The sequence below is a fragment of the Mucilaginibacter sp. UYP27 genome (assembly GCF_040547175.1).
GTDB lineage: Bacteria > Bacteroidota > Bacteroidia > Sphingobacteriales > Sphingobacteriaceae > Mucilaginibacter.
The window spans coordinates 807,401-865,071 of sequence record NZ_JBEPPE010000001.1 but is presented as its reverse complement, the minus strand read 5'-3'; the positions used below and the strand labels follow the sequence as shown (position 1 = coordinate 865,071).

Sequence of the window (57,671 nt, the reverse complement as noted above, 5' to 3'; positions counted from 1 at the left end):
ACAGTTAGATACCATATTAGAAGGCTGGGGTTACCATTTACAAGATCTTCAACTGAACGATATTACCTTCGATGACATCATCATGAAATCGATGAGCCAGGTAGTGGCATCAAACAACCTAAAGGCCGCTGCCGAGAATGAAGGCCAGGCCTTGTTAATCACTAAAACCAAAGCTGCCGAAGCCGAGGGGAACGCCATCAAGATCTCTGCAGAGGCCGAGCGCCAGGCGGCACAGCTACGCGGCCAGGGTATCGCCTTATTTCGCGAGGAAGTGGCCAAGGGTATGACGGTTGCCGCCAAAGAGATGCAGGAAGCCAATATGGATACCTCCGTAATCCTGTTCACCATGTGGACGGAATCTATAAAACACTTCGCAGAAAATTCAAATGGTAACGTTATTTTCCTGGATGGCTCTACCGAGGGGATGCAGCATACCATGAAAGAAATGATGGCCTTAAACCTTTTGCAGTCAGATAAAGTCAAAAAGTAAAGTTTTACTTTACCATTGGCATAAATGACATTCAACTATTTACGCGCTTTTTGCGCCATAGCATTACTGTGCTTCGTATTAGATCCGGCTTTGGCGCAGCCACACCGGCTGTTGACCGCTAATGATTTTCAGGGTGCGCCCCGGCCAAATGGCAGGGGCGTTATCGCATACACCAACTGCACTATCGATTTTAAATACCAGGCCAGCCGTGGCAATGGCAACTATATTTTGCACGCCAATGTAAGGCTGTATATGAATAATTACAAGTCGTGGATAGATAGGTCGCGGATTACCAGTAACGACCAACTCGCTGAGATACTAAAGCACGAGCAAGGGCATTACACCATTGCTTACCTGGAGCAGCAGGAAGTGTTAAGGGCAATAGAGCGCACCCGGTTTACCGCCAGTTATCAATATGAGGCTATGAATATTTTTAACCGAATTGATGCCAAGTACAAGCAACTCAACAGCGACTACGACGAGGATACCCGCCATATGGTAGATAAGCAGCAGCAACATAGCTGGGATATTTACTTTGCTAAACGCCTGCAGTTTATGCCGGATGAGAATGCGAGTTTGTAGATCCGCTTCATCATCATTTTGACACTCCTGATTATTCCCGTACTTTTGAAACAATATGCCAACGGGTAAAAACTTATACTTTGCTTCCGATTTCCATTTAGGGGCTAACAGCTACGCCTCATCGCGCGAGCGGGAAGACCGGATCATCCGCTGGCTGGAAATGATCAAGGATGACGTTGCCGAGCTTTTTTTGATGGGCGATGTGTTCGATTTTTGGTTCGAGTACAAAACTGTAGTACCAAAAGGGTATATCCGTTTCCTGGGTAAACTGGCACAGTTAACTGATGCCGGTGTAAAGCTTTACCTGTTTAAAGGTAACCACGATATGTGGATGTTCGATTATTTTGTGCAGGAACTTGGCGCGACTATCATCACTAATGAGTTGGAGATAGAGCGCGGCGGCAAAAAGTTTTACCTGCACCACGGTGATGGCCTTGGGCCTGGTGATAGCTTCTACAAATTCCTGAAAAAGATTTTCCGCAGCAAGGTATGTCAGTGGTTTTTTGCAAGGCTTCACCCTAATTTGGGGGTAGGCATTGCCAATAAATGGTCGCAGCAAAGCAGGATAGCCAACAAGCACGATGCAGAGAAAATACAACACCAGCAGGAGTGGCTGGAGGCCTACTCCCTGGAGATACTAAAAACGCAACATTTTGATTATTTTGTCTTTGGGCACAGGCATTTGCCACTTGATATCGCCCTCCCCGATAACAGCCGTTACGTTAACCTTGGCGAGTGGGTAAACTACAATACCTACGCGGTGTTTGATGGGGCAAGTTTGGAGCTGAAATGGTTTGAAGCCAAAGGGAAATAACAAACATCAAACCGTGAATTTTGAATGAAGTTGTAGATATTTCAACATTTTAAATTGGAAATTTATCATTCTACATTTCAGATCAAATCTCTTTACAATCCGCTGAATTTATTATATGCTTATAAATGCGTATTTTTGCATGTTTTTTGCACTGCAATAACAAAACTAAACCCGATTGTAATAAAAAGCTTTTGTGTGGTTAGATAGTGCGGGGCAAAAAAGCCTGGAATGAAAAGCGGGGCGGCAGCACCCATTTACGCTGCAATTGATTTCAAATAAGAAGATGTTAGAGAAATTAGAATTAATATACCAACGCTGGAAAACCGTAGAAGGCGACCTGAGCAGCCCTGATGCCATGGCTGACATGAAGCGTTTTGCCCAGATGAACAAGGAATATAAGGATCTTGCCAAAATTGTTGACCAGTATAATATTTACAAGAATATTATGAGCAACATTGACAGCAACAAAGAAATTTTAGCCACCGAAAAGGACGAAGAGTTCCGCGAGATGGCTAAAATGGAATTGGACGAGCTTTTAGTTAAGCAGGATGAAATGGAAGAAGTTATCCGTTTGATGCTGATCCCTAAAGACCCTGAAGACTCTAAAAACGCGATGATAGAGATTCGTGGTGGTACAGGTGGTGATGAAGCTTCGCTTTTTGCAGGCGACCTTTACCGCATGTACATTCGCTACTGCGAGCGACGCGGCTGGAAAACCGAACTGGTTGACTATACCGAAGGTACTGCCGGCGGTTATAAAGAAATTGTTTTCAGTGTAAATGCTGAAGATGCTTACGGTAACTTTAAATATGAAAGCGGTGTGCACCGTGTACAACGCGTGCCCGATACCGAAACACAAGGCCGTGTGCATACATCTGCCGCATCGGTAGTGGTATTGCCCGAGGTTGACGAGTTTGATATCGACTTACAGGTAAGCGATATCCGTAAGGATTTGTTCTGTGCATCCGGCCCGGGTGGCCAATCGGTGAATACCACGTATTCGGCTGTGCGTTTAACACACATCCCTACAGGTATTGTTGCCCAGTGCCAGGATCAGAAATCGCAATTGAAAAACTATGACAAAGCCTTAGGCGTATTACGCTCACGCGTTTACGAAATGGAGTTGCAAAAACACCTGGAAGAAACATCCAAGAGGCGTAAAACAATGGTTGCCACCGGTGACAGGTCTGCAAAAGTGCGTACCTATAACTATCCGCAAGGCCGTTTAACTGAGCATCGTATTGGCTTAACCATTTACAACCTTACCGGCGTTATGAATGGCGACCTGCAAGAAATAATGGAAGCCCTGCAATTCGCAGAAAACGCCGAACGCTTAAAAGAAGGCACCGCGGCTTAAAAAATTATTACAATTATAAAATTGAAAGCACCGTTATGGTGCTTTTTTTATTTGTCAAAACCTGCATTTCATGTCAATTTCATAATGGTGAACTAATTTAGCGTTTGTGGAGTTGCATTCCGTTATTACATTACGTAATGCTTGGATACAACAGGTTTAAATTACGTAACGCTAATTACCTATGCAGGCAGTAAAAAAATTAACAAGCACATCAACCATTATCAGCCGTGAAACGCGTTTAATGGGCAACAGGTTCGAGATAAGCTTAGTAGCTACCGATGCCGTATGGGCACTTGCACGTATAGACAGCGCTTTTGCAGAAATAAACCGAATTGATAAACTACTGAGTGCCTTCCCGGAAGACAGCGTACTTAACCAGATAAACCGTAACGCGGGTATTAAGCCTGTACGTGTTGATGCAGAAGTTTTCCGCTTAATTGACAGGGCGCTGCAGATCTCGGCACTTACTTACGGCACATTTGATATTACTTACGCTGCAGCAAGCACCATAAGCCTTGATGATAGCGCCGATGCAGAAGTTGTTACTGTTAAATCACTAAAAAAGAGGGTTAGCCTAACCAACTACACCAACGTTGTGCTTGACCAGGTTGCCCAAACTGTGTTCCTTAAAAATAAAGGCATGCGTATCGGTTTTGGCGCCATAAGCCGCGGTTACGCTGCCGACAGGGCAAAATATGTATTACAAATGGAAGGCATTAGCAGCGGCGTAATTAACGCAGGTGGCGATCTGCTTACATTTGGTTTACAACCGGATAATACTCCCTGGACAATCGCAACTGCCGATCCATCACTTGCTAACCACCCTTATGCTAATATAAACATCAGCAATATGGCTGTAGCAACATCTTACAACCAGGATAAAAATACCCACCTTACTAGAGCATCGGCAGATATAAATGCCGAAAGCGGTTTCCCGGTTAGCAAAATCAGGAGCGTAAGTATAGTTGCCCCAACTACAGAAATGGCCGATGCTATGGCAAACGCTGTTATTGCTATGGGGTTAAATGCAGGTTTATATTCCATAAACAAGCTAAACCAATTGGCTTGTATAATTTTAGATGACCAGGCCCGCGTTTATACTTCAAAAGATATTAACTTGATGATGTAAGCTTTTGCTTATATTTAACCATAACCTATGATAATTTTACCGCGCCATCTAAACAGGGATAAAGCCCCATATATTTTGCGCGCTTTACACAAATTTATTTTTAATTGAATTGCGGGTACATGCAGCAGACATATCTTCGCAACCTATTAGCGTTTCTTTTCTCCTAAAATGACAAAGTGGTTTTTGTATATTGTACTCTTGATGATATTCGCGCCACGCCTGTCATACGCTAAAAATAGTTCCGTAAATCGCGCTAACTCTTCAACTACCTTTACTATTGTATCAATTAATGCGAATTTTGCGTTACAACAACGTGATACATCTGTAACAAAAGGCAAGCAACGCCAATCTGAAGAAGATAAGAAAAAAATTAAAGAGGTTGCCAAGGCTAAAAAAATGCCGAAGCCCGAAAAAATAGAACCTGTTGACCCGGCTAAGGCTAAACCAAAAAGGCAGCGCAGGCCCGAAGGTTTGGAACGCCCACCAGAAATACCAAGGAGAAACGACTAATGAAATACCTTAGCGCCCTGTTATTAATAATCATCTGCAACGCAGTAAATGCGGCTATACCTAAGCCTGCGTTAATTGCGTACAGGGATGCCCATGCGATTGCCGATACAGACTCTGTGGTGCGCAAAAATTCGGTATCGGCAGGGGTTACTTATGGTAGCGATGCGCTATTCTTTGGCCGTACAGGGCCTATCAAGTATCCGTTCATGACAACCGATATTATTTTTAATACAAAATCGGGATTTTTCGTTTATGGCTCGGCATTAAAAGTATTAGGCTATAAGCCACTGGTTGATGAAATTGACCTGGGCGGCGGTTACTATTACCGCTTGTCAAAAAAATTCACCGGTACAGTAAGCTACACCCGCTTTATATTTAATAAGGAAGCCAACATCATAAAGTCGTCGGCATCTAATGATATCAACTGGAAAAACACCCTGGATTGGAAGTATTTAAAAACAAGCGCTACGGTAGATTACCTTTTCGGGAAATCGTACGATATTTTTGCCACTATCAGTAATTCTAAATATTTCGAAAGCAGCTTCAACATTTTTAACGATCAGGATTTTCTTTCCATCAACCCATCGGTAAACCTGATCTTCGGTACACAAAATTTTGTGCAGCGTTACGCGCTTGACCACCAGTATCGCCCCGAGATTGATAACATTGCAGTACAGAACGAGAACGGCCGCCGCGCCAGGGCCAATGCCCAATTCAATATGCTAAATTATAGCTTTAAAATACCTTTGGCCTACAATATGCCGCATTACACTATTGAGGCAGCATACAAATACTCTATTCCTGTAAATGTGGAAGGCGCGTTAAAGAACCGGCGCGAATCATTTTTTAATTTCACCTTTTATTACGTTTTTTATTAAGATGAATATACTTATCGTAGAAGACGAAAAGGCACTTGCCCACGAACTGGAACTTTTCCTGGTAAAGAACAACTACATCTGCGAGATCTGTTACAACGGGGCATCTGCATCAGAGAAGCTGGCGGTAAACCTTTACGACTTTATTTTGCTTGATCTTGGCTTACCCGACTATGAAGGCCTTGACCTGCTAAAGGAAGCCAAAAAAGCAAACCCCGAAGTGGCATGTATCATCCTTACCGCCCGTGCTGAGGTTAACGACCGCGTAAAAGGCCTTGATCTTGGTGCCGACGATTACCTGGCTAAGCCATTCTCGTTATTAGAACTGCAAAGCCGTATGCAGGCTATTATCCGCAGAAAATTTGGTTTGCTGCAAAACATCATTGATCTGGAAGGTTTTTTGGTAAACATTACAGATCGTACGATAATGTATCACGTTAACCCGGTAAATACGATCACCAAAAAGGAATTTGACCTGATAGCATACATGCTGCTGCATAAAAACCGCACGCTTACCCGGGCGCAGCTAAGCGAACACATTTGGGGAAGCCTGATAAACGACGATTACGACTCTAACTTTATTGACGCCCACATCAAAAATATCCGTAAAAAATTAAGTGCCTTTGCCCCTGCCGATTGGTTGGAAACTGTGCGCGGCCTGGGCTATAGGATAAAATCAAACGTTTAGATATTTGAAACTCCGGACCAAATTAACGCTGTTTAATGCCATATCTAAACTGGTTATTGTAACCCTGTTTATATTGCTCCTGCCCAACATTATCGAAAACATAAATAAAAATTACACCGATAACCGACTGATAAAACAAAAGGAAAAGTTTTTAGAACGCGTAAAGGAAAATGGCATTAAATTTTATATAGAAGACGGCGAAAATTACGGCAGTTACCTGCCACTAAAGGAAGAATACATTAGCCTTGACGAGGTTGAACCCGCCTATTTTTTAGACACCATTAAGGACGAACAACGCCTCGTAGAACGCGATACCATTGATTACCGCATCCTGAGCCATACCTTTAAAGCGGGCAAACGTAATTACCTGCTGGAAGTTGGCAAGAGTACCGAATCCATTGGCGAAACCACCGGCCCGCTGCAAAATATCGCTTTCCAGATCTTACTGGGGATGATATTATTGACCATCCTTGCCGATCAGATCTTCTCTACCTACATCCTGCGCCCCCTAAGTATCATCATCCGCACTAAGCTGATAGGTAATAAGTTCCCGAAGTTTACCGTGTACAAGGGGGTTAAGACAAGCACAGTGGATTTCCAACAGCTCGATCTCAGTATTCACCGTATGGTAGAAACTATTGAGACAGCTTTTCAAAAAGAACGGGAGTTTATATCTAATGCATCGCATGAATTGATGACCCCTATCTCTATCCTGCAATCAAAAATAGAGAACATGTTTGAGCAGGACGACATTAACCACGAACTGAAGGTTCGCCTGTTGGAGATGCAAAAGATCCTGAACCGGTTAAAAAGTATTACTAAAACCTTGTTACTGATATCACAGATAGAGAACGATCAATTCCTGAAAGAGGACAAGATAACCGCGAAAGAGTTGATAGAAGATGTTAATGAGGAGATCTCCATTCGTTTGCAGGACAAAAACATCAACCTTAGTATTCTAATGATCAATGATGTAGAATTGGCGGGTGTAAACAAGTTTCTGTTGTTTAACCTGCTTTTCAACCTCATTAACAATGCTATTAAATATAATAAGACCGATGGCGAGATTACAATTACCGGGCAGTGGGCTAAGGATAATTATACCATCAGTATTGCAGATACCGGTATTGGTATCCCTGAAGCAGAGATGCCGTACATATTCAACAGGTTTAAAAAGATGAAGCAGTCGCTCTCCCAAGATAGTTTTGGCTTGGGGCTCCCTATTGTAAAGTCTATCGCTTCTTTCCATAAAATAGGCATCACTGTAAACTCCGAGCAAGGGGTTGGCAGTACATTTAGGTTAACTTTCCCTATAGAAGTTACCGGCAGTTCCCCTGCTAACTAAACGTTGTACTAAAAAAAAGGCAGCGGTGCATAGCATATTATTTTACGTATTATGCTAAATGCAGTGTTATTTTCTCAAATCTTAAAAATATGTTGTTATAGTACGGATTAATATTCAAAATATCGGCCGCAGTGTAATAACAAGCGGTTTTGATTTTTGGCATTCGCTTTGCAAATACTTATTAAACACACACCCCATTTTAAAGATGAAAACACTAAGATTAAAAATCGCAACGTACAGTATAGCATTAGCCTCATTAGGATTATTGGCTTCAGGCTGTGATTCGCTTACCAAAACCCAAAAAGGTGCCGCAATTGGCGCAGGTGCCGGTGGTACCATTGGTGCATTTATTGGTAAAGCCGCAGGTAATACCGCTTTAGGCGCAATTATAGGTGGTGCCGTAGGTGGTACAGCCGGTGCATTTATTGGCCGTAACATGGATAAGCAGGCTGCTGAAATTAAGAACACGGTACCCGGTGCTACCGTAACCCGCGAAGGCGAGGGTATTTTGGTAAAATTTGATTCAGGTATCCTGTTTGATACCAACTCATCAGATTTGAAACCTGCTGCACGTACAAACCTTGCTAATCTGGCTACATCATTACAAAACAACCCCCAAACCAACATCCTTGTTGTAGGCCACACTGATGGTACAGGTACAGACGAATACAATCAAAACCTATCTGTACGCCGTGCAGACGCTGTTAAAGCATATATTGCATCAAACAATGTAGGCAACTCACGTTTAACCACAAGCGGTAAAGGCGAAAGCGAACCAATTGGTGATAACAACACTGTTGAAGGCCGATCTAAAAACCGTAGGGTTGAAATAGTTATTGTTGCAAACGATGCTATGAAAAACCAGGCTAAAAGCGCTACTAATTAATAATAAGATCAGTTAATAGTTAATCAGGAAAAGCCCGCCGATATATCGGCGGGCTTTTCCTTTTAGCCATCCCGGGGCGAGAAAGAGGATTAAGCCCTACTTTCGGGAGGATTTGGGTGAGGCCTGCTTTTTTGTACCTTTGCCGAATGGCATCCATCAAACCATCTGTACCTAAGGGCACCCGCGATTTCTCTCCCGCCGAAATGGCAAAGCGTAACTTTATTTTTGATACCATAAAAAGTGTATTCCGCAAATACGGTTACCAGCAGATAGAAACCCCATCGATGGAAAACTTAAGCACCCTTACCGGCAAATACGGTGATGAAGGTGACAAGTTGATTTTTAAAATATTAAATAGCGGGGATTTTTTAGCCAAAGCGGATAAGCAGGCAATTGCCTCACGTAACTCTAACCAAGCCACTCCATCAATCTCAGAAAAAGCCCTCCGTTATGACCTTACGGTGCCATTCGCGCGTTACGTAGTACAACACCAAAACGAGATAACCTTTCCTTTTAAACGCTTCCAGGTGCAGCCGGTATGGCGTGCAGACAGGCCGCAGAAAGGCCGCTACCGCGAGTTTTACCAATGCGATGCAGATGTAGTCGGTTCGCCATCGTTATTGAACGAGGCAGAGTTTATCATGATCTATGACGAAGCCTTAAGCCTGCTGGGTTTAAAAGATTTCAGTATAAAGATCAACAACCGCAAGATCTTATCTGGCATAGCCCGGGTGATTAATAAGCACGACAATATCATAGACATGACCGTTGCTATTGATAAGCTTGATAAAATCGGTTTCGATGGCGTAGTAAAAGAACTCATTGAACGCGGATTTAGCCAGGCAGATATCGATACCATAAAACCCATTATACTGTTAGAAGGCAGTAACGATGAAAAACTTGCAAGTCTGCGTGCGGCTTTACAAAACTCAGAAATAGGCCTTAATGGCTGCGACGAGATCCAGACCGTATTTGACTACATTGCCGCCTGCAAACCGTTAACCGCCAAATTGGAGCTGGATATTACCCTTGCCCGGGGCCTAAACTATTACACCGGTGCTATTTTTGAGGTAAAAACCAACGAGGTTGCCATGGGCAGCATTGGCGGCGGTGGCCGTTATGACGACCTTACCGGTATGTTTGGGCTGAAAGGATTGACCGGCGCGGGTATCTCCTTTGGTGCCGATAGGATCTATGATGTATTAGAAGAACTGAACTTGTTCCCGCAATCGGCAGAGCAAAGTACGCAGGTGCTTATTTGCTGCTTTGATGAACAGGGCGAAAAATATGGCCTGCCCTTACTGCAAACCTTGCGCAGCCAAAACACCAATGCCGAACTTTACCCCGCGGGCGCCAAAATTAAAAAGCAAATGGAATATGCCAACAACAAGCAGATCCCATACACCGTACTAATAGGCAGCGACGAAATGGAAAGCGGCCTGCTTACCTTCAAAAACATGGAAAGCGGTGTGCAGGAAAAATTATCAGTTGCTGATATTTTGAGCAGGGTTAAGAAATAGGTTGTTGCGTATCAGGTTAGGTACACCTTAAACGTTGTGCCCTTGCCCGGCGTGCTATCTACCTCAATTTTACCACCGAAAGCTTCTACCTGGTTTTTGGTGATAAACAGGCCCATGCCCTTTGCATCAAGGTTGCCATTAAAGGTTTTATACATGCCAAAAAGATCATTGCCATGTTTTTTAAGATCTATGCCTATGCCGTTATCGGCAATGGTGAAACCTTGCCTACCTTCATCATTAAAATAATGCAATGTAATTTGGGGCTGCCCGGTTGCGGAGCGGTACTTTATGGCATTGCTTAACAAGTTAAGCACTATGCTTTCTAAATAAGCAGGGCTATACACAAGCGAAATATCGGCCGGGATATGATTTTCAACATGTACGTTCCAAAGGCTAATCTCGGCGTGCAACAATTCTATGGCGCGGTTAAAGTAAGTAAGCAGGTCTAATTCGGTTGTTTGGATATCTACGTTGGTTTGTATCGATACCACCTCATTAAGGTTGGTAATAGTATCGTTCAATTGCTCGGATACTTGTGTTAAATGGCCGGATAGTTCCAGTTTTTCGTCCTCGCCAATGGCAGGGTCGGCCAGGACATCCATTATCATTTTAAAATTACTGGCGTGCGTGCGCAGGTTGTGCGATACAATGTAGGCGAAATTTAGTAAGCGACTGTTTTGCCCACTCACTACATCAAGCGTTTCGCGCAGGTGTTGTTCCTGTTGTTTTTGGTCGGTAATATCGGTGTGGGTACCAATAATGCGGGTTGGTTTATTATCCTTATCGTATTCAATAACCTTTGCGCGGTCAAGCACCCATTTGTAGGTGCCATCTTTACACAAAACGCGGTGCTGGTTAGAGTATACGTCTGTTTTGCCCTTAATATACGCCCTTACATCTGCTATATATCTATCACGGTCTTCAGGATGCACGCGGGCTGTCCATTGGCCCGGCACGTTGCTAAACTCGTGCTCTTCTAACCCTATCATACTCAAGCATTGTTTTGAGTGAAATATGGTGTTGTTCACCAGGTCGAAGTCCCAGATGCCCCCGCCCGAACCTTCTGATGCGAAGATCCAGCGGCGCTCGCTTTCGCGGAGCCGCTCTTCGGTTTGCCTGCGTTCGGTAATATCTTTTATTTGCGATACAAAGTAGAGGGGCTCTTCAGCCTTATCGCGCACGATTGCTACGTTCAGCAAGATCCAGATGGTAGCACCATCTTTCCTGATGTACCGTTTCTCCATTTTATAGGAGTTTATCTCTTTATCCAGCGTACGTTGCAACAGGGTAAGGTCGGCCTCCAAGTCTTCGGGATGGGTTATTTCCTGGAAGGTTTTAGTCATTAATTCTTTAGCAGAATAGCCCAGCATATCGCATATGCTTTTGTTTACCTTTAAAAAATTGCCTTCGGTTGATACCAGCACCACACCAATGGGCGAGTAATCAAATGCATTTCTAAAAGTTTCTTCGCTTATTTCAAGTGTTTTTTCGGTTTTCTTTTTTTCGGTGATATCTATGTGGCAACCTACCATCCTTACAGGTGTGTTGCCATCCCACTCAATAACCCGGCCGGTGGTATTTATCCAAACTATCGATCTGTTTTTGTGGGTGTAGCGTACATCTATATTAAAGGGCTTTAGGCCGTGGCTGTCGTAATGCTCTTTAAGGCAAGCATCCATACGGCCTACATCTTCGGGTACGATAAGTTTTGCCCAAGTATCGGTAGTGTTTTCAAGTTCCTCGTCGCGGTAGCCAAACATGGCTTTAAAGGCACTGCTTAAGATCACCCTATCCTCCTGCAGATAACAGTCCCAATAGCCGGCGAGGGTTTCCTCCAGGATGATCTTGTATATATTCTCCATTAATTAGGGGCTTCTCGTATTTATTAACGGTAACTCCAAGATACAATTAATTGGCGACTTACAATTTTTCCTATCACTCAACAACTCTTTTTTCTATACAAAGTTAAGCCCGGCAAAATTCTTGTTCAAAATTTGGCTATTATTTACATTTAGCCACTTATCAAGCAAGGTGGCGTACACATCCCTAAAATCAACCTCGTATTTAAGGTCGCCGTTATCAAGGGCCGATAAATTTGGCGCATTGTTATAAATACCTGCTTTATTAAGCTTACCCCCAAATATCATTACGTTGTTGGCAGTACCATGGTCAGTTCCATTGCTGGCATTCTGTTCCACCCTACGGCCAAATTCAGAGAAGGTCATTACCAGTGTATCATCCAGTTTGCCGGTTTGTTTCAGGTCTTTAAGAAAAGCGGCTACCGCGTCACCATAAATTTTTAACTGGCGGCCTTGTTGATTTTGCTGTTGCGTATGGGTATCGAAACCACTTAACGACACATAGTAAACCCTCGTTTTTAAACCTGAATTTATAAACTTAGCCACGCTTTTTAACTGCCCTGCAAAGGCCGATTGCGGGTATTGCGCCGTGGTGTTATACGTTTTGCTGGTTTGCTGAATGTAGTTGGCCGATGACGAGGTCTCGATCATTGTTTTGTATAAATAACCCAGGTTATCTTCGCTCAGGTGGGCGGCATCGTGCTCGTTCACCAGTTCTTTAAAGAACGGTTCGCGGGTTGATTGATAGAGCTTTGCCGGGTTTTGCACTGCTATACCTTTCATTTTGGCCCCTTTCATAGCAAGCGATAAGGTATCATCAACCTCAACAGCGGTGTATGGGTCTTTATTGATGGCGCAGTTGGCATCCAGATAACGGCCAATCCAGCCGGTGGTTAAAAACTGGTTAGATTCGCTACCCGTTTGCCAGATATCCATGGAACGAAAGTGCGACCTGTCGGGGTTGGGATAACCAACGGAATTGATCACGCTCATCCAGCCCTGGTCGTAAATTTCTTTAAGCGACGACAGGTTGGGGTTTAAACCCTGCATATCGTTTAGTTTGATGATATCGGGCTGTTTTATAGCGATAGTGTTCCGTTTTTGGTAATATATGTCGTTACCATAAGGCACTATAGTGTTCAGCCCATCATTACCGCCAGATAGCTGGATGATCACTAAATTTTTATATCCCGTTAACTGCCCCGAAGCCATAGCTTCGAGTGGTTTTAGGAACGATGGTATCAGGAACGCGCCTGATGCCAGTGTAGTGCTTTTTAAAAAATCTCTTCTTTTCATCTGTCAATTAAAAATTAGTGATTGGTGAACGCCCATTAAGCGGGCCACTAAACCACTGTTAATACAATTGATACTCGGGTGTAGAAACCAACTCTATCACCATAGATCGTATATTGGTAGCGCGGTTCACTATCGCCATTAAGTTCGCGTTTAGCGCAGGTGCCAGTATCACACCCGCAACCGTCGCCTTTGATATATTGGCCGGGATGCCCGTTAAAAATTTATCCCAGTTAGGTTGTGTTTGCACCTGTGTGTTTACGGCTTTGCGTTTGTTTACGTTCATAGCTAAAAAGGCCTCATCTTCCGGGTCGGCCTTGCCTTTAAAATCTATCACCCCATCGTTTAAAACCGTGGATGGGATCTTTAACCTAAACATCAACGACGAACTGTCTATCCAGCTTTTGCCACCGGGCCAGCCAGCCACATTTGGCGGATAGAACAGCACCTGCCCAAGGGCTCGTTCAAACTGCATTATTACATCGGGGTTTTTATAGTCGATATAAAACTGGCGGTTAAGCCCCACAATAAAATCCACGGGGGCTTTAATTAGGTTGCCGGTGTTTTTATCAGCATAAAACCAATCGGCAGTAAAAACGAATTTTAAAAGCTTGGTAATATCATAAGCGCTGCTGTAAAAAACATTTGCCATAGCCGTAACGTTAGCCATATCAGGCGTTTCATTCACCAGGTATTTATACAGCTTGGTGCAAATAAAACGCGCGGTCTCTTTTCGTTCCAGTAAAGTATTGATGATATCTTCGCCCGTAAAGGCGCCTGTTTTACCCAGGAAGTGTTTTTGCCCTTCGTCATGCAATACCTTGCGTTCTACAAATTCGCCATCGTTATCAAAGCCCCACCCGGTAAACGCCCGTGCCGATTCTTTTACATCCTGCTCGGTATAATTACCACGGCCAATGGTGAATAGTTCCATCAGTTCGCGCGCGAAATTCTCGTTTGGGTGGCCCTTTTTATTTTGCTGATTGTTTAAAAACTGCAGCATGGCCGGCGATTTAGATACCGCCAACAAGAGGGTTTTAAAGTTGCCAAGGGCGTTTGTGCGTTGTATATTATTGAGCTGCTGGGCGTAAAATGCATTTTGTGTGCGGCAGGCAAAATGGTTATGCCAAAAAAGGGTCATCTTCTCGCGCAGCTGCGCTTCAGACATGCTCATTTGGTTTACCCAGGTAATATTCAGATCGCGCTCAAGTTGGCGCTGCTGTTGCATAAACATCTTTTTAGTGAGCGAATCGGCTTTGGCAGCATCCCTATAATTTGTATTGTTGGTAACTACGGTAAGGGGTTTTATTTCTGTAGATGAAGTAAAAAAACCCTCTACCGCATGTTTGACTGTTAAGCCTTTCACCCGCTGCATATCTGCAACGCGAAGGCCAAAACCGGCCCGTGCATATAAATGCTTTATCTTATTGGTGTTATCCATAGCTTAATTATGACAATTTTAAACCAGGGTAGTTTAACCTTCGCAATTTTTTTAAGTGTTTATTAAAAATGTTATGCTAAATGTTATATTCGTGTAACCTAAGCTGATTGTATGTACAAAACTATTACTTGCCTGTTATTATGCCTTAGTGCGTCATTTGCAAACGCACAAACTACCCCAACAGTTAACAGAACCCCCGCCTTTGGCAAAGTTGATGTAGCCGATCTTGAATTAAAAGCCTGCGATTTTGAAAGCGGTGCAACCGCCGAAATACTCTTTGACAAAGGCGACGCCTACTACGACGGCAACCTCGACCTTGCCATGGAAAGGCATAAAAGGATAAAAATATTTAATGCAAACGCTAAAAATAACGGCGATATCCGCATTGAATATATTGGCGGCAACCATTTAGAATTTATCACAGGCATACAGGCCCAAACCATTAACCTCGTTGATGGAAAACCCGAAATTACCAAGCTGGATAAAAAACTGATATTTACCGAACAAATAGATAAAAACCGCACCGCCATTGTATTTAGCATGCCTAATGTAAAGGCAGGGTCTGTTATTGAGTACAAGTACATATGGCATACCAACTCTATAAGTAACTTCCCGGATTGGTATTTCCAGGATAAGTTGCCAACACGCTACAGCCAACTATCTGCAGCCATACCCGATATTTTTTATTTTAAGCAAAAAACCAATATCAACCAGGCACTTGCCAAATATTCCAATAAAAGCGAAGGCAGAAGCCTGGGGACAGGTAGTGATGTGATAACCTATAGCCTGGAAACAAATGTAAGGGCATTGGAAAACGTACCATCGTTGCCCGATGAGCCGTACATGACCTCTAATTCAGATAACCTGCAATCTATTGTTTACCAGTTAACATCTGTAAGGCCATCCGGAGGGTATGTCAAAAACTACTCGGACACGTGGGCTAAAGTAGGCGGTATATTATCAGACGATGAAGACTTTGGCCTGCAAATTAAACGTAAGCTTTTAAATGAAGACGCAATTGTAAGCAAAGCCAAAAGCTTAGAAACCGACGAGCAGAAACTGCAATACGTTTTTAATGCTGTAAAAACTGCCATGAAGTGGAACGGTATCGACCGCTGGTACACCAACGATGGTACTGTAAAAGCCTGGGAAAAGAAAACGGGAAACTCTGCCGAAATAAACCTCATATTATGCCATTTGCTAAAACAATCGGGCTTAAAAGCTTACCCAATGGTAGTAAGTACCCGCGACCACGGCAAGGTAGTACCTTACTTTACTTTCTTGTACCAGTTTAATCGCGCTGTTGTGTATGTGCCTTTAAACGAAGACCACAAATACGTGGTTGATGCTACCGGCAAGTATAATATATATAATGAAACGCCCGACAATTTGCTCAATTCATCTGCTTTATATATCGACCGGGAGAAAAACAAGTACGATATAATACTTTTAGAAAAGCAGGACCCGGTAAAACAGGTAACCATAATAAACGGCACCGTTAAAGCCGACGGTAAAATTGACGGTACGGCACAGATCAACAGCTTTAGCTACAACCGTATTAATACGCTAACACGCTATAAAGACGATGGTGAAAAAAAATATACCGACTATCTTAAAGAAAACAACAACGCGCTTAGCATCAGCTCGTTAAAATTTGAGAATATGGATGTTGATACCTTACCGCTGGTACAAAACATAAACTTTAATATTAACCTTACCGGGTCTGATGATAACTACATTTACTTTAACCCGATAGTATTTAACTCGCTCCGTAGCAATCCTTTTTTAAATGAGGTAAGGCGCACCAATATCGACTTTGGATACCTTAACAATTACACGGTTGTAGCCACCTACAAACTGCCCGATCATTATAAAATTGACGCTATGCCAAAAAGTGTTAATATGACGATGCCCGACGGGAGCATAACTTTTAAGCGCATGCTGGCCGAAGAAAACGGGACGTTAATGGTGCGATATGTAATAAGCCATAAAAGCACTACTTACTCAAAAGGGAACTATGCCGATTTTTATGAATTTTACAAGCAAATGTACGAGATGCTTAACGAGCAAATTGTCTTAAAAAAATCGTAAGAATAATATGCTCCGTATAAACATCAGGTTATTATGTGCAGTAATTATTGCGCTTTGCAATGTCAGTAGTTCATTTGCGCAAGATAAGCCATTGCCAAAAACAGTATTCATAGGCACAGGCATCCCCGACTCTTTAAAGGAGGATGCCAACTCTGTAGTAAGGTATAAGATAAAGGACATCAAAGTATCCGGCCCGGGTGATATAACCGTAAAAGAACACGCTGTTATTACCGTTTTAAACGAAAAAGGGAACGACGAGGCGCAGATAATGTTGCCCTACAGTAAGAAGTATAATTCGGTAAACTCGTTCGAAATGCGTGTTTATAATGCCGGCGGCGATCTGATAAAAAAGTACCATAAATCTGACATGTACGACAGGTCTGCGGTGTCAAGTGGTTCTATAGTTACAGACGAACGCGTGCTTTACCTGGAACATGCCATAGCTTCTTACCCGGTAACTATAGAGATAATTTCTGAGGTAAATTACAAAAGCACCATTAACATCGAATCGTGGTATATACAGGATGAAGAGCAAGCTATACAAGATGCCTATTGCCATATCACTATTAATAACACCGCTGGCTTTAGGTATCTTACCAAAAACACAAAGATACAACCGGTAAAAACTACCGATAATGTAAACTCGGTGTATAACTGGCACACCGCTAATTTAAAGGCTATAAAACTGGAAAAAGGCGCAAAATCCTGGAGGGTATTGCCTCGAATTTATTTTGCATCAAACAAATTTGAGTTTTATGGCCTCGACGGCGATTTTACATCCTGGAGTAGCTTTGGTAAATGGATCCAGGGGTTAAACGCCGACGTTTGTACACTTAACCCAAAACGGGTTGAGGAAATAAAAACAATGACAGCCAACCTTAAATCCGATAAGGAAAAGGTTAAATTTTTATATGAATACATGCAGCAAAGCATGCGTTATGTAAGTGTGCAACTGGGTATAGGTGGCATGAAACCCTTTACTGCCGATTTTGTAGATCAAAAAAAATATGGCGATTGTAAAGCGCTGTCTAATTACATGTATGCTTTATTAAAAGCGGTAGATATACCATCAAACTACGCTGTAATAAATGCCGGCAATAACGAAGAACCCGCCGAATTGGCCTTTGCGCGCAACTCTTTTAACCATGCTATACTTTGCGTGCCGCTAAAAGGCGATACCATTTGGTTAGAATGCACAAGCAACACACAGGCATTTGGTAAACTAAGCCCGTTTACCGAAAACAGGACCGCCCTTTTGGTGATGGAAACCGGCGGCAAATTGGTTAATACCCCAAAAAGCACAGCACAGGATAACCAGTTTAACAGCGAAGTACACATTACCCTTAACCCGGAAGGCGGTGCAAATGCACAGGTAAAAATACTAAGCACAGGAGAGTACCGCGACGACTACATTGGCTTAGCTACTTTAAAAACCGACGAACAAAAAGAGTACCTGATACGCATGCTTAATATGAAGCAGCCATCAGCATTAAACTATAACCCCGTTGCCGATAACGAAGGCATAAAAGAAGTAAGCCTTGACATTGAGTACGATAAGTTTAGCGATATTATAACCGGCGACAAAAGGTTTTATCGCCCGCAAGTTTTTGAACTATGGGGTAACACCGTGCCGATATTAGACAAACGGAGCAGCGACTACTATTTTAACCACCCAATGCTTAAAAATTGTGTAACTACTATTGATCTGCCTGCGGGTTTCGAGGTAGAAACAATGCCGGTTAACCAATCGCTTAAGTTTAGCTACGGCGACTACGATGTTAAATATGTTTACAACGCCGCTAAAAACCAGGTAATAAGTATCGCTAAATTTAAGTTGACCACCCAGGTTATCCCTTCTGCCAAATACACCGAAATGCAGCAGTATATGGATGCCATCGCAAAAGCGCAAAATAAAAAGCTGGTAATACGCCGCAAGGCTTAATTTTGCCCTGATGATATTCAGGCTTGATGATCGCTTATTGTTCCCCAACCCGGCACTTGCCGAAGAAGATGGCTTGCTGGCCGTAGGCGGCGATCTATCAACCGAACGCTTGTTGCTGGCTTATCAAAATGGAATTTTCCCATGGTATAGCGAGGATGAGCCCATTTTGTGGTACTCGCCGCATGAGCGGTTTGTGCTATATCCGAATGAGTTGAAGATCTCCAAATCTATGAACAAGGTATTACAGCTGGGGATATTTACCGTTACTACCGATACCTGTTTTGATGATGTGGTGGCGGCCTGTTCGGCTATTGAACGCGAGGGGCAGGACGGCACCTGGATAACCGATGACATGAAGGCCGCTTACTCCAATTTGCATCAAGCCGGGCACGCTCATTCTGTTGAGGTTTGGCTGGATGACAAACTGGTAGGGGGTTTATACGGCGTACATGCCGGCGATGTGTTTTGTGGCGAAAGTATGTTTAGCAAGGTGAGCAATGCTTCTAAGACCGCGCTTATCTGGCTTTGCAACACGGGCGAATACCACCTGATAGATTGCCAGGTTTACACCGAACACCTGGAAAGCATGGGAGCTTGCATGATACCGCGCGAAGAATATATTGCCATACTGCACAAAACCATTGGCTAAACATTAGTTTTGTAAACAGATGATAGAGCAGGCAAATCATAAGGAACGAATAATTTTAGGCATTGACCCGGGTACAGCGATAATGGGCTATGGCCTTGTGCTGGAGAAAGGGCCAAAAATTGAACTGATAAGCCTTGGTGTGGTTAAAATGGATAAAATTGACGACCACATGCTTAAGTTGCAACGCATCTTCGAAAAAACCGTTGCATTGATAGATAACTATAAACCCGATTGCCTGGCTATTGAAGCCCCGTTCTATGGTAAGAACATACAGGTGATGCTGAAGCTTGGCCGTGCGCAGGGAGTTTGTATGGCCGCTGCGCTCTCGCGCAGTGTAAGTATTACCGAGTATGCCCCGCGTAAAATAAAACAATCTATTACCGGGAATGGCAGTGCCACTAAAGAGCAGGTATCGGCCATGCTGCAAACCATCCTGAAGTTTAACGAAACGCCCGAATTTTTAGATGCTACCGATGGGCTGGCTGTTGCCGTTTGCCACTCGTTCCAAAAAATACAGGTGGCACGAGGCGGAAAAGTAACCAGCAAAAAAAGCCACAGCGGCTGGGAAGCTTTTGTGAAGGATAATGCATCCCGCGTGAGCGTAATCCCTAAAAAGTAATAGTTACAGCAGCAGTCTTCTTACATCTTCCCAATTATTTACACGTACATCCCATTCTACGTTATGGTTATGCGCGGCAGTGTACAAAATGCCCTGCCCTATAAATCGTTTAAAATGCTTAACATTATCATCTATCAGGTAATCGGCATTAATGATGCTTTTGTCGCCACAAAAAACAATGTTGGTCCATAATATGTAAGGGAAATGTTCTCCCAACCAAGCCAGTTTAGGTAATAACGAATTAGGGAACTCCATAGCGGCGGTGGTGAAAAATATTTCATATTTTTCGTGCAGGTCTTTAATCACTTCCTTGCAGCCGGGAATAACAGCCAGGTCTTTAAAAAAATCATTGTGAAAAACATACTTTTTTGAAATACCCTTGTGCATCGGATCTATAAGTTCTTCGAATGTATGTGCATGGAGTTGCTCCGGGGTGAATTGAGTACCATAATCACGCGTGTACCACTCAGCAAAACGTGCGTGGGCATCCGCCACAACCTCATCCATATCTATAGCTATTCTTTTCATAATGTGTCAACTGTACACAAATATAGCCCCTTTCAATCATTAACTTGTTTATAATTATTCTAAATAACTTGCATGGCAGCTTGTAATCATATACATTTGCGCCATTATTTATAATTAGTCTTAATAAGAATGAAAATAGCAAATACCTTTTCCTTTAAATTATTGGCAGCCATAATAATGCTGTTAACCTTTATAAACCCTGTAAGCTTACTGGCACAAAACAGGGGCACTATACAAGGTAAAGTTACCACAAGCAAAGGCGAAGCCGCCGGTAACGTATCTATAGGCCTTAGCGGCACCAGGATAGGTACAAGTACTTTAGATAACGGTGACTTCTCGTTTAAAGCCCCGGCGGGTTCATACACCATTGTTATATCATATGTAGGTGTACAAAGTGTTGAAGTGCCCGTAACCGTTGTTGCAAATCAGATAACTACTGTACCAACCATCACCATTAACGCAAGCCTTTCGCAACTAACCGAGGTTAACGTTATTGCCAACCGCGCTAACCGTTTTGCCCGCAAGGTAAGTACTGATGTTGGCCGTATCCCGTTGGATAACCTGGAAAACGCACAAAGCTACACTACCATCAGCAGCGAGCTGATCAAAGAGCAACAGATTTTTTCTGTTGATGAATCGCTCAGAAATGCATCAGGCATTCAAAAAATGTGGGATGCTACCAGCCGCGCAGGCGATGGTGGCGGCTATTTTACCCAACGTGGTTTTACTACCCAAATAAGCGTACGCAATGGTGTTGCCGGTATAGTTACCAGCGGTATAGATGCGGTGAACGTTGATAAGGTTGAAGTAATAAAAGGCCCGTCATCTACTTTATTTGGTGGTTCTGTAACTTCATTTGGTGGTTTAATAAATAGGGTCACCAAAAAGCCTTACGAAACCTTTGGTGCCGAGATTGGCCACACCGTGGGCAGCTACGATCTAAACCGTACCACACTTGACCTGAACACCCCGCTTGGTTCAAAAGTGGCGTTTCGTTTAAATACTGCCTACAATTACGAAGGTAGCTTCCAAAACTATGGTAAAAGCCGCACGTTTGCTGCTGCACCAAGCTTATCTATAAAAGCTACTGAAAAATTATCATTCCTGGTAGAGGCTGAGATGTTTTACGGCCGCAATTCTGCCAAGCCATTCTTTTTCTTTTACGATTCCCCAAAAGCGCTGGGTGTAAGCAAGGTTAGCGATTTAAATATCGACTACATGAATGCTTATTCAGCCACTGATATCACCTCGTACTCGCGCAGCATCAATTATTTTGCCGAAGCCAAATATAAGATCTCTGATAAGTTTGCTTCACAAACCATCTTCTCAAATTCAAACAGCTTTTCTAACGGGGCAAGCCCATACTATTACTTAATTACTGATGCTACTGCACAGTTAATTGCACCAGGCATACAAGACCCTCCGGGCAACAACAACTACATCTACCGTAACGATCAATCAACCGCTAACAGTAAATTTGGCGCTACGGAGATTCAGGAAAATATCAACGGCGATTTTAAAACAGGGTCCATTCGCCATCGCTTTGTATTTGGTTTAGATTTTCAACGCCAAAATTCAAACCAGATCTTTTTCGGCAATGCCTATGGCATAGCACCCATAAACGACCCCAATTACGATTACAGCGTGTTTAACAAGCTATTGGTTGACCAAACAAATGCCGCCAACCCGCTTACATCTGCAAATACCTACCCGTACATCTACAAAAAGAACACTTACGGTGTTTACCTATCTGACGTGATCAACATCACCGACAGGTTAATTGCCTCTATTGGCGCACGTGTAGATCGATTCGAAAACAAAGGGACGTACAATCTGGACGGTTTGCAAACCGTAAAACCCTTTGCCCAAACAGGCTTCTCTCCAAAATTAGGTTTGATCTTTCAGCCAATAAAAGAAGCCCTCTCAATTTTTGCTAACTACCAAAACGGTTTCAAAAATCCGGATGTATTTACAGACGGCAGCGGCACAGCAGTTATCCCTAAGATCCAGAATGCAAATCAGGCCGAGGGTGGTGTTAAAATGGCATTATTCAACGGTAAATTGAACGGCACCTTAAGCGTTTACCGCATTAAGGTTACCAATACAATCCGTTCTATCCCTAATTCACCGGTATTTGGTTCGATACAAGATGGTACACAAACAAGCAAAGGTTTCGAGGCCGAGCTTGTTGCAAACCCGGTATCGGCTATTAACATCGTAGCAGGCTTCTCATACAACGACTCTAAATACACTGCCGGCGACCCTGACGTTTTAGGCTTACGCCCAAATACGGCAGGTTCGCCATATCTTGCTAACCTATATGTAAGCTACCGTTTGCCACAAAGCCTTATTAAAGGTATCGGCGTTGGCATTGGCGGCAACTATGCCAGCAACAACAAGGTGATAAACAGCGTTAGCCAGGGCAGTTTCGAATTACCATCTTACGCTTTATTAAACGCATCGGTGTATTTGGACAGGCCTAAATACCGTTTTGGTTTAAGCGGAAACAACCTAACAGATAAGCACTACTACACAGGTTTTACAACCATTAACCCGCAAAGGTTACGCCAGTTTGTGTTAAGTGCATCATACAAATTGTAAGCATGACCCCTTTTAAAAAAGTACTACTTTTTTGCCACCGCTGGCTCGGATTTATTTCAGGGCTTGTGGTGTTTATTGTGAGTATAACGGGCTGTATTTTCTGCTTTCAGGACGAGATCCAGGATGCTTTTTACGGGTACCGTACCGTACAAAATACCGGTAAACCATACGTACAGCCATCGCAGCTGATAAGCGAGGTTAAAAAGGCATACCCCAAGGCAAGCCCCGATTTTATTTATTATTACGGGGCAAAAAGGCCGGCAGGTGTGTTGGCCAACATGGGTAAAGATGGTTTTGAATACGTTTTTTTAAACCCATACACCGGTAAGATCACCTACCACGAAAAGCCGCAAACTAACTTTTTTATCATCGTAGAATACATACATCTTTACCTGCTACTGCCGCCGGCCATTGGCAAATGGATAGTAGGCGTATCGGTTATTATTTTTATGCTGATCATGGTTACCGGGCTTATACTTTGGTGGCCCAAACGCAAAAGCGACCGCAAACGCAGCTTCACCATTAAGTGGGGCGGCCGCTGGCGCAGGGTTAATTATGATCTGCATAACGTGCTTGGCTTTTACGCCACATCCATCGCGCTTATACTGTCTATAACCGGCCTGGCAATAGCGTTTCAACCTGTAAGCAAGGCCATTTACAACACGGCAAACGTTGGCCGGGGTATTACTTATGAAGATGAAGTAACCGAACCTAAATCAGATTCGCTTAAAAAAGCCGGGGTTGCAAAATTGCCGGTTATAGATATCGCGTTCGCGCATGCCAGGCAGCAATCGCCACAGGCCCAAATGTTTTTGATCCATAATGATCCGGCTTTGTCGGGTGCTATAGGGGTGGGTGCTTATGCAAAATCTATGCATTATTCCAACGCAAATGGTTACGAATTTGATAAGTATAACGGTAAGCTTTTAAAAACCTACGCATACGATAAAAAAAGCCCTGGCCTAAAACTTAACGAGATGAACTACGACATCCACGTAGGGCAGATAGGTGGCATCACAACCAAGATCATCGCGTTTTTAGCAAGCTTAATTTGCGCCAGCTTACCGGTAACCGGGTTTATCATCTGGTTAGGTAAGCGCAAAAAAGCAAAATCAAAAACAGGCAAGGCACGTGGTGCCGTGCATCACAAAACACACAGGAGACAGGTGCAGGCTTTATAATTTTTCACCACAGCACACTAAGAAGGCCCACAAAGGCTACAGAGGTTAATCTTTGTGGCCTTGGTGGGCCTTTGTCATGCTGAGCGATAGCGAAGCATCTAATCGCCGAGATGCATGGTGTACATTAGATCCTTCGCTATCGCTCAGGATGACAAAATAAGTACGGCTATCTGTACTCCACCTCCACATCATCCGTCAACGCGTGCCCGGTGCAGGTGAGGATCCAGCCTTGGGCTATGTCTTCATCTGTCAGTACTTCGTTCTTCGCCATTTCTACCTTTCCCGTTTTGCAGAAGGCAACACAGGCCGAACAGATCCCGCTACGGCAACTATACGGCAGTTTTATCTTGTTTTGTAACGCAGCCTGTAGTATAGATTGGTTTTCGCCTGCTACCAGGTTGTGCACTTCGCCTTCAAAGTTTATGCGGATACTTTTGGGCGGATAATTTGTTTGGCTGCCGGTAACCGGCACGGTTTCCAATACAAAGTTTTCCTTGTGGATACTTGTGGCTTCAATACCCATGTACATCAGCGTTAGCTTTATCATGCGCATATAAGTGAACGGCCCGCAGATGTAAAAATCAGCTTTGGGTTTATCGAAAGTTAGCTGTTCGTTCACCAATTGCTCTACACGGATGTTGGTTAGGCGGTTGGCTTCGCTGCTAAGTAAATACATAACAGTAAACCTTTCGGGGTAGCTTGTCAGTAACTCGTTCAGTTGGTTATTAAACAAAACGGTTTGTTTGCTTTGGCTGCTATAAATTAGATGTAGTTTGCTTTTGCCGGGGCGATTAAGCACATATTTAATTTGCGAGAATATTGGAGTGATACCACTCCCTGCCGCGAAAAATACCAGGTCTTTATTGGCTTCATATTCTTTAACGGTGAATACGCCGGCAGGTTCAGCAACATTAAGCACATCGCCCACCTTAACTTTAGTAAGCAGGAAGCGAGAGATCTCGCCATTTGTAATGCGCTTTACGGTGATGGCAAGCCTATCATCATCCGGCGATGAACTTAACGAATATGAGCGCCTTACTTCCTGGTTATGATGATCAAATACCAGCGTTATAAATTGCCCGGCTTTATATACGGGCTTATAACCAACAGCCTTCACCAAATAAAATGTGGCTGTATCGGGTAGTTCCCATTTTATTCCATCAACACGTAATTGAAGTAAACCCGCCATTTATAAATTATTCTTTTTTGTTGCCATCGCCTTGCGCAGCACACTGTTCTTTTTGCCGTAGGTAAAATAAATTACCAAACCTATGCCCAACCAAAGTATCAGCCGCAACCAGGTATCTCCGGGTAAAAACGTCATCATGGCAAAACAGGTTAAAATACCCAATATTGGCACCAAAGGCATAAACGGCGTTTTAAACGGGCGGTGTATGTTTGGTTGTTGCTTACGCAATATAAGCACTCCGGCGCATACCATTACAAAAGCAAGTAAAGTGCCAATGCTGGTCATTTCGCCCACCACGCGGATGGGCACAAAGGCCGCGAATAAAGATATGAACCCGCAAAGCAGCATATTTGATTTCCACGGGGTGCGAAATTTATGATGAATCTCAGAAAATACCTTTGGCAGCAAACCATCTTTAGACATAGAGAAGAACACGCGTGACTGGCCTAACAAGTCAACCAATATCACCGAAGTATAACCGATCAGTATCGCCAGTACAATGGCTTTGCTTAACCACTGGTAATGCGTTTTTTCGATAGCGATGGCAACCGGCGCGCCCGAGCCGATGAACTCTTTATAATTAGCCATCCCCGTCATTACATGGGCGAAGATCACAAACAGGATAGTACACACTATTAACGAGCCGATGATACCGATAGGCATATTGCGCTGCGGATTCTTAGCCTCTTGCGCGGCGGTAGATACGGCATCAAAGCCGATAAATACAAAGAACACAAGCCCGGCACCTCTAAGTATGCCCGACCAGCCATAATCACCCCAAACGCCCGTATTTTGCGGGATGTAAGGATGATAGTTTGCCGGGTTGATGAATGACCAACCTACGGCAATAAATACCAACACCACGCCAACCTTTAAACTTACAATAATGGCATTGATAAGTGCCGACCCCTTTGTACCGCGGATGATGATACTGGTTACCAATACCACAATTAATGCCGCTGGCAGGTTAATAATACCACGCACCACATCGCCATTGGCGGCTTTAGATGTTTCAAACGGCGACAGGATAAGCTGCGGGGGCAGGTACAGATCAAACCACGATAAAAACTTAGTTAAATACTGCGACCAACTGATAGCTACCGTAGCCGCGCCAACTGCGTACTCCAGCATCAAATCCCAGCCGATGATCCATGCAAACAGCTCGCCCATGGTGGCATAAGAATAAGTATAGGCGCTACCTGCAACGGGTATCATCGCCGAAAACTCCGCATAACACAATGCCGCGAACGTACAGCCCAAAGCAGCAATTAAAAACGAGATAGTAACAGCCGGGCCCGAATGCTGGCCTGCGGCGATGCCTGTTAACGAGAACAAGCCCGCGCCAATAATAATACCTATCCCGATGAGGGTAAGGTTAACCGGGCCAAGCGAACGTTTAAGTGAATTTTCTCCTACTTCTTCAGATTCTTTCAGTAGAAGTTCGATGGGTTTTTTGATCATGTTTAAATAAAGTCCACAAAATTAGTGGATTATTATTTAAACACTAATTAATAGTGGTGTAAGTATAAAAGGTGAGGTGATTATGACTATCGCATAATTTACTCACCTTGACAACGCTACGCTGGTCGACCCTCTCTTCGCTGCGCGGAAAGAGGGTTTAGCTTCATTATTTTCTCACCTTTTGCGAAGCAGATAGGCGCGCGCACGTAGTACAGCAGGATGAGTAAATCTGCGGCTACGAAACTTTGATAACCAACTTGCCAAACTGCTTTGCCGCGCCCATTTTATCGAATGCCTTTTTGGCATCCGCAAACGGGAACACCTCATCAACCACCGGGACTATTTTATGTTCGTTCATCAAAGCAAGCATGGCTTTAAAATCTTCCTGGGTGCCCATGGTGGTTCCTAAGATCTGCAGCTGTTTCCAAAAAATGGGGCGGGCATTTAGTTCGGGGATGTCACCTGCCGTACCACCGAAGAATACGATACGGCCACCGGGGTTACACAAATCCGGGATCTTGTTAAAATCGGGGCCGAGGGCGCTATCCACCACAATGTCAAAACCACCACCGCTAAAGTGCTTTAGCTCCTGCGCCCAATCCTGAGCCTTATAGTTTACCCCGGCGGATGCGCCAAGTTGTTTGGCTTGCTCAATTTTCTCGCCCGTGCCCGATGTTACAAAGACTTGCGCGCCTGCGACTAAGGCAAACTGCAAGGTAAATGACCCAGTACCTGCGCCCACCCCCACAACCAATACCTTATCGCCTTGTTTGATATGTGCTTTGGTGAATAACGCGCGGTAAGCAGTTAGCCCCGCCAAAGGCAAAGCCGCAGCCTGTTCAAATGTTAAATGCGCGGGTTTTGGGTAAAGATATTCTGCTTTTACCAATACGTATTCGGCGAGGGTGCCATCTTCGGGCAGGCCCAATATTTTAAATTCTTTCGATTGAAATTCCGGGTGCTCGCCCCAATTATGGGATGGGTTAATGACCACTTCTTTACCCAGCCACTCGCTTGTACCCTCGCCTGCTTCGGCAACAATGCCGGCACCGTCCGCACCTAATATGGTTGGGTATTTGATACCGGCGTATTTGCCTTGCGTAATCCACCAGTCGCGGCGGTTTAAGGCGGCGGCTTTTATTTGCACCAATACTTCGCCCGGGCCGGGTGTGGGTTTGGCAACATCTTTTATAACCAATGGGTTTTCTGCGGATTCGAGGACAATGGCTTTCATGGTGGTAATAGTTGATTGTAAAAATAAAAAAGCGGCAGAATTGTTTCCAATCTGCCGCTTTTAAATATAAAAGGCTTGCGCTAGTTAAGCGATAGCTTTTGTATATAATTCTGAAACGTGGTTCCAGTTAATTACATTCCAGATAGCGGTTAAGTATGCCGGGCGCAGGTTTTGGTACTTTAAGTAGTACGCGTGCTCCCAAACATCGATACCTAAAATTGGGGTGCCTTTTACTTCGGCTACATCCATTAAAGGGTTATCCTGGTTAGGGGTTGATGTAACAGCCAGTTTTTTATCGGCAGTAACAATAAGCCATGCCCAGCCAGATCCGAAACGGGTTGCACCGGCTTCGTTCACTTTGGTTTTAAAATCAGCAACCGAACCGAAAGTGCTTTTAATAGCATCGGCCAAGGCACCTGTAGGCTCGCCGCCACCGCTTGGAGAAAGCAATGTCCAGAACATGGTGTGGTTATAGTGGCCGCCACCGTTGTTACGTACTGCAGGTGCAAATTTTGATATATTTTTGATGATGTCTTCAATTTTACCATCAGCCTCCGGTTTACCTTCTAAAGCTTTGTTTAAGTTGGTAACATAAGCCTGGTGGTGCTTGCCATGGTGAATTTCCATAGTAGCTTTATCAATGTGTGGTTCCAGAGCATCGGTAGCGTAGGGTAACGCCGGTAGTGTAAATGCCATAATATTAAAAATTTAAAGGTTAAACGTTTTCGTGATGGAACAAATATAAGGGTTGAGGTATGTTTTTGTTCTATATCAATGTCAAGTTTTTGTTAAGAGCAATTGGTTTATGGTTGATAGTTCATGGCATCTCCCTACTATAAACTATCAACCATAGGCTATTATCTACTTCCTCTTCCCTTTAAAAAAATCCTTCACTAACTGCGAGCACTCATTTTCGTGGATGCCGCCGGTGATGAGGGTTTTGGGGTGGGTGATGCTTTGGTTAAGCCTGCCGAAGCCGCGCTGAACATCATAAGCGCCAAAAACTATCCGGCCCACCTGGAACCAGTAGCTCGCGCCGGCGCACATTACGCAGGGCTCCATGGTAACATACAGCGTGCACTCGGGCAGGTATTTGCCACCCATAGAATTTACCGCCGCGGTAAGGGCCTGCATTTCTGCATGGGCGGTTACATCGTTAAGGCGCTCGGTAAGGTTATGGCCGCGGCCGATAATCTGCCCTTTGCAAACCACAATGGCACCAATAGGGATCTCATCTTCCTGCAAGGCCTGGCGGGCCTCCTTCAGGGCCTCGTTCATAAAAAAATCATCGGGAGAGATGGCGGGCTGCTCATCTCCAAATGTTACGTATCGCATCAGGTAGTTTGGTCAAATGTGTTTCTTAGATGTTTGTCGGTTACCTTAAACAGTATAATGGCGGTAGCGAAAGCGCTTGCCAGCATTAAAATGATTTTAGTAAGGGTACGCGCTTCGGGGCTTATCGGTATAAGCATAAATAAACTTGTAATGATTATGCCCGTTATCACCAATACCCACCCGCATTTTATCATAAGCGCGGTAGAGTAACGGTTACCTTCGTCCCAGTTTTGCTGGTTTTTCATGGATAGCGTGGTACGGTAACCATAAAGACTGTTGATCTCTTTGGGCGGGAAACGTTTTTGTATCAGCCCCGCCAGGAGGAATATAACACCTATCAGGTGCGGGCCTACTATCCAGTTTGCAAATATCATATCAGTTTACTGCCGTTGGGTACCCGTTTGTCAATTGCGGTGAGTACAATGTCGCCGTTCTCGTCGGCAAGGCCGGTAACCAAAAACTCCGACATAAAGTTGGCGATCTGTTTCCTTGGGAAATTTACCACACCCATGATCTGTTTGCCGGGAAGTTCTTCCTTAGTATAATGCCTGGTGATCTGAGCGCTGCTTTGTTTTATCCCCAGCGGGCCAAAATCCACTTTAAGCTTGTAAGCAGGCTTCCTCGCCTCCGGGAAATCGGCCACTTCCAGTATGGTACCGGCACGCAGTTCTACCTTTTCAAAATCGTTCCAGGTTATGGTTTCCATAATAACAAAGGTATTTAAAAAAATTGCCATGTTATTTATCCATCGCGTTATTGCTTCGTACCGTAAAGACGTGCTAAGATCAATTCGCGTTAGGGATTGCAGCGGATACCGGCCATGTGCCTAAGGCCTGCAGGCGTATGAGCGGAAAGCCCGGGCCGCAGGCAACGCCCAAAAGAAACCTCTCCCCCCGCCCTCTCCGAAGGAGAGGGCTAAATGCGCTGTATTTTTAAGCCCTCTCCTTCGGAGAGGGTTTGGGTGAGGCTATCTTCGGAGAGGGTTTGGGTGAGGCGTCCTATCCTTTCAACTTCTTCACCGTTTCCGTTAAATGCGCCAGGTGGTGGTTACCATGCCATGCATACAAAGCCAGGTTCTTTTTCAAAGGTGTTACACTGCCACTCTCGGGGTGTACGAAAGTGCGGCTCCACTGGTCCTCGGTAAAAGATTCGAACAGGGCTATCATGTGCTGGTGGATGCCGTCGAGCATTTTTAGCGATGGCTCCACCGGCAGGCGGTAATCTGCCTGGATGGCCCAACCGGCTTCGTCATATGGTTTTATGGTGGGGTTATCCTCGGTAAGGGCCAGCTTAAAACGGCAAAGCGAGTTCATGTGGCTATCGGCCAGGTGGTGCACAACCTGGCGCAGCGTCCACCCGCCGGTGCGGTACTGGGTGTCTAACTGCTCATAAGTAAGGCCTAAAATAGCCTCGCGGATGCGGCCCGCCAAAGTGGCAATATCGTGGGTCCATTGGCGCATGTCCTGCTCGGTATAAGATACGGGCGGCACAAATTTGCCTATGGGGTAACGCATTTCTTCGTCTGTAAGCATGTGTTTGATGGATATGTTATAAATTTTGTGGTTGAACAAGTAATTGGCCTAAATTAGCGTTTTACAGTTATTTCGCCTTACGATGCTCAAAAAATTACTGCTAATAGTACTGCTCTTAAAATGCGCGGCAGGCTTTGCCGAAACCATCCGCACCGATGTTTTGGTGGTGTGCGGCGGGGCAAGCGGTGTGGCGGCGGCCATACAAAGCGCGCGCAGCAACGTAAAAACCATGCTGATTGAACAAGGCGCCCGGCTTGGCGGCAGCATGACCAGCGGCGGCATGTGCACACTGCAAGGCAACCGCAATTTAGCATCCGGCATTTATGCCGAATTTAGGGAACACATCCGCCAATTTTACAAACTGCGCCCTGGTTACGATACCACCCGCAACGCGCCGCTTGTTTTTGAACCGGCCACTGGCGCGGCCATCCTCAAAAAAATGACCGATACGGTGAAGAACCTCACCGTAAAAATGAATGCCCCTTTTAACGCTCTTAAAAAGGACGGCACGGGCTGGATAGTTACCGCGACCATCAACGGCAGGCCCGTTACCATTAAAGCCAAATTGGTTGTAGATGCTACCGAACCTGGCGATGTGGTTAGGGCAGCGGGCTTAAAGAGTGGCGAGACGCAAAGGGTTTTGAATGATATGTACACGCCTTACCCGCCCGAAGCAAGCGTTTCGCAACTGTACCGAACCAGCATTGCCGTGGGCGATGCCTTGCCCGGAAAGAAATCCCCGCTCTTGGCAGCCTACTGCATCCCGCTGGGGGCTGTGGTGGTTAAAGACCAGGAGAACCTGCTGATCACCGGAGAGGCCGTGGGCCTTACCGATCCCGCCGTGCAGATGGCGCTTGGGCAGGGCGTTGGTGCTACCGCCGCCTATTGCGTGTTTTTTAACACCACTACCAAAAACCTGCGCCCGCGAGTTATACAGGGCGAGATATTGGACCATAAAGGGATGCTGGTGCCCTTTGCCGACATTAAAACTACCGACCGCGACTACCGCGCCATACAACAGGTTGGCGCAACGGGCCTGCTGCAAGGCATCCAAAAGGTTAACGGCAACAGCGCGCAGGTTTTGTTTGTGCCCGATACACTGGTGCGTACCGCCGAGATAAAGCTCTTTTTGAACGAGATCTATTCCCGCTCGTTCCTGTGGTTTAACAGGGAACAGCCGGGCGAGCTATTCACCATAGCCAACCTGCTCAGCTACATAAGCGAGATGACCCTACGCGACCCCGAAAACCTGCAGGAGGGCTTCCAAAAAACATGGAAAAACTACTACCATTTCCCTACCGACTTTAACCCCAACCGCCCTATAACCCGCCGCGAATTCGCCGTACTGGCCAACCGCTTCCTAAACCCCTTTGCCCGTAAAATTGATATAAGCGGCAGGCTGGTGAATTAAATTATTTTTAGAAAAGTATGGTTGTGGTGCTTTTGTACTCGATAGCCCCTCCGTTAGCAAACGGATTATACGTTGCTATCTGGTTTAGCGAGGAAGTCACGAACTAATACTACCATAATAGGGTTACTTAATTATTCGGAGATTTAGTTCTTGAATTTCTAAAATACCGTCCAATTTAAAATGTCTTGTCGCGTCTCTGAAATGGCAGTAAGCTTTTAAATAATAAATCATATCGCCTCCAATATCTAAAATATTATCCCCTAAAATCAGTTCATAGTCGCTTACTGTCCTAACCGTTATATTATCCCATTTATCTTTGTATTTTAAAGTTAAATAGTTTTTCTTTTTTCTTTCAATTGCCTTTTTAATTAATTCAAAATTACTTTTAATCAATTTCAACACCTTACTACCTTTCTTTTTTCTTAAAGTATAAAAAGGCGCATGTGCTAAGTACAGCAAGTCTATTTTCTTAATGGAAGATATTTCATTTAGATTAAAGGAGTGTTCTTGTTGTGAAATATAATTGAACCCAGAAACAAAATATGTCCCACTGCGATTAGATAATTGTGTGGGTTTATATAGGATACCGTTTAGGTTTAAAAAGGTTTTATTGGATATACTTTCTACCATCCGAGCTATTAACTTATCGTTTACTTCAGGTAAAATTATTAAAGCATCTTGAGGCATTAGCAATTCCGACCACTTTTCAGCTATAGCGTCAAACCATTTACACTTAACTAAATTTTGAGGGTAAATTTTTTTATGTTTTTTAGTCGTTGTACCTTTCTCAATTTTTTTGACATCAAAAGGTTTGATATCCGTGACTAACATAATCGGACTTATAAAACTTAATAATGCATTGGTTGAATTTATTTTTTTCAATGCACCTGACTGATTAGTTTCCGCTTGTAAAAAACTTCTACGCTTTCCTAATTCAATTCCCAGGGTTTTAAGCGCTACATGGTTTCCGATACTTATTTCATTTGATTCAGTGGACCCTGCTTCTATGAGTTTTAAGTCCGACTCAATAAAATTATCTTCTTTAAATTTATTTTGTTTAGTAGAATACCATAAACATGTATATTTATTTTGATACGCTGATTCAGACAAAAACGGCTCATGATCTGTTACTTCTATAATAACCATCATAGGGGGTAACATTAAATGTTCTCCACTTATAACGATATCGGCAGTTGTAGCAATAAAAGGATGTGTACTAAACGACACAACATTTCCAATAGAAAATTTGGGCATAAGGTTAGATTAAATTAACCAAATATAATATCTTTGGATGGGACTTCGGATAAAGGATATTGTTTGCAACTGGAATTGACCAATCTGTAATTTTTATGGAGCACTATATGCAGGTTAGCGCATATGGGATGTAGATTGTCATAACCGAACTTATAAGCCGGCTGCGGGTTAATCACCTGCCGTTGATTATAAATATAAGGTACAAAGCAAATGAGCATGCTCACGAGTTGAATACCTAAGGTTAGACGGTTCACAAATATAGTTATTATGTTTAATACCCTTAGCATCGATTTCATTGTTGTTACAGTGTTATTTACTTGATAGATTATATTATTGGATTTTTTGGCGTGACTCAAGAAATTGGGTAACGGTCAGCTTGTAAAGTGTATGCGACTAAAAATCTGATACGCCAGTTAATCCGAAGTCCTTATTTAAATGAAATTCAAGAACAAATCAACTTGGCTAAAAAATCGTGGTTACTTACACCTGACTAAGCAGATAGACGTAAATGCTGAAAGAGGCGAAATTTTAGGAAAAGTTAATAACCCAGAGTTTGTTTTTAAACATTGCTTTTTCCCCTTAATTCATACTGAAATCGTTGAAAGACGTTATAAGCGCATTGATAAAGCTCAGTCAGAACGAGCGCATTCTTTTAAAGGCAAAAGCAATTCTAAGAAACGACCTTTACACTATGCCACACATATCGATTCTATGATTTTTGGCTATTACGGTGAAATCCTTCAAGATAAATATCTAAAAGTTCTGTCGGATAAAATTGGATTAGCCGACTGTGTAACTGCATACAGACGTGTTGAAGATCCCAGCAAAAAAGGGAAATATAAAAGTACGATACATTTTGCTCATGAAGTTTTTGAAGAAATTAATAAAAGATCAATCAATAACTGTTGTGTTTTAAAGTTTGACATAGAGAAATTCTTTAGCAGCATGGATCATAGTATCCTAAAAAAAGCTTGGAAAAATTTGATGAGTGTTGACACGTTGTCACCTGATCATTACAATGTGTTTAAGGCGGCAACTCGGTTTTCGTTTATACTAAAAAATGATTTACGAATAAATCCGAGCAAACGTGGTAAAAAGAGTGGATTTGATGAAAAAAGACTGGCAGAAATTAGGCAAAATAATATTTCCGCATTTTTTGAAAATCCAAAGGAGTTAAGAAATGAAATAAAAGTCGGCAGGTTAAAAGTTTATAAAAATCAATTTAGAAATAATTTGGATCAAACGATTGGCATTCCTCAGGGATTACCGATAAGTGCAACTTTAGCAAATCTGTATTTGTTAAAATTTGATGAAAATATTTTTGATGAAGTGGTTATCAAGTCAAATGGCTTCTATAGAAGGTATTCCGATGATATAATAGTAATCTGTGATTACACTCAAAAAGAAGAAATAAAAAACTTCGTTATACAAACCATTTTAGATAGCGCTGTGACAATTAGTAGTGAAAAAACGGAAGAGTTTAGGTATTCAAGGAATTACAGGCGAATGGTTCTTCACGAACAACCGGGAGTTTAGTACAAAATGGTGAACTCAAGAAAGACATACCTCTGACGTATCTTGGCTTTGAATATTATGGCTATAAAACTTTAATTAAATCCGCAAATTTAGCAAAGTTTTATAGACGAATGATTTTTGCTGTTAAAAGTAGAACTCGGAGAGCAGTACTTTCAGAAAACAAACGGCCTGAATTAAACGATGCCTTGTTTAAACGTAGATTGTATCGACTTTACACCAATGTCAACCTGGATAAAAAGTCAACAGAAAGAAGATTTAAAAAGCTGCAACCAAATAGATTTGGCAAATACGTATATGTATCAGAACTTAAGCCACAAAAATTTAAAAGTAACTATTTTAGTTACGGTAAACGTGCAGCCAAGATAATGAATGAACCCATGTTATTAAATCAAGTAAAACGCCATAGAACAATCTTTCAACAGGCTGTAAGTAAATACCAACTACGATGTAGAGATCGGTTAAGCAACAGATAGAGCAGTACAGCGGCTGTATACACACCCCTAACCCCTCTCAAGAGGGGAACTGCTGCTTATAAATTTTATGCAATCCCGTGGTGGCAGCATATTGACACCATGGTGATTTTATTAATTTGTTGATAATTAGGCTATTACAAAAAACCTGCGGCGTTCACGGCCGTGAACGTGAACATTTGGGATGAAAAATGCCTTTTTATCTAAACAAGAAAGCCTCCGCATTGCGGAGGCTTTCTTGTTATTTGTTTTGCAGTTTACTTGCTGCCGGTTCATCCATAAACCATTGGAGGTCGGTGCCTGTTATGAGTTGGGCGGGGTACTCCTGTATGTCTTTTGGGTCTTCGAGGATATGTTTTACGGCCTCTGCCTTGCCTGCGCCATACACCAGGAACGCGGTATGATGCGCGTTATTGATCAGTGGGGCGGTAAAGGTAATGCGGTTCATTTTTACCTCGTCGATATATAAGGCTTGCACCGATGCGCTTTCCTCTGTCAATACAGCAGTATGCGGGAACAACGATGCCGTGTGCGAGTTATCGCCAAGGCCTAATATGATCAAATCGAAACTCGCGTTTTCGCCGTCAAAAAAACCAATGAGGTGGCGGGTATAATCCTTGGCGGCTTCTTCGGCACCCAGTGCAGTTTGCACCGCGTAAACATGCGAGGGATCTATCCCCAACGGGTCAAACAAGGTTTGCTTGGCCATCAGGTAATTGCTTTGCGAATCGGTTAAGGGTACATCGCGCTCATCGCCAAAAAAGAAAAATACCTTATCCCACTCAATTTTATCGCGGTACTCGCTTACCAACAACTCGTGCAGTTTCTTTGGCGAACTGCCGCCGCTAAGCGCTACACTAAAGCGGTCGTTAGCCTCAATGGCGTGTTTGGCTGTATCGGCGAAGTATTTGGCTAAAGAAGCCAGTACTTCGGTATCCGTTTTAAATATATTCAGCTTCATATTTTAATTTGAAGATTAGGTAATTTGAAGATTTGAAAATGTACCGATCTAATCTTCAAATTAGCGCATTTTCAAATCTTCAAATTAAAATTATTTGTTGCCATTTACCGGCAGGGTGAACCAGTTGTAACCGTCGCGGGCAATCAGTGCCTCGGCAGATTCAGGGCCCCATGAGTCGGCACTATAATTAGGGAAATTAAGGCTCTTTTTGTTTTGCCAGGTGTTTAGTATCGGCATCACCAGTTCCCATGCAGCTTCTACCTGATCGCCACGCATAAACAGGGTTTGGTCGCCCAGCATGGTATCCAGTATCAAAGTCTCATAAGCCTCCGGTGCCTGGTTGGTGTAGGTGCCTTTGTAATCGAACACCATATCAACGGCGTTCAGCACCATATCTATACCGGGGCGTTTGGCCTGTACCTGTAAACGGATACTCATCTCCGGCTGGATACTAATGATCAGCCGGTTTTGCTGCCAGCTTTCGGTAGCCTCGGCAGGGAATACCAAGTGGGGCACATCCTTAAACTGTATGGTAATAACCGACGACGATTGGTGCATGCGTTTACCTGTACGCAGGTAAAACGGCACACCCTGCCAACGCCAGTTATCCACGAAAAACTTGATAGCGGCAAAAGTTTCGGTATTACTTTGCGGGTCTACTTTACCTTCCTCGCGATAGCCGGGCACTTCCTGGCCTTTCATCCATCCGCTGCCGTACTGGCCCCTAACGGCCGAGTTACGTACGTCCTCAGGAGTAAACTTGCGCATTGATTTTAGCACATCAACCTTACGGTCGCGCACTTCATCCGCGTTAAAACTTACCGGCGGTTCCATCGCTATTGTACAAAGTAATTGCAGCAAGTGGTTCTGGATCATATCGCGCATAGCGCCCGAGCCATCGTAGTAATCGCCACGCTCTTCCACGCCTAACTGCTCGGTAACCGAGATCTGTACGTGTTCGATATAATTACGGTTCCACAACGGCTCCATAATGGAGTTGGCAAAGCGGAAGGCCATAATATTTTGTACAGTTTCTTTACCCAGGTAATGATCTATACGGTAGATCTGGCACTCATCAAAAATACCTTTCAGCAATTCGTTAAGCTCTTTGGCAGTTTCTAAATCGTGACCAAATGGTTTCTCAATGATGATCCTTACCTTATTTTTATCTTCAGCTAATTTGGCTTTAGAAATATTCGAGGCAATTATAGGGAAGAAGTTTGGTGCTACGGCAAGGTAGAACAATACGTTCGCGGTGGTTTTCCACTCGGCGTTGTGCGCGTCTATCCGTTTACCAAATTCTTTGTAGGTTTCGGCGTCGGTAGCATCAGATACCTGGTAATAAATGCTTTTTTCAAACTCTTCCCATTTCTTGGCGTCGGCTTTACCGCTGCGCGAGAATTGGTCAATGTCGGCATGCAAATTTTTTCTAAACTGCTCGTCAGTTAGTTTTGTACGGCCCGTACCAATGATAGAGAACTGCTTTGGCAACCATCCATCTAAAAAAAGGTTGTAAAGCGCCGGCGCAATTTTGCGGGAATTTAAATCGCCCGTACCACCAAATATGATAAATATGGTTGGTTCCGGTTTTGTGCTATTGTTACTCATTTTAGTATGTTCTAAGTTTTATCTGTATCAAGTAGTTAGTATCAGGTATCAAGATGTGCGTCGGCAATAATATGCTTCCAAGTCGTGATACTAGATACTATATACTTTATACTAACTGCTCTGTGCCCACTGCGTGTGGAAAGTACCTTCTTTGCCAATCAGTTCGTAAGTGTGCGCGCCAAAGTAATCGCGTTGTGCCTGGGTTAAGTTTGATGGCATACGCTCGTTACGGAAGTTGTCAAAATACTCTAACGATGCCGCATAAGCCGGTATGGCAATACCCGCGTTAACCGCAGATGATATCACCTTACGGATGCCCGGAAGTGTACCCTTAACTATTTCGGCTACATCGCTATCTAATAGTAGGTGCTCCAGGTTTTTATCCTTACCGTACGCGCCGTAAATGTTTTCCAGGAATTTAGAACGGATGATACATCCACCCCTCCAGATCTTGGCGATCTCGTCAAGTTTCAATTCGTATTTGTACTCGGCAGATGCAAGCGACAGCATGTGCATACCCTGCGAGTAACTGATGATCATGGTGAAGTAGAAGGCTTGTTCTAAAGAAGCTAAAAGCTCATCTACCCCGCCGTCGAAAGTCTGGTTCTCATCTTTGCTGTAGATGTCTGCTGCTTTGGTACGAAGTGCTTTGTATTTAGAAAGATCGCGCATGGCAACAGCGGCATCAACCGTTGGGATAGGTGCCTGCAGGTCCATCGCGCTTTGCGATGTCCATTTACCGGTACCTTTTGCACGGGCTTCATCTTTGATGTCGTCTAACAATAGGTGGTCGGTTCCGGGTGCTTTAAAGGCGAAAATATCCTTTGTAATATCTAAAAGGAACGATTGCAGGCGACCATTATTCCAGTCGGTAAATACCTTACCAATAGCATCGCCATCCATTTTCAAACCTTTTTTCATGATCTCGTAGGTCTCGGCCAATAACTGCATAATACCGTACTCGATACCGTTGTGCACCATCTTCACAAAGTGACCGGACGCACCGGGGCCTATATAAGTTACACATGGCACACCATCAACCTTAGCGGCAATGGCTTCAAATATCGGTTTCATTACAGCGTAGGCGTCTTTATCGCCACCCGGCATCATGCTTGGGCCACGGCGCGCGCCTTCTTCACCACCTGATACACCCATCCCAAAGAAGTGCAGGCCATTAGCCTCCAGTTCCTCAACACGGCGGTTGGTATCGGTAAAGTGCGAGTTACCGCCATCAATTAAAATATCGCCCTTATCTAAAAGTGGAGAAAGTTCTGCAATAACGCTATCTACAGGTTTGCCTGCAGGCACCAGCATCATAATGGCACGCGGCGTGGTAAGGCTTTGTATAAATTCTTTAACGTCTAAAAAACCTTTTACTTGCAGGTCGCCGCCCTCTTTGTTCAGCGAATCTACCTTGGCTACATCTTTATCGTGCCCTGCTACTGCAAAACCATGGTCGGCCATGTTGAGTAATAAGCTACGGCCCATTACACCTAAGCCTATCATGCCAAAGGCATATTTATCTGTTGTTGCGCTCATGTTTTTTGAGGTTTTCTTTCTTTAAATTTTCTAATATTTCTTTTGTTTCTTCAAAGGAGGTATGCTGATGGGCCTCCATGCCCAATTTATCGGCGGCCAGTGCAAACATCTTGCGGTCGTCAAAGTAAACACATTCCTGTGGCGTAGCAAGGGCAATACCCATTGCAAGTTTAAATATGGCTGGGTCCGGCTTCCGGATCTTCACTTCACAGGAAGACACAAACGCGTCAAAAACCTCGTGCAGCTTAAACTTTTTCACACGGTAATCATTCAGTTCCTTGCCCTCGTTGTTAATGGCGATGATCCGGAAACCACAATCTTTTTTCCATTCCTTTAACCATTTTAACATATCAGGCAATTCTTTCGATTGCTTGAACATGAAGTTTTTAAAATCCTCGCGTGTAAAATCGCGCGGATGGTTAAAGATAACGGTGTCCAGGTACTCTTCCAGGTCAACACCAGATGCTTCGTACACATTAAATATAAACGTGTGCAATTCACTCAACTCTTTATAGTCCAGCCCAAATAGCCGGGCGGCCTCCTGCCGGGATTCGTGCCCCCAGCCGTTGGTAAGCAGCACACCGCCAATATCAAAAAACAGGACTTTTACCGATGAAGCTTCCACAATGTTTATACTTTAGCTTTTTGTTCTTCGATAGCTTTCAGCAATTTTTCAAATGGCTTATTGAATTTCTCAATGCCTTCGTCTTCCAGGTCCTGGGTGATTTTATCAAGGTCGATACCGAAGGATTTTAATCGGCCTAAAGTTTCTGTAGCCTGGTCTAATCCTAATATCAATGTATCGGCTGCAATACCATGGTCGCGGAAGGCTTCGATAGTTTCTAACGGAACGGTATCAACAGTGTCCGGGCCAATAAGGGCTTCAACGTATTTGGTATCTTTAAACGCAGGGTTTTTACTGCCTGTACTTGCCCAAAGCAAACGTTGTGGTTTACCGCCTTTAGCTTCTAACGCTTTCCAACGATCTGTACTGAACACCCTTTTGTAAATTTCGTATGCTTTTTTAGCTGACGCGATGGCAACTTCGCCAACAAGGCCGTTTTCGCCTTTTTCCTGCAATAACGGGTCAACAACCACATCAATACGGCTTAAGAAAAAACTTGCTACTGATGATATGTGCTCGATGTTATGGCCTGCGGCTAAGTGGTCTTCTAAACCGGAGATGTAAGCTTCGGTAACTTCCTCGTAACGCTCTAAACCGAATAATAAAGTAACGTTAATGTTGATGCCTTTACCTATAGATTCGCGTATGGCTTTTAAACCAGGTTTAGTACCCGGGATCTTGATCATTACGTTTTTGCGGTCAACCTGTTTCCAAAGTAACTCGGCTTGTTTGGCAGTACCTTCGGCATCTAACGCCAAAAATGGCGACACCTCTAAACTTACATAACCATCTGCACCAACAACGCCTTCATTATATAAAGGGTCAAAAAGGTCGGCAGCTGCCTGGATATCTTTTATAGCTAATTTAAAAAACAACTCTTCTGTAGTTCCGCCATCTTTACCATATGTTGCAATATCAGCATCATAGTCAGAACTGCTTGAAATTGCTTTCTCAAAAATAGCTGGGTTTGAGGTTACGCCGCGTACCCCATCCTCATCAATTAATTTTTGCAAATTTCCGCTTTTAATTATCTCGCGGTCAATAAAATCAAGCCAGATGCTTTGGCCGAAATCATGTATTTGTTTTACGTTGTTTGCCATGATAAATGTATGTATGGTGGTTTTTAATTGTATTTTTATTTAATTAGTTTGCCGCACAAATTTGGCGTTTATAGTAACCGATAGTGTAATCTTAATCTCCTTATTAGGTTAGGCTTACGTCACAAATTATTAGTCGTTTTCTGCCGTTAACAGTTGCAGGTTATAGCCTATAAATAAGCCACTTTCTATTACTCCTGTTATTGCCTTTATATCCCGCTCCAAGCTGTCGTTTATCTCGTTGAAACTACAATCGAGGATCAGGTTATTATTCTCGGTAACTATGGGCCCGTCCTTGCCCTTTGCCGGTCGTAACACAATGCTGCTGGCGCCGATTTTTTTTATTTCGGCCTCTACGTGCAATAATGCCTGCGGATAAACCTCAACCGGAACCGGGAAGTTTGTCCCTAATTTTGACACCAGCTTGCTCTCGTCGACAATTATGTAATTCAGCCGACTGCTTCTGATCAATAACTTCTCTTTAAACATCGCCCCGCCGCGGCCTTTTATCAGCCAATTGTTCGGGTCAACCTCGTCAGCGCCGTCAAACAACCAATGGGGGGTATGCTCAAACAAAGTAGTAAGCGGGATACCCAGCTTGCTGCAAAACATCGTTATCTCTAACGATGTTGGGATAGCCAACACATTTAAGCCCTCGGTTTTTATCCTTTCGGATATAGCAAGCAAGGCCATATAAACAGTAGAACCCGAGCCCACGCCAAGTACATCACCATCCTTAACCATAGCAGCAACCTGCTGCGCTACCTTTTGCTTACCGGCAGGGTTGATGATCTGTGACGACCATTGGAGGTTACTGATTAAACTATCCATTTTGATTAGTATCAAGTAGTTAGTATCAAGTAGCAAGACAAAGAAAAATCTATGTACTTGCTACTTGATACTAATGTCTTACAAAAGCGCTTTCGCTCTTTTAACTACGTTTTCAATTGTAAAACCGAAGTGTTTGTAAAGGTCTTCTGCCGGGGCGCTTTCACCAAAGGTGGTCATACCCAGCATGTCGCCTTCGTCGGTGGTGTATTTACGCCATCCCATTGGGGATGCCATTTCTACTGCCAAACGTTTGCGGCTTGTTTTAGGGAATACTTTCTCTTTGTAAGCGGCGTCCTGTTTTTCAAACAACTCCCAAGATGGCATACTTACCACGCGGGTAGAGATACCGTCTTTCTCTAACTGGGCCTGTGCATCCATGATCAAAGCAACTTCAGAACCGGTTGCCATCAATATCAAATCAACATTTTTGCTGGCTTCTGATAAAATGTACGCGCCTTTTTCAAGGTCGGCAGCTTTACCATATTTGTCCTGGTCAAGGATAGGTAATCCCTGGCGGGTAAACACCAATACAGTTGGGCCACCTTTTTTCTCGATAGCTACTTTCCATGCAAAGGCGGTTTCGTTTGCATCCGCAGGGCGGATAACCGTAACGTTAGGGATTGCACGCAGTGATGACAAATGCTCTACCGGTTGGTGGGTAGTTCCGTCTTCACCTAAACCGATACTATCATGTGTATAAACGAAGATCGGGCTAATTTTCATGATGGCCGCCAAACGAATCGGCGGGCGCATATAATCTGCAAATTGCAGGAAGGTTGCGCCAAATGGTAACAAGCCTTTTGTTAAGGCCATACCATTTAATGCCGAACCCATGGCATGCTCGCGGATCCCAAAGTGGAAATTGCGGCCGCTCCTGTTCTCTGAGGTAAATGAATCAAAATCTTTTAAATTGGTTTCTGTAGATGGCGCAAGATCCGCAGCACCACCAATTAAGTTTGGCAAGCTTGCAGCAACCGCGTTCAACACTTTACCTGATGCCTGGCGGGTAGCCATTTTAGGATCGCTGCCTTTAAATACAGGCAATTTATCTGCCCAGCCTTTTGGCAATTCGCCTGCAAATGCAGCTTCGTATTCGGCAGCTAACTCAGGGAATTTCTCTTTGTATTTAACAAATAGTTCGTTCCATTTAGCTTCGACCTTTTCGCCGCGTGCGCCTTTTTCGTTGTAGTATTTTAATACTTCGGCAGGTACTTCGAATGATTTTTCAGGATCGAAACCAAAGTATTCTTTTACCAATTTGATTTCGTCTGGACCTAGCGGAGAACCGTGCGAACCAGCGGTACCCGATTTGTTAGGGCTACCGTAAGCGATAAGCGAACGAACGCGGATCAGCGATGGTTTTTGTGTTTCGGTTTTAGCGTTGATGATCGCTAACTCTAAGGCATGGGTATCGTTCACATCCGGCAGGTCCTGTACATGCCAGCCGTATGCGCGGAAACGTGCGCTCACATCTTCGTTAAAGGCAATATCTGTACTGCCTTCGATAGAGATGTGGTTATCATCGTATAAATAGATAAGGTTGCCCAACTGTAAGTGACCTGCTAATGAAGCCGCCTCAGAAGTTACACCTTCCATCATATCGCCATCGCTACAGATAGTGTAGATATTGTAGTTGAAAAGGTCGAAACCCGGTTTGTTGTAACGTGCCGCCAAGTGTTTTTGGGCGATGGCAAAACCAACAGCGTTTGCAAAACCCTGGCCTAAAGGGCCGGTGGTAACATCAACACCCGGCGCCAATCCGTATTCCGGGTGGCCCGCAGTTTTGCTGTTTAACTGGCGGAATTGCTTGATATCATCTAATGAAAGATCGTAACCGGTCAAATACAAAAAATTGTATTGTAATATACAAGCGTGGCCTGCCGAAAGTATGAACCTGTCGCGGTTTGCAAAATCAGGGTTTTTTGGGTTATAGTTTAAAAACTTGGTCCAAAGTACGTGGCCCATTGGCGCCAAAGCCATTGCTGTGCCCGGGTGGCCCGAGTTTGCTTTTTGTACTGCATCTGCCGAAAGGACCCTTACGGTGTCGATCGCTAATTGTTCAAGTTCTTTGTTTTCTTTTTCCATTGCTATACTTAATTATTATTTTGTTGGGGTTGCCATTGCTGTGTGTGTAACCGGATGTTTATCTTCCTGCCACAATTTAGCCCCGCCTTTAATGCCATCGGCATTGGTTACTATTTTCATGTTTTTATCCAGCTTAAAGTCAAGCAGATCTGAGTTACCGCCGCCTATATATAAATAGTCGTAATTGAATACGGTTTTTAAAATATCAAAAACTTTTTTGATACGTCGGTTCCATCTCTTTTCGCCTATCTCGTCAAGTGCTTTATCGCCAATATATTCGTCATAATCGCGGCCTTTTGATACGGGGTGATGAGATACTTCCAGGTGTGGTAATAAGTGGCCGTCCATTAACAGCGCCGTACCAAAACCGGTGCCCAGCGTAATTACCATCTCTAAACCTTTGCCGCTCACAACGCCGAGGCCCTGCATGTCGGCATCATTCACTACCTTGGTTTCCTTACCAAGGTCGGCTTCTAATTTTTTGCTGAAGTCAACGTCTTTCCAGTAATCGTTACCCAGGTTTGGCGCTGTTTTAACAATGCTGTTACGGACATAACCGGGGAAGCCTACCGAAATTTTATCATAAGCCGGGAACCCTTTAACCAAGGTATTAATAGCCTTAACCACATTATCCGGATTGGCCGGTTTTGGGGTGGCTGTTTTTTTGTAATCCATGGTAAGGTCACCTTTGCTGTTCAGAATTGTAGCCTTGATACTTGAGCCACCGATATCAATGGAAAGGATCTTTAACGTAGAAGGAGTAGTTTTCATAGAACCGGTGATAATGTGTTGAACAAGTATTCAGGTATCGCGCTGTAAATATCACATTTTAAATAATAAATAGATACTATTCAGCTATAATATTAAACGCCAAATAAACTGTATACGAATAATATATATGTAATGCCTGTGTTACTTTTGTCACAAACACCTTGTAGTACCAACTCATTTAAAGCTGTAGGGTTTTTACAGACGCAGTTTTATGACATTTAGGCAACGGAATTACTTCGTCATATCCTTCACCATATATTCCAATGCTGCTTTGTCGGCTAAGGATTTCGCGACAGGTGCCTCACCTAAATACATGGTTTTTGTTGCTGTACTATTATACGCAGGCCATAAGGGCAAATGATAACCATTGGGGTTACCCGTTTTAACAAAATTTACCCAGTATTGCGATACGGTGTTTGCCAGCTCATGATCCACCGGTTCAAAGGGGCGGTTCAGGAATTTGAGATTGTTGAATACGTAGGCTACTTCGCCGGTATGAAACGCGCCGTACTTTTTAAAATCTTCGGTAGCGGGCAGGCGGCGGGTAAAGCGGTACAGGTAAACCTTTGCTTTGCCTTTGGCGCTTTGCACCTTAGCCCAGGTATAGTTTTGCGTACCGAACGTTTGGTCGCGCGAGATAGCGATCTGCGATTCCTTGGCCTCTTCATCAGTCTTGGCGGGATATAGTTTTAGAAATGCAGCGGCCTTGGCCCCGTATTTTTTTTGCGCATCAGCGCGATAATCTATGCCGTTTCTTAGCTTACCTATAAACGCGTCGTCGGCATTCCAGCCTGTTAATACGGGCACCTGGTTCTGTTTATTTGCAGCAAATGTTGCAGCGATACTTTGCGGTAAAACGTAGCCATCAACTATCGGGCGACCGCCAAATTGCTTTAACAGATCATCAGCAGGAAGTTTACGCAGGTCTGCTAAAGACCTTGCACCAAGTTTATCGGCAGTTTTTACGCCCATCTCTTCTGCTTGTTTTAAGGTTGTACCACCAAACGGACCGGCAAGAAAAGCGGCCCCGCTCTCGGCAATGACTTTATTGAAAAGGCTTTTAGCCAATGGCGATGCAACCAGGCTGTTCACAGCCATTGAACCCGCCGATTGCCCTGCTACGGTTACATTATTAGGGTCGCCGCCAAATGCAGCGATATTTTGTTTAACCCATTTTAAAGCTGCCACCATATCCATCAGCCCATAGTTGCCTGATGCATGGTTAGGCGATTCTTTGGTCAATTCGGGGTGGGCCAGGAAACCCAGGATGCCTACCCGGTAGGGGACGCTTACCAGGATAATGTCTTTTTTTGCCAGTGCTTCGCCATCGTAAATAGGCACATTGGTGCCGCCGCTTACAAAGCCACCGCCGTAGATCCACACCATAACCGCGCGTTTTTCGGTAGTGGCTTTAGCGCACGTCCAAACATTTAGGTAAAGGCAATCTTCGCTTAGGGGTTCGTCTTTGATCAGGAACTCGCGGGTGTAAACGCCAAACTCATTCGGCTTGCCCTGTATAGGGCTTTTGGCAAAATCGGTACATTCTTTTACGCCGGCCCATGGTATTACAGGTTGGGGCGCTTTCCAACGCAAATCGCCAACGGGAGGCGCGGCAAAAGGTATACCTTTGAAAATATTGACGCTTTTATCCTCGCTAACCGTCCCCGATATTAAGCCCGCGTTTGTTTTAACAGTTTTAAATGTGGTTTGTGCAAAAGCGGATGATGCCGCGATCAGCAATAAGGATAAGGTGAGGGTGTGTTTCATATTTATGGTATATTAAGGGGTGGCAACATTTAAAAGTTGCCACCCCTTGTAATGAAATTTACAGTTTTACGGTAGGTTTACTGTATTTGGTTGTGCGGGCATCTTTAATAACGCCTTTCCAGTTTAGGCCGTAGGCAAAATCATATACATGGCCTTCCGAATCTGTGTAGCATTTCATATCGTGCGGTACATCTTCATATTGGGCTTCTACAACTTTCATATCCAAAGGCATCTGCAATGGCAATAAAGCCGATGGTTCTGCCTTACCTGTTAGGATATCCAAACTCGCCTGGCCCTGTACACCAAAATCAGCGATAATGGCATTGGCGTTTTTTTCAAACTCGCCAAAAACCATTGGGTTGTTCATGTTTACCGATACAATAACCGGTTTGCCCTTCATTTTGGCGTAAGTATCGTTCACCATCGCCAGATCTGTAGTGTTGGTTGATGTTTCTGATTTGCCTTTGTAGCTGCGGTTGGTGAATTTCTCAAGCGGGTCACCACCAGCCAGGCTGATTTCGCGGGCAGTTTCGGCGGTGTATTTGCCGTATTGTAAAGATACCGGCAGGTAACCATTACCGCCTGCTTTGGCATCAGCCTCATCATACCCACCACGGCCAATCGGGCTGGCAATAAATACCAGGGCGTAGTCGGCCTCATCAGCATTCTCGGTCACTTTAAAATATTTTTTAACGATCTCCATATTCACCGGGTACTCCAGCTTTTCCGGATAAGGCATCCCCATGAAGTTTTTACCTGCTGGGATGAACTTTTTAGGCACATAAACCGTCTTACCTGTTTGCAAAGGCAGCACGTTGGCTTTATTCTTCAGCATCACTATCGATTTCAATTGCGCATCGTAACCCGCCTTCATAAATTCGGCATTACCAACGGTTTTCTTGGTCACCGCTACATCGAGGTATGGGTTCTCAAACAAACCAGTGCGGAAACTCCCCCTTAACAAACGCACCGCAGATTGCTCAAACCTGGCGCGCATAAACGCTTCGCCGTGCTCTTTTATGCCCATTTGGTAGGCTTCTAATACGGGCGCGGCATCATTGTTACCGCCAAATTGGTCAACACCGGCCATCAATATTTTGTAGTGGCGTTGGGCAATGGTAGCTTTCTCCATCCCCCATGATTTACCGGATAGGAAACTGTTGATCACTGTTTCGTCGCCGGTTACCAGCCAATCGGTACAAACTACACCATCATAATGGTATTTGTTACGCAGCAGGTCGGTAATAATATATTTGTTATAGTTGTTAGCCACATTTTCGTGGTTCTTGGTATCCTGGTTAAAGCTGATGGTATAGTAGGGCATCACAGCAGCAGCCATACCTGTTTTACCATTAAGCTTAAACGCGCCTTGTGTAAAAGGTATCAAAGCTTCGTTAAAATTTTTGCCGGGGTAAACGGCGTATTTGCCAAAGCCGTAATGCGCATCACGGCCGCCTTCGCCCGCACCACCACCCGGCCAGTGTTTTACCATGGCATTAACACTATTGTAGCCCCAGCCATTGTTTAGTTCTTTAACCCCTGTTGATGTTTGGAAACCATCTATATAAGCCCTTGCCATATCTGCCGATAGCTGCGGATCTTCGCCAAAGGTGCCGCTTACACGGTTCCATCGTGGGTCTGTAGAGATATCAACCTGTGGGGATAATGCCGTGGCTATACCTAATGCCCTATACTCTTGCGCGGCTATATTACCAAATTTTTGCGTTTCGGCAGGGTCAAATGTAGCAGCCATGCCCAATGAGCCAGGCCACATGGAAATAGTACCGCCGGCACCGGCGTTAAATTCGGCAGTGGCAACGGTGCCGTGGCGTGGGTCTGAACTGTTATTGGCCGGGATGCCTAAGCCTGTTCCCTCGGCAAATGCCTGCACATTGTTATTCCACTTTGCGGCAACTTCCGGGCTTTGTACCGATGTTACCAGCACGTGGCGCACATTATCTTTTGAAAGGAATTGTTTTTGCTGGTCTGAAAGGTCATACGGGTTAGCACCACTTTCTGAAAAAGGTTTACCACCATAAGTGCCGGCAAACGGCCCAACCGGGATAGACGGGATCATTTGGTGCCGGCTGTATAGCATCAAACCTGCAATTTGCTCTACGCTAAGTTTAGAGGCGAGGTCTTTAGCGCGTACATCGACGGGCAAACGCCAGTCTTCATACTTATCAAGCTTACCGTTCTTGTTAAGATCTTTAAAGGCCAGGCCGTCAACCGTAATTATTTTAACACCCGATGCGGTTGAATAACCCAGGCTACGGCCACCTTTATTGGTTATAAAAGCAACATCGCCATTTTTGGTTTCGGTCCATTTTGTTTGCGCCGACGCAAGTGCAGGGAGCAACGCAAGCAGCATTAGATAATTTTTTTTCATAAACTATTTCTATTAAATACAGGTAGATTTAGCTTTTAGGCTATTTAATAATTGGTTTTCAACACAATGCATTGCTATTGTGTCATTGGTACACAATTGTAGATAATATTATTTTAAATAACAAGCATTTAAGTAATTAGGCATTTATTAATTTTACCATCCTACCATCTACCCCAACATCTATGCTATCAGATAAATTAAAAGAGGAAACCAAGACAAATCACCAGATATTAGAAAAGGCACTTGTAGGTAACCTAAAGGCCATCAGATCAGCGCAGGAGTACATTAATCTGTTAAAATTATTTTACGGTTACTTTGGCGGATTAGAAGTAAAAATTGAGCGGTCGATAAACAAAACCCTTTTGCCGGATAATGATGACCGCCGTAAAACGCAAGCCATTGCCAACGATATTACCAACCTGGATGGTGAAGTGCCTGCCAAAGCAAATGGCGACTCCCTGCCGCGCATTACCAACCATTTAGAAGCGCTTGGTGCATTATATGTGATAGAAGGATCGACCCTGGGAGGTAAGATCATCAGCAAGATGATGCAGCAGCAATTGGGATTGGGCAATAAAGGGATGTCGTTTTTTACCGGTTATGGCGATAATACTGTAGCCATGTGGGACGCTTTTAAAGATGCGCTTAACCAACAGGCTGAAAACCCCGAGCAGGAAGCCGTTATTATTGCCGCCGCCAATCAAACGTTCTTAAAGTTTGGCGAGTGGTTTGAAAAAAATAAAGCTTAATTGCTGGGCGGGTTATTCACCCCCCCCCGATACAATATCAAAATTGCTTATTTCTTAAACGAGATATTAAACGTTGAACCCAGACCAAGTTCGCTATCCACCCAGATCTTGCCGCGGTGCTTCTCTACAATGCGCTTTACAATAGCAAGGCCCACGCCAGATCCTTCAATGTCTCCTACATTGTCGAGCCTGTTAAACAGCTCGAATATTTTTGTAAGGTGTTTAATATCGATGCCAAGGCCATTATCCGTAATGGTATAAGTCACTTCATTCTCGTTCTCGGTACCCAGTATGCTTACTTTTGGCGGGTTTGATTTGCTTGAATATTTGATGGCGTTACTGATAACGTTTGCAAACACCTGCGATATCATTACCCGGTCGCCCTGTATTTTGGGGGTGTTGCCAATGTGCACACAATCGTCATCAACACCATGCACAAGCAGCAGATCGCGCACGGTATCGTGAATCATCTGCGTAGGGTCTATCTCTGTAAAAACCACATCAGAGCGGTTTATGCGCGAGTAATCGAGTACCTCGTTGATCATGGTATTCATCTTATCGGCACCGTTATTTATGCGCTCTAAAATTTTTACAGATTGCGGCTTCATATCCTTATCCCGCAGTAGGATCTGGGCGAAGCTTTTTATGGTTGACAGCGGATTTTTAAGATCGTGCGATATCGTGAAACTAAAGGTGTCAAGTTCTTCATAAGCCAGTTTTAGCTTTTCATTCAACAGGCGAATGGCACCGGCCTTTTGGTTAATGGCGTAAGTTATCTCGCTGCGTAAACGCACTACCGATTTAACCTCCTCGTTACTCCATTTTTGTGAAATACCCGTTACCGTTTGCGACCACTCGTCGAAAGAATTACGTGGCGATATATGCGCAAGTCCGTTGTTTATATCAATGATAACAGGTTTCTCGGGGTTGCCCGCCCAATTAATTTTTTGTAATTGTTCTGCCTTAAACCATATTACGTACTCGCCCATCTCCCGGGACAGGACGGTTACCATTATTCCGGATGCCACATCGCGATAGGTAGCTGCTTCAGGGAACTCGGCGGGTAGTTTATCGGTATAGTAAAATGTCTCGGCAACGTTGTTTTTTATCCAGTGAACCAGGTTGGTTATTTGTGGCAGTTCGGGAGTTTTGCCGAGGCGGGTGATGTTATTTTCAAATAGCAGTACGGCACCTGTCGCATCAACCGCGTTAAGGACAGTAACGGCATGGCCGGTTAGGGCGTAGTCGATATTATTGTCTTTCAGCATCAGCCTGCTCAACTGGTCAACCGCGCTCTTGTAGCGTTCCTGTAGCTGCTGGTTTTCTTCATCCTGCCTAAACTCAAGTGCCGACGATAGTATTTGCCCAATCAGTTTAGCCGACTCCCTCGAACGGTAGTCTATAAATCTTGGCGAGTAGTTATGGCAGGCTATCAACCCCCAAAGCTCGCCTTTGTAGATCAGCGAGATACTAAAACTGGAGTACACCCCCATATTTTTGAGGTATTGGATGTGGATAGGAGATACGGCCCGCAAGTGCGAATTGGTCATATCAAGCGGCACCGAATTATGCGCCGCGGTTAATATAGCGGATGGTTCGGTGTTAACATCAGCAATAAGGCGTGTTAAGTTTACTTTATAAAGTTCGCGTGCTTGTTTTGGTATGTCTGATGCGGGGTAATGCAGGCCCAGCCACGATGGAAGTTCCGCGTTTTTTGCTTCAGCAATAACTTCGCCATGCCCGTCTTCGGCAAAGCGGTAAACCATCACCCTATCGTATCCTATTACGCTTTTTACCTGTATAGCGCTGTTGTTTAAAAGGTTTTGCAGGTTTTTATCTGCCAGCATTTCTGATATGGATCGGCCTATTAGTTTGTGTACTTCGGTAGTGCTGTCAGATCGTGCCGGCTCAAACTCCAGCAAGTAATAATCTGCCGATGTAGATATAATTAAATGGAATGGTTTACCATGAATATCGGTGTTAAACGGATTGGTTTGCTCAAACCCATTCACTTTACCAAATGTTATAAGGCGGTTTATAAAATCAGGCGGTTCGTTTTTCCCAACCAAATGCTCTATCGCGCTAATATGTTTGCCTAACAAACCCTTCGGGATGTGTTGAAGGTATTCGGCGGCGTTCTCGCTCTCAAAGCAGATGTATCCGTCGCGATCAATAACCAATAAAAAACCGTGAGATTGTATTTTTCCGGGAATGTGGATAGGTTCTCTATCGCAGTTTGTAAGATCGATGTTCACAGTCAAGCAGTATAGTGTAGGGCAATATTTTAAACAAATATGAAAAAATATTTGATATTTCCTCCTTTTCAAATTTATAGCGAATGCTTTTCAAGCGCGATGTCGGGATCTACCCTTCAAATGGTCGCGTTGACACCCTGAAGGTATTGTAAAACCGACTTACATTTGCTTATATTTATTAACCAAATAAAACTAAATATCATGACTAAGGAACTATGGATGAACCTGCCGGTTAAAAACATTGACCGCTCAATAGAATTTTTCAAAGCGATTGGTTTCGATATTAAAGATGGGCCGGGTAGCACGGCTACATCTGTTGCGCTATCAATAAGCGAAAAAAACATCATTGTGATGCTTTTCCAGGAAGATGTATTTAAGAATATAACCCAAAACGGCTTGGTTGATACTTCAAAAGCTACAGAGGTAATGTTCAGCTTTGGTGCCGAAAGCCGCGAAGAAGTGGACGAAGTAGCTAAAAAAGTTACCGCTGCCGGTGGTAATGTATTTGCCCCGCCAGCAGAGAATCAAGGCTGGATGTACGGCTGTGCATTTGCCGACCCTGACGGCCACCGCTGGAACGCCCTTTTTATGGATATGAGCAAAATGCCTAAATAAAAAAATTAGTATTAACCTAATCCTATGGGCATGTAAGTCCCTTTAGATGAACCACTGCCGATTGATCTGGTTACCTGCATTGTGCATTACCGCATAAAGGAAGACGAAGAAATTGCTTTGGCGCGAAAAGAAAACATAGCGAATAGTTGACTGCATATTTATTCTAAAAAAGTCACAAAAAATCAAAGCAAGTATGCTTTGATTTTTTTATTTTCATAGCCTTATGCAAAAGGGACTTATCCGCTTTATCACCTTATTTATTGTATTGTTTGCCGGCGCTTCACATGCTGCTACGCCGCGATTATATATCTCGCCAAAACCGGGATGGCTAAACACATATAAAGCTTATGATAAAAAGGTGGCATCAAGGGATATTACCAACGGATATTTTTACCAGGTTTTTGAGGAGCAGATAAACGTTGAAAAACAGGCCGATTATACGCATATCGTTAAAGAAATAGTTTCGGAAGCGGGCATCCAAAATGGTTCGTCCATCACCATCGGGTTCGACCCGACGTTTGAACGGCTTGATGTGCATGATGTTACCGTTTGGCGTAATAACAAACCCATAAGCCGTTTATCTGCCAAAGCATTTAAAATTATAGCCGACGAAAAAGAACTGTCGCGATTTATTTATCAGGGCAGTTACTCGGCATATTGCATTTTAGATGACATCCGCAAAGGTGATAAAATTGAATATTCTTATACCATTACAGGCCGCAACCCCATCTTTAATAATAAATTTTTCAGGGACTTGTATTTCCAGTCCACAACACCGTTTGCGCAGGTTTATAAATCGATATTGGTATCTCCAGCGCACAAGCTCTATTTCAAATATTTTAACAAAGCGCCGCAGGCGGCAATATCTGCCAAAAATGGCCTTACCAACTATGAGTGGACCAGCTACCAGGTATTACCGGCGCCTTATTTTGATAACCAACCCGGTTGGTACAACAATTACGCGTACATACAGGTAAGCGATTACAACAGTTGGAAAGAAGTTACCGATTGGGCATTAAAAGTTAACCCGGTATTACCAATTGTTAGTGGCAAGCTTGCCACCAAGGTTACCGAACTTAAAGCTGCCACTAAAGGGGATAAGGAGAAGTATTTTAGGGCCGCTGTTAAACTGGTGCAAGACGAGGTGCGTTATATGGGTATTGAGTTGGGCGAATATTCGCACCGCGCAAACTCTCCTGAAAGGGTATTTAACCAACGCTACGGAGATTGTAAGGATAAATCATTGTTACTGGCTTCGATTTTACGAGAAGGGGGCATTGATGCCGAAATGGTACTGGTAAATTCGGGGATCAATGGCGAAATAGACAAGTTTATCCCATCGCCCAATGCGTTTAACCATGCTGTTGTTGCTGCTATGGTAAACAATAAACAAGTGTGGGCTGATGCCACCATGTCATACCAGCGCGGCACAGGTACAAATCTATATTTCCCTAATTACGGCAAAGGCCTGATACTAAAACCCGGCAACGATAAATTGACGAATATCGCGCCGGCAAAGGCCGGTAAGATCCAGATCAGGGAGCGTTATACGATAAATGACGAAACCGCCATGGTGCCTTTAGTGGTTACCAGTGTTTACACCTTAAACGAGGCGGATAAAATAAGGGACAGGCTGGCGTCATCCAGCATGAGCGAAACCGAAAAAGCTTATCTGGCTTATTATACAAAAATACATCCCAAAATTGAGCAGAGCGATTCCCTTACGGTTATTGATGATGAAGAAAACAACAAAGTTACCACCATTGAGCATTACCGCATAACCGGGCTATTGAAAAAAAGCAAAGAAGAAGGGAAGTTTACCGCCGGCTTTTTTGCAAACACTATAAACGAACAGCTACCCGCTATACCTAACAAGGCAGAAAGCCCCGTAGCTTTATCTTTCCCGTTTAATCTTGATTACACCATGCAGGTTGTAATGCCCAATGGATGGAACATAGAGAATGAACATAACGAAGTAAAACGTGATGCTTACCACTTTGAGTCACAATCATCAACAGACAATGATACCCTGTCGTTAAATTACACCCTCTCTTTTCTTAAGGATTTTATACCCGTAAATAAGCTGGATGAAACCCGCGACGACGTTAAAAAAATAGCTGATGATGAACTGTCCTACAGTTTCACTTACACGCCGGATGTTACCAAGGTTCCGTTCCGTTTAAATTACTGGATGCTTATTGCAGTAGTATTATTTGCATCAGGGCTGGTTTTTCTGGGCAGGCGAATTTACAGTACCAAAACCAATTGTACAGCAAACCTGCACTGGCGCTATCAGCCACAAATTGGCGGCTGGCTTATCTTGGTTGCTATAGGGCTTTGCCTCACGCCCATTTTAATACTTGGCGGCATGGTCACTAATGATTTTTTTGGCCTAAACAGGTGGGGTATAACACTACCCGGCATGCCAAAATATTGGTATAATGCAGCTTTAACCTTCGAGGTTTTAGGAAATGTATTTTCGATATGCTATGCAAGTTTTTGTTTCTTCTTGCTAATAAAGCGTCGTGATATATTCCCCAAACTGGTAATTGGCTTATATGCCTATTTTGTAGTTTTTCAATTTGTAGACTATATTCTGTTGCAGAACACAGGTGTTGATGTAAGAGCCGAAGATGGTAAAGACCTTATGCGCGCCATGGTTGCCGCCGCCATTTGGATCCCCTATTTTATAAAAAGCACGCGGGTACAAAAAACTTTTATTGTGCCTTACCCGGTAAATAAGTATGTGTTTGATACCAACGTAACTGCGCTACCCGAAACAGAACAGATAGAAGAAGAGACGAAGGACGAATAAGTTATCGCGGCAGCGTTTTAAAGTCGATTAAAGGCGGATCATATGCGTTTTTTGGTGAAAATTTTTGATTTAAGGGTGCCAGGTCGTCAAAAAATCCACCGTTACGCAGGTATAGTTTGCCATCCTTTACGCCACCCGAGTAATCTTTACGATAATTTTTGCGGGCGGTTTCATCGCCGGTATATGTTACGCCATTTATAGAATGGAAGCGCCCTTGCGCATCGCCAAGCCATTGATTGGTAAAATATGCCATGCGGGCCTTATCGCCATTACCGGGTTCAAAGTTTTCTACAAAGGAGTACAGATCATTCAAGTAATGTTTAGTTTTGGGGCGAAGGAAGCTTGCGATAAGCAGCCATTTTTCGCTGCCCTTTTCTTTGAACCAAGCAGTGTAGTTAGTTGTATTTTCAGTCGAATTAGGCTCGGCCTCTAATAAAAATGCATAAGTTTTACCTGCTTGCCATGGGTATTGCAGATAGCTTTGGCCGCCCGAGCCTTCGTCGCCAAACTCACCACCATGTACTGCCGGGCCTTTGCTTAACAGTTTTATTCGCAGGCTGTCGGGGATACCTTTTGGGTCATCGGTAGTAAATGGGCTCCATACAGAAAACAGCACGCGGCGCTCAGTTGGGGTGTTTACCTGCATGCCAAAATATCCGCCGCTAAATCCATCTGCCATAAAGTAGGAGCCAATTACATCCATTTTTTGCGGAACGGTTATCTCGTTATAAAACCACTTAACATCGTTTTTAATACTATCGGGTATTGCATACCGCAAATGCACCGATGGCCCGCGCCGCCCGAAATGGAATGATGAACCGGGTTTTACATAGGTAAGTTTATTATCTGCGTTTACGCTGTCTACGATCAAATCGGTAACGTCAGCATAAATGCTACCAGTTTTACTTATCCCCTTTAGGTCAACCTTGATGTAGCCTGATTTTAGGATAGATAGGTTGCCTACACTCACCGTATCATAGGCAGTATTATTAAACTTTTTGGTGAAAACAGTTTTGCCAAAAAAAACATTTATCACGCTATTGCCATTAGGCACACGCAGGCGTAAGGCCAATTTAATAGTTTGTGGATTGGAAACCCTAAAATAAATACTTGTGATATCTTTTGGGCTTTTCCAATTGGTCAAACCGTCATCTGCAATGGTGGCGCCACCTTTAGCCCAGGCATTGCCACCAAGTGGAATGATGGCTTTTATTGATTGCGCATCAACAATAATATTATTGAAAAATAGAATAGAAGCAAGTAGCAGTAAGTTTTTCATTTGCCTTTGAATTGAAAACGCTAAGATAAAACATAACTTATACCCATTTTATCACCAGTGTTTCATCGGCTTCTATACTGATGTGGTTGCCGCCTATTTTACCGCCGCTGTTGGCAAAAATCACCATCGGTTGGCGCTGGGTTTGGGTAATTAGCTTAAACTCGCGGCGGGCATCAGCTTTATTAACGATGATGGTTACAAGGTGCCCGTGGTTCTTTAGTACTTTCATTAATACACCTTTCTGCGGCTCTTCAAAAACAAAGGGCAGGTTTAAGGTGCTATGATCTGCTATTTTCGCCAGGAACATGTTCAGGTGATTATAATCGCCCAGGATGCGGCTACCTAATCCTACAAGCGATGGCAGCCAATAAACTATTCCTTTTCCAAAGGTGTTTTGTGTGGCAATAACGTTATCGCCGTGGTAAGCAAGCGCGGTTGCTGTTGTAGCTTTTAACTCGCCGCG

Annotated in this window: 48 protein-coding genes (2 of these 48 running past the window's edge); 22 read left to right on the top strand and 26 right to left on the bottom strand. The window is 43.9% G+C overall.

What is annotated here, in order from left to right; translation table 11 throughout:
* The 11 genes from ABIB39_RS03835 to hisS form a co-directional block, all read left to right on the top strand.
* Positions 1 to 490, top strand: the 3' portion of a protein-coding gene (locus ABIB39_RS03835; protein WP_354427459.1) for an SPFH domain-containing protein. It extends 452 nt beyond the left edge of the window; only the last 490 of its 942 coding nucleotides appear in the window; the start codon falls outside the window, past its left edge; it ends in the stop codon at positions 488 to 490.
* 24 nt (positions 491 to 514) lie between these two features.
* On the top strand, positions 515 to 1,072 hold the full coding sequence (locus ABIB39_RS03830; RefSeq protein ID WP_354427457.1) for a DUF922 domain-containing protein: 558 nt from the start codon (positions 515 to 517) through the stop codon (positions 1,070 to 1,072).
* A 55-nt stretch (positions 1,073 to 1,127) separates the two neighbouring features.
* Positions 1,128 to 1,886 carry a UDP-2,3-diacylglucosamine diphosphatase gene (locus tag ABIB39_RS03825; protein WP_354427456.1) on the top strand — a complete coding sequence of 253 codons (759 nt, stop codon included), beginning with the start codon at positions 1,128 to 1,130 and terminating at the stop codon, positions 1,884 to 1,886.
* A gap of 283 nt (positions 1,887 to 2,169) precedes the next feature.
* Entirely contained in the window at positions 2,170 to 3,243 is a 1,074-nt protein-coding gene (prfA, locus tag ABIB39_RS03820; RefSeq protein ID WP_354427454.1) for a peptide chain release factor 1, read from the top strand.
* A 181-nt stretch (positions 3,244 to 3,424) separates the two neighbouring features.
* Positions 3,425 to 4,372, top strand: a complete 948-nt coding sequence (locus ABIB39_RS03815; protein ID WP_354427452.1) for an FAD:protein FMN transferase — start codon at positions 3,425 to 3,427, stop codon at positions 4,370 to 4,372.
* Between the two features lie 168 nt (positions 4,373 to 4,540).
* Complete coding sequence (locus ABIB39_RS03810) at positions 4,541 to 4,882, top strand: hypothetical protein (RefSeq protein ID WP_354427450.1); 342 nt, start codon at positions 4,541 to 4,543, stop codon at positions 4,880 to 4,882.
* A complete protein-coding gene (locus tag ABIB39_RS03805) occupies positions 4,882 to 5,760 on the top strand; it encodes a hypothetical protein (RefSeq protein WP_354427448.1) in 879 nt (292 codons plus the stop codon). The genes ABIB39_RS03810 and ABIB39_RS03805 overlap by 1 nt, the downstream gene beginning before the upstream one ends.
* Before the next feature lies 1 nt (position 5,761).
* On the top strand, positions 5,762 to 6,445 hold the full coding sequence (locus ABIB39_RS03800; RefSeq protein ID WP_354427446.1) for a response regulator transcription factor: 684 nt from the start codon (positions 5,762 to 5,764) through the stop codon (positions 6,443 to 6,445).
* Between the two features lie 4 nt (positions 6,446 to 6,449).
* Positions 6,450 to 7,790 (top strand): sensor histidine kinase, encoded by a 1,341-nt coding sequence (locus tag ABIB39_RS03795; protein ID WP_354427445.1) that lies wholly within the window; start codon positions 6,450 to 6,452, stop codon positions 7,788 to 7,790.
* A 205-nt stretch (positions 7,791 to 7,995) separates the two neighbouring features.
* Complete coding sequence (locus ABIB39_RS03790; protein WP_354427444.1) at positions 7,996 to 8,676, top strand: YiaD family glycine zipper/OmpA-like lipoprotein; 681 nt, start codon at positions 7,996 to 7,998, stop codon at positions 8,674 to 8,676.
* A gap of 146 nt (positions 8,677 to 8,822) precedes the next feature.
* Complete coding sequence (hisS, locus tag ABIB39_RS03785) at positions 8,823 to 10,196, top strand: histidine--tRNA ligase (protein WP_354427442.1); 1,374 nt, start codon at positions 8,823 to 8,825, stop codon at positions 10,194 to 10,196.
* A gap of 11 nt (positions 10,197 to 10,207) precedes the next feature.
* Here the strand turns inward: hisS and ABIB39_RS03780 are convergent, their stop codons facing one another.
* The 3 genes from ABIB39_RS03780 to ABIB39_RS03770 form a co-directional block, all read right to left on the bottom strand.
* Entirely contained in the window at positions 10,208 to 12,058 is a 1,851-nt protein-coding gene (locus ABIB39_RS03780) for a PAS domain S-box protein (RefSeq protein ID WP_354427440.1), read from the bottom strand.
* 93 nt (positions 12,059 to 12,151) lie between these two features.
* Complete coding sequence (locus ABIB39_RS03775; protein WP_354427438.1) at positions 12,152 to 13,351, bottom strand: DUF1501 domain-containing protein; 1,200 nt, start codon at positions 13,349 to 13,351, stop codon at positions 12,152 to 12,154.
* Positions 13,352 to 13,409: 58 nt separating this feature from the next.
* Positions 13,410 to 14,789: a DUF1800 domain-containing protein gene (locus ABIB39_RS03770; RefSeq protein ID WP_354427436.1), complete on the bottom strand. Its 1,380-nt coding sequence runs from the start codon at positions 14,787 to 14,789 to the stop codon at positions 13,410 to 13,412.
* A gap of 111 nt (positions 14,790 to 14,900) precedes the next feature.
* Here ABIB39_RS03770 and ABIB39_RS03765 point away from each other — a divergent pair, with 111 nt between their 5' ends.
* The 4 genes from ABIB39_RS03765 (at position 14,901) to ruvC (ending at position 20,090) form a co-directional block, all read left to right on the top strand.
* Entirely contained in the window at positions 14,901 to 16,880 is a 1,980-nt protein-coding gene (locus ABIB39_RS03765; protein ID WP_354427434.1) for a DUF3858 domain-containing protein, read from the top strand.
* Between the two features lie 91 nt (positions 16,881 to 16,971).
* Entirely contained in the window at positions 16,972 to 18,822 is a 1,851-nt protein-coding gene (locus tag ABIB39_RS03760) for a DUF3857 domain-containing transglutaminase family protein (protein ID WP_354427432.1), read from the top strand.
* Between the two features lie 10 nt (positions 18,823 to 18,832).
* Entirely contained in the window at positions 18,833 to 19,471 is a 639-nt protein-coding gene (gene aat / locus ABIB39_RS03755; protein ID WP_354427430.1) for a leucyl/phenylalanyl-tRNA--protein transferase, read from the top strand.
* Positions 19,472 to 19,490: 19 nt separating this feature from the next.
* A complete protein-coding gene (gene ruvC / locus ABIB39_RS03750) occupies positions 19,491 to 20,090 on the top strand; it encodes a crossover junction endodeoxyribonuclease RuvC (protein ID WP_354427429.1) in 600 nt (199 codons plus the stop codon).
* A 3-nt stretch (positions 20,091 to 20,093) separates the two neighbouring features.
* On the opposite strand, the gene ABIB39_RS03745 is transcribed toward ruvC, so the two are convergent.
* On the bottom strand, positions 20,094 to 20,618 hold the full coding sequence (locus ABIB39_RS03745; RefSeq protein WP_354427427.1) for a 5' nucleotidase, NT5C type: 525 nt from the start codon (positions 20,616 to 20,618) through the stop codon (positions 20,094 to 20,096).
* A gap of 129 nt (positions 20,619 to 20,747) precedes the next feature.
* On the opposite strand from ABIB39_RS03745, the gene ABIB39_RS03740 reads away from it, so the two are divergent.
* Positions 20,748 to 23,219 (top strand): TonB-dependent receptor domain-containing protein, encoded by a 2,472-nt coding sequence (locus ABIB39_RS03740; protein ID WP_354427425.1) that lies wholly within the window; start codon positions 20,748 to 20,750, stop codon positions 23,217 to 23,219.
* A gap of 2 nt (positions 23,220 to 23,221) precedes the next feature.
* Positions 23,222 to 24,400 carry a PepSY-associated TM helix domain-containing protein gene (locus ABIB39_RS03735; protein WP_354427423.1) on the top strand — a complete coding sequence of 393 codons (1,179 nt, stop codon included), beginning with the start codon at positions 23,222 to 23,224 and terminating at the stop codon, positions 24,398 to 24,400.
* Positions 24,401 to 24,566: 166 nt separating this feature from the next.
* Here ABIB39_RS03735 and ABIB39_RS03730 read toward each other — a convergent pair whose 3' ends face one another.
* The 8 genes from ABIB39_RS03730 to ABIB39_RS03695 form a co-directional block, all read right to left on the bottom strand.
* Complete coding sequence (locus tag ABIB39_RS03730) at positions 24,567 to 25,589, bottom strand: 2Fe-2S iron-sulfur cluster-binding protein (protein WP_354427422.1); 1,023 nt, start codon at positions 25,587 to 25,589, stop codon at positions 24,567 to 24,569.
* On the bottom strand, positions 25,590 to 27,050 hold the full coding sequence (locus ABIB39_RS03725; protein ID WP_354427420.1) for an amino acid permease: 1,461 nt from the start codon (positions 27,048 to 27,050) through the stop codon (positions 25,590 to 25,592). It abuts the gene before it with no gap.
* 235 nt (positions 27,051 to 27,285) lie between these two features.
* Positions 27,286 to 28,284 (bottom strand): zinc-binding dehydrogenase, encoded by a 999-nt coding sequence (locus tag ABIB39_RS03720; protein ID WP_354427418.1) that lies wholly within the window; start codon positions 28,282 to 28,284, stop codon positions 27,286 to 27,288.
* A gap of 84 nt (positions 28,285 to 28,368) precedes the next feature.
* Positions 28,369 to 28,980: a superoxide dismutase gene (locus ABIB39_RS03715; protein ID WP_354427416.1), complete on the bottom strand. Its 612-nt coding sequence runs from the start codon at positions 28,978 to 28,980 to the stop codon at positions 28,369 to 28,371.
* A 165-nt stretch (positions 28,981 to 29,145) separates the two neighbouring features.
* Entirely contained in the window at positions 29,146 to 29,619 is a 474-nt protein-coding gene (locus ABIB39_RS03710; RefSeq protein WP_354427414.1) for a nucleoside deaminase, read from the bottom strand.
* A complete protein-coding gene (locus tag ABIB39_RS03705) occupies positions 29,619 to 29,993 on the bottom strand; it encodes an SdpI family protein (RefSeq protein ID WP_354427413.1) in 375 nt (124 codons plus the stop codon). Before ABIB39_RS03705 ends, ABIB39_RS03710 begins: the two co-directional genes overlap by 1 nt.
* Positions 29,990 to 30,325, bottom strand: coding sequence for a tRNA-binding protein (locus ABIB39_RS03700; protein ID WP_354427411.1), 336 nt, complete (start codon positions 30,323 to 30,325; stop codon positions 29,990 to 29,992). Before ABIB39_RS03700 ends, ABIB39_RS03705 begins: the two co-directional genes overlap by 4 nt.
* Positions 30,326 to 30,617: 292 nt before the next feature.
* Complete coding sequence (locus tag ABIB39_RS03695) at positions 30,618 to 31,151, bottom strand: YfiT family bacillithiol transferase (RefSeq protein WP_354427409.1); 534 nt, start codon at positions 31,149 to 31,151, stop codon at positions 30,618 to 30,620.
* 82 nt (positions 31,152 to 31,233) lie between these two features.
* Between ABIB39_RS03695 and ABIB39_RS03690 the strand changes: the two genes are divergently transcribed.
* Positions 31,234 to 32,562, top strand: a complete 1,329-nt coding sequence (locus ABIB39_RS03690; protein WP_354427408.1) for an FAD-dependent oxidoreductase — start codon at positions 31,234 to 31,236, stop codon at positions 32,560 to 32,562.
* 123 nt (positions 32,563 to 32,685) lie between these two features.
* On the opposite strand, the gene ABIB39_RS03685 is transcribed toward ABIB39_RS03690, so the two are convergent.
* Positions 32,686 to 33,816 carry a WYL domain-containing protein gene (locus ABIB39_RS03685; protein ID WP_354427406.1) on the bottom strand — a complete coding sequence of 377 codons (1,131 nt, stop codon included), beginning with the start codon at positions 33,814 to 33,816 and terminating at the stop codon, positions 32,686 to 32,688.
* Positions 33,817 to 34,251: 435 nt separating this feature from the next.
* Between ABIB39_RS03685 and ABIB39_RS03680 the strand changes: the two genes are divergently transcribed.
* Positions 34,252 to 35,352 (top strand): reverse transcriptase domain-containing protein, encoded by a 1,101-nt coding sequence (locus ABIB39_RS03680; protein ID WP_354427405.1) that lies wholly within the window; start codon positions 34,252 to 34,254, stop codon positions 35,350 to 35,352.
* A 711-nt stretch (positions 35,353 to 36,063) separates the two neighbouring features.
* Here the strand turns inward: ABIB39_RS03680 and pgl are convergent.
* The 10 genes from pgl to ABIB39_RS03630 form a co-directional block, all read right to left on the bottom strand.
* Positions 36,064 to 36,783, bottom strand: a complete 720-nt coding sequence (pgl, locus tag ABIB39_RS03675) for a 6-phosphogluconolactonase (protein WP_354427403.1) — start codon at positions 36,781 to 36,783, stop codon at positions 36,064 to 36,066.
* 90 nt (positions 36,784 to 36,873) lie between these two features.
* The gene (gene zwf / locus ABIB39_RS03670) at positions 36,874 to 38,391 is read right to left on the bottom strand and encodes a glucose-6-phosphate dehydrogenase (protein WP_354427401.1); all 1,518 of its coding nucleotides are present in this window, start codon (positions 38,389 to 38,391) and stop codon (positions 36,874 to 36,876) included.
* Positions 38,392 to 38,502: 111 nt separating this feature from the next.
* Complete coding sequence (gene gnd / locus ABIB39_RS03665; RefSeq protein ID WP_354427400.1) at positions 38,503 to 39,930, bottom strand: NADP-dependent phosphogluconate dehydrogenase; 1,428 nt, start codon at positions 39,928 to 39,930, stop codon at positions 38,503 to 38,505.
* Positions 39,911 to 40,555: an HAD family hydrolase gene (locus ABIB39_RS03660; protein ID WP_354427398.1), complete on the bottom strand. Its 645-nt coding sequence runs from the start codon at positions 40,553 to 40,555 to the stop codon at positions 39,911 to 39,913. Before ABIB39_RS03660 ends, gnd begins: the two co-directional genes overlap by 20 nt.
* A 5-nt stretch (positions 40,556 to 40,560) precedes the next feature.
* Positions 40,561 to 41,655, bottom strand: a complete 1,095-nt coding sequence (gene tal / locus ABIB39_RS03655) for a transaldolase (protein ID WP_354427396.1) — start codon at positions 41,653 to 41,655, stop codon at positions 40,561 to 40,563.
* 129 nt (positions 41,656 to 41,784) lie between these two features.
* Positions 41,785 to 42,483, bottom strand: coding sequence for a ribose 5-phosphate isomerase A (rpiA, locus tag ABIB39_RS03650; protein WP_354427395.1), 699 nt, complete (start codon positions 42,481 to 42,483; stop codon positions 41,785 to 41,787).
* A gap of 78 nt (positions 42,484 to 42,561) precedes the next feature.
* Positions 42,562 to 44,568, bottom strand: a complete 2,007-nt coding sequence (gene tkt, locus ABIB39_RS03645) for a transketolase (RefSeq protein ID WP_354427394.1) — start codon at positions 44,566 to 44,568, stop codon at positions 42,562 to 42,564.
* Positions 44,569 to 44,583: 15 nt separating this feature from the next.
* A complete protein-coding gene (locus ABIB39_RS03640; RefSeq protein WP_354427392.1) occupies positions 44,584 to 45,339 on the bottom strand; it encodes an ROK family protein in 756 nt (251 codons plus the stop codon).
* 231 nt (positions 45,340 to 45,570) lie between these two features.
* Positions 45,571 to 47,106: a carboxylesterase/lipase family protein gene (locus ABIB39_RS03635; RefSeq protein WP_354427391.1), complete on the bottom strand. Its 1,536-nt coding sequence runs from the start codon at positions 47,104 to 47,106 to the stop codon at positions 45,571 to 45,573.
* Positions 47,107 to 47,164: 58 nt separating this feature from the next.
* Positions 47,165 to 49,495 (bottom strand): glycoside hydrolase family 3 protein, encoded by a 2,331-nt coding sequence (locus ABIB39_RS03630; protein WP_354427390.1) that lies wholly within the window; start codon positions 49,493 to 49,495, stop codon positions 47,165 to 47,167.
* 182 nt (positions 49,496 to 49,677) lie between these two features.
* On the opposite strand from ABIB39_RS03630, the gene ABIB39_RS03625 reads away from it, so the two are divergent.
* Positions 49,678 to 50,244, top strand: coding sequence for a biliverdin-producing heme oxygenase (locus ABIB39_RS03625; protein ID WP_354427388.1), 567 nt, complete (start codon positions 49,678 to 49,680; stop codon positions 50,242 to 50,244).
* 47 nt (positions 50,245 to 50,291) lie between these two features.
* Here the strand turns inward: ABIB39_RS03625 and ABIB39_RS03620 are convergent, their stop codons facing one another.
* Entirely contained in the window at positions 50,292 to 52,499 is a 2,208-nt protein-coding gene (locus tag ABIB39_RS03620) for an ATP-binding protein (RefSeq protein WP_354427386.1), read from the bottom strand.
* A gap of 201 nt (positions 52,500 to 52,700) precedes the next feature.
* Here ABIB39_RS03620 and ABIB39_RS03615 point away from each other — a divergent pair, with 201 nt between their 5' ends.
* Both ABIB39_RS03615 and ABIB39_RS03610 read left to right on the top strand, forming a co-directional pair.
* Entirely contained in the window at positions 52,701 to 53,114 is a 414-nt protein-coding gene (locus ABIB39_RS03615) for a VOC family protein (RefSeq protein WP_354427384.1), read from the top strand.
* Positions 53,115 to 53,337: 223 nt separating this feature from the next.
* The gene (locus tag ABIB39_RS03610) at positions 53,338 to 55,929 is read left to right on the top strand and encodes a DUF3857 domain-containing protein (protein WP_354427382.1); all 2,592 of its coding nucleotides are present in this window, start codon (positions 53,338 to 53,340) and stop codon (positions 55,927 to 55,929) included.
* Position 55,930: 1 nt separating this feature from the next.
* Here the strand turns inward: ABIB39_RS03610 and ABIB39_RS03605 are convergent, their stop codons facing one another.
* Together ABIB39_RS03605 and ABIB39_RS03600 are read right to left on the bottom strand one after the other, a co-directional pair.
* Positions 55,931 to 57,208 carry a DUF3472 domain-containing protein gene (locus tag ABIB39_RS03605; RefSeq protein ID WP_354427380.1) on the bottom strand — a complete coding sequence of 426 codons (1,278 nt, stop codon included), beginning with the start codon at positions 57,206 to 57,208 and terminating at the stop codon, positions 55,931 to 55,933.
* A 37-nt stretch (positions 57,209 to 57,245) separates the two neighbouring features.
* Positions 57,246 to 57,671 carry the 3' end of a beta-galactosidase trimerization domain-containing protein gene (locus ABIB39_RS03600; protein WP_354427378.1) on the bottom strand. It continues 1,530 nt past the right edge of the window, so the window shows 426 of its 1,956 coding nt (coding positions 1,531–1,956); its start codon lies beyond the right edge, outside the window; its stop codon occupies positions 57,246 to 57,248.

Coding starts and splice junctions, on each gene's coding strand:
- tal (WP_354427396.1), bottom strand. CDS start 41,655: ATGGCAAACAACGTAAAACAAATACATGATTTCGGCCAAAGCATCTGG.
- ABIB39_RS03770 (WP_354427436.1), bottom strand. CDS start 14,789: ATGGATAACACCAATAAGATAAAGCATTTATATGCACGGGCCGGTTTT.
- gnd (WP_354427400.1), bottom strand. CDS start 39,930: ATGAGCGCAACAACAGATAAATATGCCTTTGGCATGATAGGCTTAGGT.
- ABIB39_RS03690 (WP_354427408.1), top strand. CDS start 31,234: ATGCTCAAAAAATTACTGCTAATAGTACTGCTCTTAAAATGCGCGGCA.
- ABIB39_RS03815 (WP_354427452.1), top strand. CDS start 3,425: ATGCAGGCAGTAAAAAAATTAACAAGCACATCAACCATTATCAGCCGT.
- ABIB39_RS03780 (WP_354427440.1), bottom strand. CDS start 12,058: ATGGAGAATATATACAAGATCATCCTGGAGGAAACCCTCGCCGGCTAT.
- ABIB39_RS03605 (WP_354427380.1), bottom strand. CDS start 57,208: ATGAAAAACTTACTGCTACTTGCTTCTATTCTATTTTTCAATAATATT.
- ABIB39_RS03630 (WP_354427390.1), bottom strand. CDS start 49,495: ATGAAAAAAAATTATCTAATGCTGCTTGCGTTGCTCCCTGCACTTGCG.
- ABIB39_RS03810 (WP_354427450.1), top strand. CDS start 4,541: ATGACAAAGTGGTTTTTGTATATTGTACTCTTGATGATATTCGCGCCA.
- ABIB39_RS03805 (WP_354427448.1), top strand. CDS start 4,882: ATGAAATACCTTAGCGCCCTGTTATTAATAATCATCTGCAACGCAGTA.
- ABIB39_RS03610 (WP_354427382.1), top strand. CDS start 53,338: ATGCAAAAGGGACTTATCCGCTTTATCACCTTATTTATTGTATTGTTT.
- ABIB39_RS03830 (WP_354427457.1), top strand. CDS start 515: ATGACATTCAACTATTTACGCGCTTTTTGCGCCATAGCATTACTGTGC.
- ABIB39_RS03705 (WP_354427413.1), bottom strand. CDS start 29,993: ATGATATTTGCAAACTGGATAGTAGGCCCGCACCTGATAGGTGTTATA.
- ABIB39_RS03635 (WP_354427391.1), bottom strand. CDS start 47,106: ATGAAACACACCCTCACCTTATCCTTATTGCTGATCGCGGCATCATCC.
- rpiA (WP_354427395.1), bottom strand. CDS start 42,483: ATGGATAGTTTAATCAGTAACCTCCAATGGTCGTCACAGATCATCAAC.
- ABIB39_RS03680 (WP_354427405.1), top strand. CDS start 34,252: ATGAAATTCAAGAACAAATCAACTTGGCTAAAAAATCGTGGTTACTTA.
- ABIB39_RS03695 (WP_354427409.1), bottom strand. CDS start 31,151: ATGCTTACAGACGAAGAAATGCGTTACCCCATAGGCAAATTTGTGCCG.
- ABIB39_RS03685 (WP_354427406.1), bottom strand. CDS start 33,816: ATGCCCAAATTTTCTATTGGAAATGTTGTGTCGTTTAGTACACATCCT.
- ABIB39_RS03700 (WP_354427411.1), bottom strand. CDS start 30,325: ATGGAAACCATAACCTGGAACGATTTTGAAAAGGTAGAACTGCGTGCC.
- ABIB39_RS03740 (WP_354427425.1), top strand. CDS start 20,748: ATGAAAATAGCAAATACCTTTTCCTTTAAATTATTGGCAGCCATAATA.
- ABIB39_RS03790 (WP_354427444.1), top strand. CDS start 7,996: ATGAAAACACTAAGATTAAAAATCGCAACGTACAGTATAGCATTAGCC.
- ABIB39_RS03730 (WP_354427422.1), bottom strand. CDS start 25,589: ATGGCGGGTTTACTTCAATTACGTGTTGATGGAATAAAATGGGAACTA.
- ABIB39_RS03745 (WP_354427427.1), bottom strand. CDS start 20,618: ATGAAAAGAATAGCTATAGATATGGATGAGGTTGTGGCGGATGCCCAC.
- hisS (WP_354427442.1), top strand. CDS start 8,823: ATGGCATCCATCAAACCATCTGTACCTAAGGGCACCCGCGATTTCTCT.
- ABIB39_RS03720 (WP_354427418.1), bottom strand. CDS start 28,284: ATGAAAGCCATTGTCCTCGAATCCGCAGAAAACCCATTGGTTATAAAA.
- tkt (WP_354427394.1), bottom strand. CDS start 44,568: ATGGAAAAAGAAAACAAAGAACTTGAACAATTAGCGATCGACACCGTA.
- prfA (WP_354427454.1), top strand. CDS start 2,170: ATGTTAGAGAAATTAGAATTAATATACCAACGCTGGAAAACCGTAGAA.
- ABIB39_RS03825 (WP_354427456.1), top strand. CDS start 1,128: ATGCCAACGGGTAAAAACTTATACTTTGCTTCCGATTTCCATTTAGGG.
- ABIB39_RS03615 (WP_354427384.1), top strand. CDS start 52,701: ATGACTAAGGAACTATGGATGAACCTGCCGGTTAAAAACATTGACCGC.
- ABIB39_RS03765 (WP_354427434.1), top strand. CDS start 14,901: ATGTACAAAACTATTACTTGCCTGTTATTATGCCTTAGTGCGTCATTT.
- ABIB39_RS03725 (WP_354427420.1), bottom strand. CDS start 27,050: ATGATCAAAAAACCCATCGAACTTCTACTGAAAGAATCTGAAGAAGTA.
- aat (WP_354427430.1), top strand. CDS start 18,833: ATGATATTCAGGCTTGATGATCGCTTATTGTTCCCCAACCCGGCACTT.
- ruvC (WP_354427429.1), top strand. CDS start 19,491: ATGATAGAGCAGGCAAATCATAAGGAACGAATAATTTTAGGCATTGAC.
- ABIB39_RS03715 (WP_354427416.1), bottom strand. CDS start 28,980: ATGGCATTTACACTACCGGCGTTACCCTACGCTACCGATGCTCTGGAA.
- ABIB39_RS03710 (WP_354427414.1), bottom strand. CDS start 29,619: ATGCGATACGTAACATTTGGAGATGAGCAGCCCGCCATCTCTCCCGAT.
- zwf (WP_354427401.1), bottom strand. CDS start 38,391: ATGAGTAACAATAGCACAAAACCGGAACCAACCATATTTATCATATTT.
- ABIB39_RS03800 (WP_354427446.1), top strand. CDS start 5,762: ATGAATATACTTATCGTAGAAGACGAAAAGGCACTTGCCCACGAACTG.
- pgl (WP_354427403.1), bottom strand. CDS start 36,783: ATGAAGCTGAATATATTTAAAACGGATACCGAAGTACTGGCTTCTTTA.
- ABIB39_RS03625 (WP_354427388.1), top strand. CDS start 49,678: ATGCTATCAGATAAATTAAAAGAGGAAACCAAGACAAATCACCAGATA.
- ABIB39_RS03775 (WP_354427438.1), bottom strand. CDS start 13,351: ATGAAAAGAAGAGATTTTTTAAAAAGCACTACACTGGCATCAGGCGCG.
- ABIB39_RS03640 (WP_354427392.1), bottom strand. CDS start 45,339: ATGAAAACTACTCCTTCTACGTTAAAGATCCTTTCCATTGATATCGGT.
- ABIB39_RS03735 (WP_354427423.1), top strand. CDS start 23,222: ATGACCCCTTTTAAAAAAGTACTACTTTTTTGCCACCGCTGGCTCGGA.